Origin of the sequence: Rhodococcus sp. NPDC127593, from assembly GCF_042671975.1 — a bacterium.
Classification (GTDB): Bacteria; Actinomycetota; Actinomycetes; order Mycobacteriales; family Mycobacteriaceae; genus Rhodococcus_F.
This window is the reverse complement of record NZ_JBHXWI010000010.1, coordinates 114,840-170,708: the sequence shown is the minus strand read 5'-3', so window position 1 is coordinate 170,708 and position 55,869 is coordinate 114,840. Positions and strand designations below refer to the sequence as shown.

General features: G+C 67.4%; 53 protein-coding genes and 2 tRNA genes (1 of these 55 cut by a window edge). 29 read left to right on the top strand and 26 right to left on the bottom strand.

All coding sequences use genetic code 11. The annotated features are described in order from the left end of the window. The first annotated feature begins 123 nt into the window (after positions 1-123). Complete coding sequence (fdhD, locus tag ACFVJ3_RS11865; protein WP_378452226.1) at positions 124-951, top strand: formate dehydrogenase accessory sulfurtransferase FdhD; 828 nt, start codon at positions 124-126, stop codon at positions 949-951. Between the two features lie 10 nt (positions 952-961). Here the strand turns inward: fdhD and ACFVJ3_RS11860 are convergent, their stop codons facing one another. Beyond that, the gene (locus ACFVJ3_RS11860; RefSeq protein WP_378452225.1) at positions 962-1,603 is read right to left on the bottom strand and encodes a 3-oxoacid CoA-transferase subunit B; all 642 of its coding nucleotides are present in this window, start codon (positions 1,601-1,603) and stop codon (positions 962-964) included. After that, complete coding sequence (locus ACFVJ3_RS11855; protein ID WP_005248111.1) at positions 1,600-2,349, bottom strand: CoA transferase subunit A; 750 nt, start codon at positions 2,347-2,349, stop codon at positions 1,600-1,602. Before ACFVJ3_RS11855 ends, ACFVJ3_RS11860 begins: the two co-directional genes overlap by 4 nt. Before the next feature lie 152 nt (positions 2,350-2,501). On the opposite strand from ACFVJ3_RS11855, the gene pcaH reads away from it, so the two are divergent. From pcaH to ACFVJ3_RS11825, 6 genes are read left to right on the top strand one after another with little or no spacing between them, the layout of a single operon-like run. Beyond that, positions 2,502-3,215: a protocatechuate 3,4-dioxygenase subunit beta gene (gene pcaH / locus ACFVJ3_RS11850; protein WP_378452224.1), complete on the top strand. Its 714-nt coding sequence runs from the start codon at positions 2,502-2,504 to the stop codon at positions 3,213-3,215. Beyond that, positions 3,215-3,856 (top strand): protocatechuate 3,4-dioxygenase subunit alpha, encoded by a 642-nt coding sequence (gene pcaG, locus ACFVJ3_RS11845; protein ID WP_378452223.1) that lies wholly within the window; start codon positions 3,215-3,217, stop codon positions 3,854-3,856. Before pcaH ends, pcaG begins: the two co-directional genes overlap by 1 nt. 28 nt (positions 3,857-3,884) lie before the next feature. Then, complete coding sequence (gene pcaB / locus ACFVJ3_RS11840; protein WP_378452222.1) at positions 3,885-5,237, top strand: 3-carboxy-cis,cis-muconate cycloisomerase; 1,353 nt, start codon at positions 3,885-3,887, stop codon at positions 5,235-5,237. Continuing rightward, entirely contained in the window at positions 5,234-6,436 is a 1,203-nt protein-coding gene (pcaD, locus tag ACFVJ3_RS11835; RefSeq protein ID WP_378452221.1) for a 3-oxoadipate enol-lactonase, read from the top strand. Before pcaB ends, pcaD begins: the two co-directional genes overlap by 4 nt. Beyond that, positions 6,433-7,230 carry an IclR family transcriptional regulator gene (locus ACFVJ3_RS11830; protein WP_378452220.1) on the top strand — a complete coding sequence of 266 codons (798 nt, stop codon included), beginning with the start codon at positions 6,433-6,435 and terminating at the stop codon, positions 7,228-7,230. The genes pcaD and ACFVJ3_RS11830 overlap by 4 nt, the downstream gene beginning before the upstream one ends. Before the next feature lie 36 nt (positions 7,231-7,266). Beyond that, complete coding sequence (locus ACFVJ3_RS11825; RefSeq protein ID WP_378452262.1) at positions 7,267-8,478, top strand: acetyl-CoA C-acetyltransferase; 1,212 nt, start codon at positions 7,267-7,269, stop codon at positions 8,476-8,478. A gap of 21 nt (positions 8,479-8,499) precedes the next feature. On the opposite strand, the gene hutH is transcribed toward ACFVJ3_RS11825, so the two are convergent. The 3 genes from hutH to ACFVJ3_RS11810 are packed head-to-tail and all read right to left on the bottom strand — an operon-like array spanning position 8,500 to position 12,673. Further along, positions 8,500-10,086 (bottom strand): histidine ammonia-lyase, encoded by a 1,587-nt coding sequence (gene hutH, locus ACFVJ3_RS11820; RefSeq protein ID WP_378452219.1) that lies wholly within the window; start codon positions 10,084-10,086, stop codon positions 8,500-8,502. Next, on the bottom strand, positions 10,083-11,291 hold the full coding sequence (locus tag ACFVJ3_RS11815) for an amidohydrolase (protein WP_378452218.1): 1,209 nt from the start codon (positions 11,289-11,291) through the stop codon (positions 10,083-10,085). The genes hutH and ACFVJ3_RS11815 overlap by 4 nt, the downstream gene beginning before the upstream one ends. Next, positions 11,288-12,673, bottom strand: a complete 1,386-nt coding sequence (locus ACFVJ3_RS11810; protein ID WP_378452217.1) for an MFS transporter — start codon at positions 12,671-12,673, stop codon at positions 11,288-11,290. The genes ACFVJ3_RS11815 and ACFVJ3_RS11810 overlap by 4 nt, the downstream gene beginning before the upstream one ends. Before the next feature lie 142 nt (positions 12,674-12,815). Between ACFVJ3_RS11810 and ACFVJ3_RS11805 the strand changes: the two genes are divergently transcribed. Next, positions 12,816-13,835 carry an Lrp/AsnC family transcriptional regulator gene (locus tag ACFVJ3_RS11805; RefSeq protein ID WP_378452216.1) on the top strand — a complete coding sequence of 340 codons (1,020 nt, stop codon included), beginning with the start codon at positions 12,816-12,818 and terminating at the stop codon, positions 13,833-13,835. 16 nt (positions 13,836-13,851) lie between these two features. Here the strand turns inward: ACFVJ3_RS11805 and ACFVJ3_RS11800 are convergent, their stop codons facing one another. Together ACFVJ3_RS11800 and ACFVJ3_RS11795 are read right to left on the bottom strand one after the other, a co-directional pair. Then, entirely contained in the window at positions 13,852-14,343 is a 492-nt protein-coding gene (locus tag ACFVJ3_RS11800; protein WP_378452215.1) for a metallophosphoesterase family protein, read from the bottom strand. Between the two features lie 34 nt (positions 14,344-14,377). Next, positions 14,378-15,292 carry a shikimate dehydrogenase gene (locus ACFVJ3_RS11795; protein WP_378452214.1) on the bottom strand — a complete coding sequence of 305 codons (915 nt, stop codon included), beginning with the start codon at positions 15,290-15,292 and terminating at the stop codon, positions 14,378-14,380. A gap of 109 nt (positions 15,293-15,401) precedes the next feature. Here ACFVJ3_RS11795 and ACFVJ3_RS11790 point away from each other — a divergent pair, with 109 nt between their 5' ends. Together ACFVJ3_RS11790 and ACFVJ3_RS11785 are read left to right on the top strand one after the other, a co-directional pair. After that, complete coding sequence (locus ACFVJ3_RS11790; RefSeq protein WP_378452213.1) at positions 15,402-16,079, top strand: TetR family transcriptional regulator; 678 nt, start codon at positions 15,402-15,404, stop codon at positions 16,077-16,079. A gap of 121 nt (positions 16,080-16,200) precedes the next feature. Next, on the top strand, positions 16,201-17,601 hold the full coding sequence (locus tag ACFVJ3_RS11785; protein WP_378452212.1) for an MFS transporter: 1,401 nt from the start codon (positions 16,201-16,203) through the stop codon (positions 17,599-17,601). A 60-nt stretch (positions 17,602-17,661) separates the two neighbouring features. Here ACFVJ3_RS11785 and ACFVJ3_RS11780 read toward each other — a convergent pair whose 3' ends face one another. The 5 genes from ACFVJ3_RS11780 to ACFVJ3_RS11760 form a co-directional block, all read right to left on the bottom strand. Further along, positions 17,662-18,477, bottom strand: coding sequence for an ATP-binding cassette domain-containing protein (locus ACFVJ3_RS11780; RefSeq protein WP_378452211.1), 816 nt, complete (start codon positions 18,475-18,477; stop codon positions 17,662-17,664). A gap of 4 nt (positions 18,478-18,481) precedes the next feature. Beyond that, positions 18,482-19,540, bottom strand: a complete 1,059-nt coding sequence (locus ACFVJ3_RS11775; RefSeq protein ID WP_378452210.1) for an ABC transporter permease — start codon at positions 19,538-19,540, stop codon at positions 18,482-18,484. Between the two features lie 146 nt (positions 19,541-19,686). Beyond that, a complete protein-coding gene (locus ACFVJ3_RS11770; protein ID WP_378452209.1) occupies positions 19,687-20,685 on the bottom strand; it encodes a substrate-binding domain-containing protein in 999 nt (332 codons plus the stop codon). A gap of 188 nt (positions 20,686-20,873) precedes the next feature. Further along, positions 20,874-22,235: an MFS transporter gene (locus ACFVJ3_RS11765; RefSeq protein WP_378452261.1), complete on the bottom strand. Its 1,362-nt coding sequence runs from the start codon at positions 22,233-22,235 to the stop codon at positions 20,874-20,876. A 31-nt stretch (positions 22,236-22,266) separates the two neighbouring features. Next, a complete protein-coding gene (locus ACFVJ3_RS11760; RefSeq protein WP_378452208.1) occupies positions 22,267-23,004 on the bottom strand; it encodes a GntR family transcriptional regulator in 738 nt (245 codons plus the stop codon). 201 nt (positions 23,005-23,205) lie between these two features. Here ACFVJ3_RS11760 and iolC point away from each other — a divergent pair, with 201 nt between their 5' ends. From iolC to ACFVJ3_RS11700, 12 genes are all read left to right on the top strand, one after another. Continuing rightward, on the top strand, positions 23,206-24,195 hold the full coding sequence (gene iolC / locus ACFVJ3_RS11755; protein ID WP_378452207.1) for a 5-dehydro-2-deoxygluconokinase: 990 nt from the start codon (positions 23,206-23,208) through the stop codon (positions 24,193-24,195). Beyond that, positions 24,188-25,087: an aldolase gene (locus ACFVJ3_RS11750; RefSeq protein ID WP_378452206.1), complete on the top strand. Its 900-nt coding sequence runs from the start codon at positions 24,188-24,190 to the stop codon at positions 25,085-25,087. The genes iolC and ACFVJ3_RS11750 overlap by 8 nt, the downstream gene beginning before the upstream one ends. Positions 25,088-25,108: 21 nt before the next feature. Next, on the top strand, positions 25,109-26,005 hold the full coding sequence (iolB, locus tag ACFVJ3_RS11745) for a 5-deoxy-glucuronate isomerase (RefSeq protein ID WP_378452205.1): 897 nt from the start codon (positions 25,109-25,111) through the stop codon (positions 26,003-26,005). Next, the gene (gene iolD / locus ACFVJ3_RS11740) at positions 26,002-27,960 is read left to right on the top strand and encodes a 3D-(3,5/4)-trihydroxycyclohexane-1,2-dione acylhydrolase (decyclizing) (RefSeq protein WP_378452204.1); all 1,959 of its coding nucleotides are present in this window, start codon (positions 26,002-26,004) and stop codon (positions 27,958-27,960) included. Before iolB ends, iolD begins: the two co-directional genes overlap by 4 nt. A gap of 36 nt (positions 27,961-27,996) precedes the next feature. After that, a complete protein-coding gene (locus ACFVJ3_RS11735) occupies positions 27,997-28,902 on the top strand; it encodes a sugar phosphate isomerase/epimerase (protein WP_164060493.1) in 906 nt (301 codons plus the stop codon). Between the two features lie 26 nt (positions 28,903-28,928). Next, positions 28,929-30,029 (top strand): Gfo/Idh/MocA family protein, encoded by a 1,101-nt coding sequence (locus ACFVJ3_RS11730; protein WP_378452203.1) that lies wholly within the window; start codon positions 28,929-28,931, stop codon positions 30,027-30,029. A gap of 5 nt (positions 30,030-30,034) precedes the next feature. After that, positions 30,035-30,907, top strand: coding sequence for a sugar phosphate isomerase/epimerase family protein (locus ACFVJ3_RS11725; RefSeq protein WP_378452202.1), 873 nt, complete (start codon positions 30,035-30,037; stop codon positions 30,905-30,907). Between the two features lie 11 nt (positions 30,908-30,918). Next, complete coding sequence (locus ACFVJ3_RS11720) at positions 30,919-32,424, top strand: CoA-acylating methylmalonate-semialdehyde dehydrogenase (protein ID WP_378452201.1); 1,506 nt, start codon at positions 30,919-30,921, stop codon at positions 32,422-32,424. Between the two features lie 66 nt (positions 32,425-32,490). After that, on the top strand, positions 32,491-33,879 hold the full coding sequence (locus ACFVJ3_RS11715; protein ID WP_378452200.1) for an NAD(P)/FAD-dependent oxidoreductase: 1,389 nt from the start codon (positions 32,491-32,493) through the stop codon (positions 33,877-33,879). Next, positions 33,876-34,877: an ROK family protein gene (locus ACFVJ3_RS11710; protein ID WP_378452199.1), complete on the top strand. Its 1,002-nt coding sequence runs from the start codon at positions 33,876-33,878 to the stop codon at positions 34,875-34,877. The genes ACFVJ3_RS11715 and ACFVJ3_RS11710 overlap by 4 nt, the downstream gene beginning before the upstream one ends. A 119-nt stretch (positions 34,878-34,996) precedes the next feature. Further along, positions 34,997-35,626 carry a DUF222 domain-containing protein gene (locus ACFVJ3_RS11705; protein WP_378452198.1) on the top strand — a complete coding sequence of 210 codons (630 nt, stop codon included), beginning with the start codon at positions 34,997-34,999 and terminating at the stop codon, positions 35,624-35,626. A 61-nt stretch (positions 35,627-35,687) separates the two neighbouring features. Beyond that, on the top strand, positions 35,688-35,834 hold the full coding sequence (locus tag ACFVJ3_RS11700; RefSeq protein ID WP_378452197.1) for a hypothetical protein: 147 nt from the start codon (positions 35,688-35,690) through the stop codon (positions 35,832-35,834). Between the two features lie 10 nt (positions 35,835-35,844). Here ACFVJ3_RS11700 and ACFVJ3_RS11695 read toward each other — a convergent pair whose 3' ends face one another. Then, on the bottom strand, positions 35,845-37,314 hold the full coding sequence (locus tag ACFVJ3_RS11695) for a sugar porter family MFS transporter (protein ID WP_378452196.1): 1,470 nt from the start codon (positions 37,312-37,314) through the stop codon (positions 35,845-35,847). A gap of 236 nt (positions 37,315-37,550) precedes the next feature. On the opposite strand from ACFVJ3_RS11695, the gene ACFVJ3_RS11690 reads away from it, so the two are divergent. Further along, positions 37,551-38,603 carry a LacI family DNA-binding transcriptional regulator gene (locus ACFVJ3_RS11690; RefSeq protein WP_378452195.1) on the top strand — a complete coding sequence of 351 codons (1,053 nt, stop codon included), beginning with the start codon at positions 37,551-37,553 and terminating at the stop codon, positions 38,601-38,603. Between the two features lie 43 nt (positions 38,604-38,646). Here ACFVJ3_RS11690 and ACFVJ3_RS11685 read toward each other — a convergent pair whose 3' ends face one another. Both ACFVJ3_RS11685 and ACFVJ3_RS11680 read right to left on the bottom strand, forming a co-directional pair. After that, on the bottom strand, positions 38,647-39,513 hold the full coding sequence (locus tag ACFVJ3_RS11685; RefSeq protein WP_378452194.1) for a sugar phosphate isomerase/epimerase family protein: 867 nt from the start codon (positions 39,511-39,513) through the stop codon (positions 38,647-38,649). 70 nt (positions 39,514-39,583) lie between these two features. Beyond that, complete coding sequence (locus tag ACFVJ3_RS11680) at positions 39,584-40,771, bottom strand: phytanoyl-CoA dioxygenase family protein (protein WP_378452193.1); 1,188 nt, start codon at positions 40,769-40,771, stop codon at positions 39,584-39,586. 72 nt (positions 40,772-40,843) lie between these two features. Here ACFVJ3_RS11680 and ACFVJ3_RS11675 point away from each other — a divergent pair, with 72 nt between their 5' ends. Then, on the top strand, positions 40,844-41,857 hold the full coding sequence (locus ACFVJ3_RS11675) for a LacI family DNA-binding transcriptional regulator (protein WP_378452192.1): 1,014 nt from the start codon (positions 40,844-40,846) through the stop codon (positions 41,855-41,857). 27 nt (positions 41,858-41,884) lie between these two features. Here the strand turns inward: ACFVJ3_RS11675 and ACFVJ3_RS11670 are convergent, their stop codons facing one another. The 8 genes from ACFVJ3_RS11670 to ACFVJ3_RS11635 all read right to left on the bottom strand — a co-directional run bounded on the left by ACFVJ3_RS11670 (position 41,885) and on the right by ACFVJ3_RS11635 (position 49,911). Further along, positions 41,885-42,661 carry a M23 family metallopeptidase gene (locus ACFVJ3_RS11670; RefSeq protein WP_378452191.1) on the bottom strand — a complete coding sequence of 259 codons (777 nt, stop codon included), beginning with the start codon at positions 42,659-42,661 and terminating at the stop codon, positions 41,885-41,887. Between the two features lie 261 nt (positions 42,662-42,922). Further along, the gene (locus tag ACFVJ3_RS11665; protein ID WP_378452190.1) at positions 42,923-44,857 is read right to left on the bottom strand and encodes a bifunctional sugar phosphate isomerase/epimerase/4-hydroxyphenylpyruvate dioxygenase family protein; all 1,935 of its coding nucleotides are present in this window, start codon (positions 44,855-44,857) and stop codon (positions 42,923-42,925) included. A gap of 7 nt (positions 44,858-44,864) precedes the next feature. Continuing rightward, positions 44,865-45,305 carry a type II 3-dehydroquinate dehydratase gene (aroQ, locus tag ACFVJ3_RS11660; protein ID WP_005248177.1) on the bottom strand — a complete coding sequence of 147 codons (441 nt, stop codon included), beginning with the start codon at positions 45,303-45,305 and terminating at the stop codon, positions 44,865-44,867. A 68-nt stretch (positions 45,306-45,373) separates the two neighbouring features. Then, positions 45,374-46,654, bottom strand: coding sequence for an ATP-dependent Clp protease ATP-binding subunit ClpX (clpX, locus tag ACFVJ3_RS11655; RefSeq protein WP_005248181.1), 1,281 nt, complete (start codon positions 46,652-46,654; stop codon positions 45,374-45,376). 240 nt (positions 46,655-46,894) lie between these two features. Continuing rightward, positions 46,895-47,557: an ATP-dependent Clp protease proteolytic subunit gene (locus ACFVJ3_RS11650; RefSeq protein WP_009474075.1), complete on the bottom strand. Its 663-nt coding sequence runs from the start codon at positions 47,555-47,557 to the stop codon at positions 46,895-46,897. Positions 47,558-47,605: 48 nt separating this feature from the next. Further along, entirely contained in the window at positions 47,606-48,193 is a 588-nt protein-coding gene (locus tag ACFVJ3_RS11645; RefSeq protein WP_378452189.1) for an ATP-dependent Clp protease proteolytic subunit, read from the bottom strand. 184 nt (positions 48,194-48,377) lie between these two features. Further along, positions 48,378-49,772: a trigger factor gene (gene tig / locus ACFVJ3_RS11640; protein WP_378452188.1), complete on the bottom strand. Its 1,395-nt coding sequence runs from the start codon at positions 49,770-49,772 to the stop codon at positions 48,378-48,380. Positions 49,773-49,834: 62 nt separating this feature from the next. Continuing rightward, positions 49,835-49,911, bottom strand: a tRNA-Pro gene (locus ACFVJ3_RS11635). A gap of 139 nt (positions 49,912-50,050) precedes the next feature. Here ACFVJ3_RS11635 and ACFVJ3_RS11630 point away from each other — a divergent pair. Continuing rightward, positions 50,051-50,121, top strand: a tRNA-Gly gene (locus ACFVJ3_RS11630). 256 nt (positions 50,122-50,377) lie between these two features. Continuing rightward, positions 50,378-51,205 (top strand): DUF1542 domain-containing protein, encoded by an 828-nt coding sequence (locus ACFVJ3_RS11625; RefSeq protein ID WP_378452187.1) that lies wholly within the window; start codon positions 50,378-50,380, stop codon positions 51,203-51,205. Between the two features lie 7 nt (positions 51,206-51,212). Here ACFVJ3_RS11625 and ACFVJ3_RS11620 read toward each other — a convergent pair whose 3' ends face one another. After that, a complete protein-coding gene (locus ACFVJ3_RS11620) occupies positions 51,213-52,010 on the bottom strand; it encodes an Fpg/Nei family DNA glycosylase (protein ID WP_378452186.1) in 798 nt (265 codons plus the stop codon). A gap of 6 nt (positions 52,011-52,016) precedes the next feature. Then, positions 52,017-52,490 carry a ribose-5-phosphate isomerase gene (locus ACFVJ3_RS11615; RefSeq protein ID WP_378452185.1) on the bottom strand — a complete coding sequence of 158 codons (474 nt, stop codon included), beginning with the start codon at positions 52,488-52,490 and terminating at the stop codon, positions 52,017-52,019. Positions 52,491-52,548: 58 nt separating this feature from the next. Between ACFVJ3_RS11615 and ACFVJ3_RS11610 the strand changes: the two genes are divergently transcribed. Further along, on the top strand, positions 52,549-53,532 hold the full coding sequence (locus ACFVJ3_RS11610; protein WP_378452260.1) for a M48 family metallopeptidase: 984 nt from the start codon (positions 52,549-52,551) through the stop codon (positions 53,530-53,532). A 19-nt stretch (positions 53,533-53,551) separates the two neighbouring features. On the opposite strand, the gene ACFVJ3_RS11605 is transcribed toward ACFVJ3_RS11610, so the two are convergent. Next, the gene (locus ACFVJ3_RS11605; protein WP_378452184.1) at positions 53,552-54,208 is read right to left on the bottom strand and encodes a DsbA family protein; all 657 of its coding nucleotides are present in this window, start codon (positions 54,206-54,208) and stop codon (positions 53,552-53,554) included. Between the two features lie 100 nt (positions 54,209-54,308). Between ACFVJ3_RS11605 and ACFVJ3_RS11600 the strand changes: the two genes are divergently transcribed. Continuing rightward, positions 54,309-55,544: an NAD(P)/FAD-dependent oxidoreductase gene (locus tag ACFVJ3_RS11600; RefSeq protein ID WP_378452183.1), complete on the top strand. Its 1,236-nt coding sequence runs from the start codon at positions 54,309-54,311 to the stop codon at positions 55,542-55,544. A gap of 72 nt (positions 55,545-55,616) precedes the next feature. After that, positions 55,617-55,869 carry the 5' portion of an aminopeptidase N gene (gene pepN / locus ACFVJ3_RS11595; RefSeq protein WP_378452182.1) on the top strand. Its footprint extends 2,327 nt past the window's final position, so 253 of the gene's 2,580 nt are visible here — the first part of the coding sequence; the start codon lies at positions 55,617-55,619; the stop codon falls past the right edge of the window.

Here is a 55,869-nt window from a genome sequence, read left to right as displayed (position 1 = left end):
AGGGTACGGGCCCATCACGGCGGCGCGCGGGAACGACTGGCCGCAGTCCCTGGTTCGGGGCCACTATGGACTCATGACCCGCCCCTCGTTCACACGTAGTCCGCTCGAATCCGGCGGCAGGTGATGGGCCGCGTCACCGCGCGACGCCCGGTCGTCCGCATCACCGAGCACGGAACGACACGCAGACCCGATGCGCTGGCCGTCGAAGAACCCCTCGAGATCCGGGTCGGCGGCCGTTCGCTGTCGGTGACGATGCGGACACCGGGCGACGACATCGATCTGGTGCACGGGTTCCTGCTGACCGAGGGCGTCATCGAGAGCCGCGACGACGTGTCCGTCGTCCGCTACTGCGACGGCGTCGACGAGAGCGGAGCCAACACGTACAACGTGCTCGATGTGGTTCTGGCCGAGGGCGTCCCGGCGCCGGGTGGACCCGAACGCCGATTCGTCACGTCGTCGGCATGCGGGGTGTGCGGCAAGGCGTCGCTGGACCAGGTGCGGACGCGGTCACGATTCCCGTTGTCCGGCAACGACTTGTCGGTGACGGCGGCCACGCTGTCGTCGATGCCGGCCACCCTGCGGTCGGGTCAGCGCATCTTCGATTCGACGGGCGGACTGCACGCCGCGGGCCTGTTCACACCCGACGGCGCACTCGTCGCGTTGCGCGAGGACGTCGGCAGGCACAACGCCGTCGACAAGGTGCTGGGGTGGGCGCTGACGCAGGATCGGGTGCCGCTGTCGGGCAGCGTCCTGCTCGTCAGCGGGCGCGCGTCCTTCGAACTGGTGCAGAAGTCCGTGATGGCGGGGGTACCGATGCTCGGCGCGGTGTCGGCGCCGTCCTCGCTGGCCGTCGACCTGGCACTGGAATCCGGCACGACGCTCGTCGGCTTCCTCCGCGGGGAGTCGATGAACGTCTATGCCGGAGCCCAGCGCGTGAAGATCGGGGCCTGAGCGGGCTCTTCTAGACGGTGGCGTCGACGAGGAGCTTCGCGCCGGTGGCCGCCTGGACGTCCTCGACGCTGTGGCCGGGAGCGGTCTCGACGAGGCGCAGGCCGTCGGGGGTGACGTCGATGACGGCGAGATCGGTGACGATCTTCTGCACGCAGCGCTTGCCGGTGTACGGCAGCGTGCACTCCTCGAGGATCTTGTGCTCACCCTTCTTGGTGACGTGATCCATCATCACGATGACCTTGCCTGCGCCGTGGACGAGGTCCATCGCGCCGCCCATGCCCTTGACCATGGCGCCCGGGACCATCCAGTTGGACAGGTCGCCGTGGCTGCTGACCTGCATGGCGCCGAGAACGGCCACGTCGACGCTGCCGCCGCGGATCATCGAGAAGGAGTCGGAGGAGGAGAAGAACGCGCCGCCGGCGACCACGGTGATGGTCTCCTTGCCTGCGTTGATCAGCTCGGGGTCGACCTCGTCGTCGGTCGGGTACGGCCCGACGCCGAGGATGCCGTTCTCCGAGTGCAGGATGACATCCTTGCCGGCCGGGATGTGGCCGGGGATCAGGGTGGGCATGCCGATGCCGAGGTTCACATACTGCCCATCCTCCAGCTCGGCTGCGACCCGGGCCGCCATCTCGTCACGCGTCCAGCTCATGCCCGCACCGTCCTGTTCTCGATTCCCGTTTCCTGCTTGCCGACCTCGACCACACGCTGGACGAAGATGCCGGGGGTGTGCACCTCGGCGGGGTCGATCTCGCCGGGCTCGACGAGGTACTCGACCTGCGCGATGGTGATGCGACCGGCGCCGGCGGCGTCCGGGTTGAAGTTGCGGGCCGTCTCCCGGTAGACGAGGTTGCCGAGGCGGTCGCCCTTCCATGCGTGGACCAGCGCGAAGTCGGTGCGGATGGCGCGTTCGAGGACGAAGGCCTCTCCGTCGAACTCGCGGGTCTCCTTGGGCTTGCTCGCCACCGCGATGCCGCCCTGGCCGTCGTAGCGGATCGGCAGACCGCCGTCGGCGACCTGCGTCCCGACACCGGCGGGGGTGTAGAAGGCGGGGATGCCCGCTCCCCCGGCGCGCATGCGCTCGGCCAGCGTGCCCTGCGGGGTGAGCTCGACCTCGAGCTCTCCGCTGAGGTACTGCCGCGCGAATTCCTTGTTGGCGCCGACGTACGAGCTGATCGTGCGCCGGATCCGGTGCTGCTCGAGGAGCAGACCCAGCCCGAAGCCGTCGGTGCCGCAGTTGTTGCTGACCGTCTCGAGGTCGGTCGCACCTTGTGCGAGGAGGGCGTCGATGAGGACCGAGGGGATACCGACGAGGCCGAAGCCGCCCACCGCGAGGGACGCTCCGTCGGGGACATCGGCAACGGCCTCGGCCGCCGTTGCGAAGACTTTGTTGACCATGTGACCCAGGCTACCGCAAAATGTTCGAGTAGTGAACACCCATCCACATTGCGAACAAATTTGGCCCCGCCTGTTGGCCCCATCACAGAACGCGACTACTATGTGCGAATAGCGGCCGACTGTTCACATCGAGAACGTGAGGATTCTTTTCCATGCTGCATCTGCCAGCCCACCACCACGCCGGGCACGACGCCAATGCCCCGCTGCTGTTCCCCGAGTACAAGACGACTCGGCTGCGCAGCCCCAAGAACGACCTGATCCTGGTCCCGCAGCGACTCGGCGAGATCACCGGTCCGGTCTTCGGCGACGCCGACATCGCCAAGGGTGAGAACGACATGACCCACGCCAACGGCGGCGAGGCCCAGGGACAGCGCATCATCGTCCACGGCCGCGTCCTCGACAGTGCGGGCAAGCCCATCCCCGACACCCTCCTCGAGGTGTGGCAGGCCAACGCCGGCGGCCGCTACCGCCACAAGATGGACTCCTGGCCGGCCCCTCTCGACCCCTACTTCAACGGTGTCGCCCGCTGCCTGACCGACAAGCAGGGCCACTACGAGTTCACGACCATCAAGCCCGGCGCCTACCCGTGGGGCAACCACCACAACGCGTGGCGGCCCGCTCACATCCACTTCTCCTTGTTCGGTCAGGCGTTCACCCAGCGACTGGTCACGCAGATGTACTTCCCGGACGATCCGTTCTTCTTCCAGGACCCGATCTACAACTCGGTGCCCGAAGCGGCCCGCGAGCGGATGATCAGCACGTTCGACTACGACCACACCCGCGACAACTGGGCCGTCGGATTCAAGTTCGACATCGTCCTGCGCGGTCAGGACGCCACCCCGTTCGAGGACCCGGAGGGCCACTGATGATCGACACCCAGAACCCCGACGCCCCCCGCTACCCGGTCTTCGCCAAGAGCCAGGACCAGGTGTCGTTCGGCGTCACCCCGTCCCAGACCGTCGGCCCGTACGTCCACATCGGTCTCTTCCCCACGTGGGAGAACAGCGGCGACGCCGTCCCCGAGGATGCGCCGGGCCGAATCGACGTGTCCTTCGACGTCATCGACGGCGCCGGTCAGCCCATCGGCGACGCGATGATCGAAACCTGGCAGGCGGATGCCGCGGGCCGATTCGACAGCCCCACCGATCCCCGCGGTGCCGCCGAGGCGACCCCCACCGGCTTCCGCAGCCTGGCCCGCGTGTTCGCCGACGAAAGCGGCACGATCGTGGTGCACACCGTCAAGCCGGGCGCACTCCCCGCCGAGAACGGCGCCGTCGAGGCCCCGCACATCAACGTCGGACTGTTCGCCCGCGGCATGCTCGAGCGGCTGTACACCCGCCTCTACTTTCCCGAGGACACGGCCGCGCACGCGTCGGACCCCGTGCTCTCCGCCGTCCCGGAAGCAGACCGCCCCAAGCTGATCGCGGAGAAGACCGGTCGCGGATACCACCTGACGATCCACGTGCAGAACACGGACGGACGGGAAACCCCGTTCTTCGCCCTGTAGTCGGTCACAACCCAGAAAGGTGTCGCGCGTGAACTCTCCGGAGCCTTCCCGGGGTGCCCTGTTCGATCCGACGTTCGGTGCCGGCGAGTTGTCGGCACTGCTCTCGGACCGGGCGTGGGTCACCGCGATGGTCGAGGTCGAGGGGGCACTGGCCCGGGCGGAGGCGAAGTGCGACGTCATCCCCGCCGCGTCCGCCGACGCCATCTCGTCGGTGTTCGCGCGCGTCGTCGCCGAGGGCTCCGTGGATGTGGGAGCCCTCGGCGAGGCGGCCGCAGCGGGGGGTAATCCCGTGATCCCGCTGGTGAAACTGCTCCGCGACGAGGTCGCGGCCGCCGATTCCGGAGTGCCCGGAAGCCACGTGCACAAGGGCGCCACGAGTCAGGACATTCTCGACACCGCCCTGATGCTGCTGTGCCGCCGGTCGGGTGCGCACATCCTGGCGTCCCTCGACGAGGCGGTGCTCTGCGCCGAGGCGCTCGCGCGGGCCCAGCGCGACACCCCGATCGCCGGCCGCACACTCGGCCAGCAGGCCCTCCCCACCACGTTCGGCGTGCTCGCCGCCGGGTGGATGACGGCGCTGCACAGGGCTTCTCGCGCGCTGTTCGATGCACTCGACGCCCTCCCCGTGCAACTCGGGGGTGCGGCCGGAACGTCCGCGGCGCTCTACCCGCACGGCCTCGACGTCGCCGACGTGCTCGCCGACGAGCTCGGGCTGGCACGTCAGGACGTTCCCTGGCACACCGATCGCACCCGCATCGCACTGCTCGCGTCGGCGCTCGGAGCGGCCGCGGGCGCGGTGTCGAAGATCGCCACCGACATCGTGTTCCTGTCGTCCACCGAGGTCGGCGAGGTCAGCGAAGGGTCACCCGGCGGTTCGTCGGCCATGCCGCACAAGCGCAATCCGGTCGCCGCGATCGCGGCCCGCGCCGCGGCCCGCCGCACCCCGGGACTCGTCGCGACGATCCTCGGCTCGATGGATCACGAGCAGCAGCGCGCCGCGGGTGCCTGGCACGCCGAGTGGGAAACGCTCACGGACCTGCTGCGCCTCACCGGCGGAGCCGTCGCGCGCATCGCCGACTCGCTCGGCGGGCTGAACGTCCACCCCGATGCGATGGCCCGCAACCTCGACATCACCGGTGGCCTGCTCCTCGCGGAACGAGTCACCGGCGCCCTGTCGGCCCGCACCGACAACGCGCGCGACCTCGTGACCGCCGCGTGCGAGACCGGACACCCTCTCGACGAGGATCCGGGGCTCCTCGAATACCTGCAGGCGGACGAGATCCGCGCCCTGCTCGACCCCGCCGGATACCTCGGCCACGCCCACGACATCGTCGACCGCGCACTGGAAACAGTGGCCCGCGGCCGGGAAGGAACGCGATGACAGTCGCACTCGCACACGAAATCTCCGGACCCCGCAGCGGCGCGGCGGACGCCCCCGTCGTCGTCCTGCTCGGATCGCTCGGTTCCAACCGGTCCATGTGGGACCCGCAGATCGCGGCGCTGTCCGACGAATGCCGGGTCGTCGCCGTCGATCAACGCGGCCACGGAGAATCGCCGGCACCGGACGGCCCGTACTCCGTCCGCGAACTGTCCGAGGACGTCCTCGCCCTGCTCGACTCGCTCGGAGTCGACGCCGCCCACATCGTCGGTCTGTCCATGGGCGGGGCGATCGCCCAATGGCTCGGGGCGCACGCTCCGCGCCGGGTGCTGTCGCTGTCGCTGCTGTGCACCGCCGCGAAGTTCGGCGAACCGCAGGGATGGATCGAGCGGGCCGCCGCGTCGCGCACCGACGGTCCGGAGTCGCTCGCGGATGCCGTTGTCGCACGCTGGTTCAGCGAGGGGCTCGCCAAGCGTGATCCGGAATTCGTCCGGCACTACCGCGAGATGATCGCGTCGACGTCCCCCGAGGGATACGCCGCATGCTGCGACGCCCTCGCCGACTGGGATTTCACCGCCGATCTGTCCCGCATCAGCGCACCGACACTGGTGATCGCGGGCGAGGAGGATCCGTCCACCCCGCCGTCGGTCATGCAGATCCTCGCGGACGGCATCACCGGTGCCCGGTTCGAGGTGCTCTCCCCCGCCGCCCACGTCGCGAACCTGGAGCAGGCAGGCGCCGTCACGGCGCTGCTGCGCGAACACATCGCCGGCGGCGGATACGCGCGCGGACGACGCGCCGCGCACGCACAGGGAATGACGGTGCGCCGCTCGATACTCGGCGACGCGCACGTGGACCGCTCCGTGGCGGGAACCACCGACTTCACGGCACCGTTCCAGGACTTCATCACCCGCACCGCGTGGGGCGACATCTGGTCGCGCCCCGGGCTGGACCACGAGATGCGGCGGCTGCTCACGATCGCCGTCCTCACCGCGGTCGGTAACGACCACGAACTCGACATGCACATCCGGGCCGCGCTCCGCGCGGGTGTCGACGCCGACAAGATCGGCGAGGTGCTCCTCCACACCTCCGTCTACGCCGGAGTGCCCAACAGCAATCTCGGGTTCGCACTCGGCAAACAGGCCCTCGCCGACCTGTCCTCCACCGACACCGGGGCCACGGAGGAGAATTCGCAGACATGACCGCTACCGAACCGACGGAGAAGATCCTCCCGTCCCCCGACTACGTGCAGTCCCTGGCCCGGGGCCTCGCCGTGATCCGCTGCTTCGACGACCGGAATCAGCGGCGCACGCTCAGTGACGTCGCCCGCGCCACCGACCTGACCCGCGCCACCGCACGCCGATTTCTGCTCACCCTCGTCGAGCTCGGCTACGTGGCCACGGACGGTTCCGCGTTCTGGCTCACCCCGCGGGTTCTCGAACTCGGATACAGCTACCTGTCGAGTCTGTCGCTGCCGGAGGTCGCGCAGCCACACCTCGAGAGGCTGAGCCACAAGGTCCACGAGTCGTCGTCGGTGTCGATCCTCGACGGTGCCGACATCGTCTACGTCGCCCGTGTGCCCGTCAGCCGGATCATGACGGTGGGCATCACCATCGGCACCCGGCTCCCCGCGTACGCCACCTCGATGGGCCGGGTCCTGCTGGCGGGACTGCCCGACGACGAACTCGACGCGTACCTCGAAAAGCTCGACATCCAGCGGCTCACCGAACGCACGATCACGGCCCGCGACGAGCTGAAAGCTGCGATTCTCGCGGTCCGCGCGGACGGTATCTGCGTACTCGACCAGGAACTCGAGGCAGGCCTGCGGTCGATGGCCGCCCCGATCCGCAATGCCTCCGGGCTGACCGTCGCCGCGGTGAACATCTCCACTCCGGCCGCGCGATACAGCCTCGAGGATCTGCATTCCGCTCTCATCCCGTCGCTGCGGGTCACCGCAACCGACATCGAACAGGACCTCGCCACCGTCAATCGCTGACGCAGTGCCCGAGGAATCTTCATGAAAGGTCATCCCATGCGTGACGTCGTCATCTGCGAGCCCCTGCGAACGCCGGTCGGGCGCTTCGGCGGAGTGTTCAAGGACATCACCCCTCAGAGTCTCGCGGCCACCGTCATCACGGCGCTCGTCGAACGCACCGGCATCGAGGGCAGCCAGATCGACGACGTCATCCTGGGCCAGGCGTCCCCGGGCGGGGAGGCCCCGGCCATCGGCCGGATCGCGGCCCTCGACGCCGGACTCGGCATCGACGTCCCGGGCATGCAGGTGGATCGTCGCTGCGGATCCGGTCTGCAAGCGGTCATCACCGCCGTGCTGCAGGTGGCGTCCGGCGGCAACGACCTCGTCCTCGCCGGTGGCGCCGAATCCATGAGCCAGGCCGAGTTCTACACCAACCCGAACATCCGCTGGGGAGTCAAGGGCGAAGGGGTGCAACTCGCAGACCGGCTCGCCCGCGCCCGCGTCACCGCCGGCGGCGCGAACTTCCCCGTGCCCGGCGGCATGATCGAGACCGCCGAGAACCTCCGCGCCGAATTCGACATCAGCCGTGAGGACCAGGACGCGCTCGCCGTGCAGTCGCACCAGCGTGCCGTCGCCGCGCAGGAATCCGGCCGCTTCGCCGAGGAAATCGTCGGAGTGACGGTGCCGCAACGCAAGTCGGACCCGCTCGTCGTCGACAAGGACGAGCACCCGCGCGCCGACACCACGGTGGAGTCGCTGTCCAAGCTCCGCGCCATCCGCTCCAAGATCGACTCCGCCTCCACCGTCACCGCAGGCAACGCCAGCGGGCAGAACGACGGCGCCGCCGTGTGCATCGTGACGACCGCCGAGAAGGCGAAGGAACTCGGGCTGAAGCCCCTCGCCCGCATGGCGTCCTGGGCCGTGGCCGGCGTCCCCCCGCGCACGATGGGCATCGGCCCGGTGCCCGCCACGGAGAAGGCTCTCGGTCAGCTCGGACTGTCACTGTCCGACATCGGTGTCATCGAACTGAACGAGGCCTTCGCCGCGCAGACCCTCGCCGTCCTCCGGAGCTGGGATCTCGACCCCACCGACGAACGTCTCAACCCCAACGGATCCGGTATCTCCCTCGGACACCCCGTCGGTGCCACCGGCGGCCGCATTCTCGCCACCCTCCTGCGGGAGATGGACCGTCGCGAATCCCGGTACGGGCTCGAGACGATGTGCATCGGCGGCGGCCAGGGACTGGCCGCGGTGTTCGAGCGGGTCTGACGCAGAAACGCGGGTCTGTCGTCAGGCCAGCGCACCCACGACACCCTCGGCGGTCCCGAGCAACCTGCCCGAGGCCGCGAGGGTGACCGCGGCCTCGATCTCCGGCGCGAGGTGACGGTCGGTCCCCGGTCCGGCGACCTGCTCACGGATCGTGTCCCGCACCGCACCCGTCGCCGGCGACGGCGCCAGCGGGGCACGCAGATCGAGCGCACGAGCGGCCGTCAACGCCTCGATCGCGAGCACCCGGGTCAGTCCGTCGACCGCCCGGCGCAGCTTCCGCGCCGCCGACCACCCCATCGACACGTGGTCCTCCTGCATCGCCGACGACGGAATCGAGTCCACACTCGCCGGCGCCGCCAGCCGCTTCAGCTCCGAGACGATCGCCGCCTGGGTGTACTGCGCGATCATGTGACCGCTGTCCACCCCCGGATCGTCGGCCAGAAACGGCGGCAGCCCGTGATTGCGGGCCACATCGAGGAAGCGGTCGGTGCGGCGCTCGCTCATGCTCGCCACGTCCGCGACGACGATCGCCAGGAAGTCCAGCACGTACCCGACCGGCGCCCCGTGGAAATTACCGTTCGACTCCACCCGACCGTCCACGGTGACCACCGGATTGTCGACGGCACTGGCCAGTTCCCACGACGCCACCCGCTCGGCGTGCGCGAGCGTGTCCCGCGCGGCCCCGGCCACCTGCGGGGCGCACCGCAACGAGTAGGCGTCCTGCACCACGGTGCAATCCGGGCCCGCATGGCTGGCGACGATGCCTGAACCCGCGAGCAACCGCGTCATGTTTTCCGCAGCAGCCGCCTGTCCGGGATGCGGCCGGAGCGCCTGCAGGTCCGCGGCGAACACCCGGTCGGTGCCGAGCAGCCCCTCCACGCTCATCGCCGCCGTCACGTCCGCAAGCGACAGCAGCCCACGCAGATCGTGACACGCCAGCACCAGCATGCCGAGCATGCCGTCGGTGCCGTTGATGAGGGCGAGCCCCTCCTTCTCCTCGAGCACGACGGGTTCGATACCGGCAGCGGACATCGCCTCCGCGGCGGGCTGGAGTTCGTCGTCCGCATCTCGCACCGTGCCCTCACCGATCACCGCGAGCGCGACATGGGCCAGCGGCGCCAGATCACCCGAGCATCCGAGGCTGCCGTACTCGTGGACCACGGGTGTGATGCCGGCCGACAGGAGCGACGCATAGACACGCGCAACCTCTGGGCGCACCCCCGTGCGCCCGGTGGCCAGGGTCGACAACCGCAACAACATGAACGCCCGCACCACTTCTCGCTCGACCTCGGGACCCGACCCCGCCGCGTGGGAGCGGATCAGGCTGCGCTGCAATCGGGCGCGCAATCGAAGCGGAATGTGCCGGGTGGCGAGGGCCCCGAAACCGGTGGACACTCCGTAGACGGGCTTCGGATCCTCGGCGAGATCCTTGATGCGCCGCCGTGACTCGCTCATCGCAAGGAGCGCATCTTCGGACAGCGTCACGGCGGCGCCTCGGCGAGCGACACTCAGCACCTGCTCCGGTGTGACCGCTCCGACGCCGACTACGACGATCTCCTCGGTGCTTGCGCAGTCGTCTCCGTGACGCGCAGCGGTATCGACGCTCATACTTTTTCTTCCCTTCGGAGGTGTGAATTCTGGACGCGGTCGAGCAGTCGTGTGCGCTGATCTCGATCGAGGGCGAGTTCCGCCCCGACCACCGCCATCGCGATTGCCCCGTCCAGTACCGCTTCGTCGGCGGACGGGGAGGTGCCGTGCAGTGCGAACTCGGCCGTGTGATGTGCGGCATCACCGACGTCGTACCCGATGGTCGGGTGGATGGCGGGTAGGACGTGGGAGACGTTTCCCATATCCGTCGACGCGATGTGGTCGCCCGCCCGAGACAGGGCGGTCCGGCCGCGGGCGCCGATCGCCCGGGAGTATGCGCGGGTCATGAAATCGTCCTGTCGCAATTCCGCGAAGTCCTCGCCACAGGGTGTGATGGTCACGTCCGTGCCCGTTGCGAGTGCACCGGCTTCGAGACATGCCCGCACTCTCGCCTGCACCTGCCGGAGCTTGGTCGTCGATGGCGCTCGAATCTCCACTGCCACTCGAGCATTCGACGGAATCACGTTGCAGGCCTGCCCGCCGTCGGTGACGATGATCGATACGACGAGGCCGCGCTCGAGTTGCTGACGCAGGAGTCCGACGGCGTTGTACGCGACCGCTACCGCGTCGAGCGCGTTGGCGCCCAGCCACGGAGCGGTCGCGGCGTGCGAGGACCGGCCCATGTACTCGGCCGTCCACTGGCTCATCGCCAGGGAGGATCCGCCCACCTCGTCCCGCCCGCCCGCGTGCACCATCATGGCGGCGGCGACATCGTCGAATACACCGGCTCTCAGGAGGATGGCCTTCCCGCCGCCCGCTTCCTCGGCAGGGGTTCCCACGAGCTTGATCCGGACATCCAGGGAGTCCGCCACCTCCGCCAACGCGATCGCCGCACCCACCGCGGCGGCGCCGTTGACGTTGTGCCCACACGCATGGCCGATCTCGGGAAGCGCGTCGTATTCGGCGCAGAAGCCGATGGTGAGGGCGCCGGTACCCCTGGTCGCGACGAAGGCCGTCGCCAGGCCCCCGACGCCTGTCGCCGTCTCGAACCCGGCACCTTCCGCGAGGTCGATGATCTTGGATACCGATCGATGTTCCTCGAATGCCAGTTCCGGCTCGTGATGGAGGCTGTGACTCAGGGTGATCAGTGCGCCGGACCAGTTCTTCACCGAGGACTCGATCTTCGCCGCAACATCGGCTGGGACGAGCGCCCTTCGGTCCGTCATGAGAGGTTCGCTCCCTTGCGGTAGCACAGTCCGAGGCCGGCCCCCACGAGGGCGACCGCTGCACACACGCACCACAGCCACACGTAGGACTGCATTGTCACCCCCGCGGAAGTGCTGGTCGCGGAGAGGATTGCGCCGACAGTGGCCGCTCCGATCGCCGCACCCATCGAGAGCGCGAGTTCGTTGATCCCCGCCGCCATCGCGGTCTCGCGGTCGGGTACCGATTCGACGCACAGGGCGCGCGTCGAGGCCTGGTAGCCCCCGAAACCGATGCCGAGCAGAGCGATAGCGGCGAGATACTGGAGCGCCGACGAATGCCAGAGGAGCACACTGCCGAAAGAGGTTGCGATCAGGGCGCCCGACAGGGCTAGTGTCTGCCGTTCGCCCAGCTTGCGCAGCATCGTCGCTGTGGAGAGTGAACTCGCGAGCGCGAACACGTTGAGAGCCAGTGCGACGAGCGCAATCGCGCGAGGCCCGTAGGAGAGGCCGAATCCGCTGTCGTCGGGCGAGGACCCGAGAAAGACTGCATTCGCACCGAAGAAACCGATCGTCGAGAAGGCCAGACAGAAGGTGACCCCGGAGACGACGGCCACGGGCGGGTGGACGAGCATGCGGAGATCCACCATCGGGAACTTCGAGCTCGAGTCGACGCGGATCCACGCAGCGAGACCGATGACGCCAACAGACATCGATCCGATCGTTTCGCCCGACGTCCATCCCCAGTCTGCACCGAGCGACAGGGCGGCCACCACACCGGCCAGACCGAGCGACAGCAGAGCGAAGGACACGAGCGGAATACGGCCGCCCGACCGTGGAGCACCATCGGGGATGAGGAAGCCGGCGATCACCGCCAGGACCGCGACCGGTACCGCGACCCACAGCCCGAGTGTCGCCGACCGCTCGCTGAGGGAGCCCGCGATGACACCGCCGATGCCGACCGCCGCGGTGAGGACGCCGACCAGTAGGCCGACTCCGGTACGGCGACTCGCCGGCGCCTGATGTCGCAGGATCCCGATCAGGAGCGGCATGAAGCCCACGACCGCACCCTGGAGTACGACACCGACCGAGATCGTCAGCACGCTCGGCCACATCGCCATGATCAGTGACCCGGCAGCGACGAGGGCAATGGAGAGGCGCAGGAAGCGGCGGTACCCGAACGAATCGCCCAGTTTGGCGAGTAGTGGTGTCCAGATCGCGAACGCCAACTGGGACAGCAGATAGATCCTGGTCTGTCCGGATGCCGTGATCTGGAGGCTGTCGCCGAGCGACGGCAGCAGTGGTGTGAGATAGCCCTGCGTGACGCCGCTGAGCAACTCGACGGTGGCCATCGAGCCCAGTAGTGCCCCGACCGGGAGCCGCCTTCCCCTCAGGTCCTCACCCACAACCGATATTGTCCGCATCATCGACCTCGACTTCGCTGTGCCTGGTTGTTCCAGGTTGCGCACCCGCGCTGCGACAACTCTCGGTGGCCCACCTCACTAATCTGGAAAGATGACCGGTTTCTCACAGAAGAGGACCAGAAAAATGCCGGATGTAACGTCAGCGATCGCAACCGAGCTCGATCTCGCCATCACCGATGCCCTCCAGCTGAACCCGCGAGTCGACTGGGCAGAGCTGGCTCAGACCCTCGGGCATACACCGAAGACACTCGCGAGAAGGTGGAAGCTGCTGACCGAACGCGGTTCCGCGTGGGTTGCGGTGGTACCCGGCCCGGCATTCGTTCGCCAGGGATGTGCCACATTCCTGGCCGTCCACTGCAGACCTCAGGCGAAGCGCGACGTAGCCCGGGCACTGGTCGCCGAATCGGCTGTGGCGACCCTGTCCAGCACGACCGGCGCTGCGGACTTCCTTCTCGACGTGTTCGTTCCCGGCATCGCAGATCTCGCTCGGCTTCTCGACGACCGGATCGAACGAATCGAAGGAATCACCGCGGTGACATCGATGGTCGCGCTGACCACCTACCGGGAGGGTTCGCGGTGGCGGGTACAGGCGCTGGACCTGGAACAGTCCACTCGCCTGGTGCGGCCGACCCCCTCCACCCGTAGGACACCGCTTCCCTCACTCGACGACCTCGACCGGGCACTGCTTCAGGTCCTGGCGACGGACGGCCGGCAATCCTGGACCGATCTCGCCGCTCGGTGCGGGACGACCGGGCCGACCGCGCGCCGCCGAGTCGAGAGGATGACGGACTCGGGCCGTGTCGCTCTGCGATGCGAGGGAGCTCCCGAACTTCTGGGGCCCGTCGTGCCGACGACCTTCATGATGACCGTTCCGCCGGGTGAGCTGAACACAGCGGGAAACCTGTTGGGCCGCATGCCCAGATGCCGTGTGGTCGAGGCTGTCACAGGGACGTCGACGATCGTCGCCACCATGTGGTTTCGGGCGGCAGCCGAGATCGCGCCGTTCGAGGCCGCCGTGACACGCGAACTCCCGTCACTCGTGATCACCGACAGGTTCATCACCCTGCACATGTACAAGAGGGGCGGGCACGTACTCGACCCCCTCGGCCGTACCACTGGCGTGATCACGTTGGCTGCGTACTGAAGGTCGTCCGGACAACTCACAACCGGTGCAAGTCGACGTCGCCGAGTTCCCCGTCGCGGGCGGTGGCGGTCATGTAGGTGCAGTGCGGCTGGCGCCGTCGATCCGTCGGCGATCCCGGGTTCAGCAGTCGCAGACCGGTTTCCGTGGTGGTGTCCCAGGGGATGTGGCTGTGCCCGAAGATCAGGACGTCGGTGTCCGGGTAGGCGGCGGACATGCGTTTCTCCCTGCCAGCGGAGGCTCCGGTCTCGTGCACGACGGTGATGCGCACGCCGGCGAGGGTCACATCCGCCCGCTCGGGCATCAGGGCGCGCAGGTCGTCGCCGTCGTTGTTGCCCCAGCACGCCACGAGCCGCGCCGATCGCGCCCGCAACGCTTCGAACGTGGGGAGATCGACCCAGTCGCCGGCGTGGATCACCACGTCGGCGCGGTCGACCTCGTCCCACACCCGGGCGGGCAGGTCGCGCGCCCGCTTCGGGACGTGGGTGTCGGCCAGCAGCAATAACCTCACCGTGACAGTCTGCGCCACGTGGCGGGCGCGACCCCTACGCGCCTGCGAGGGCGGCGGCGTCCTCTGCCTGCAACAGCAGACCCATGTGCTCACGCATCCGCTGGGCGTCCGGCTCGAGTCCGGTGAAGATCCGGAAGGAGTCGACGGCCTGACCGATGGTCATGCCGATTCCGCTGAGGGTCCGGGCACCGATCTCGCGGGCGCGGCGGAGGAGTTCGGTTTCGGCGGGACGGTAGACGACGTCCGCGACCCACAGGTCGGGGCGCAGCAGTGCGGCGTCGAGTGCCATGCCGGGGTGGGCCGCCATGCCGATCGGCGTCGCGTGGATGAGGCCCTGCGCCGCACCGACCGCAGCAGGAACGGCGGAAAGGTCACCGGCAGCGATTTCCCGGTCCGGGAACAGGTCGGCGAGCGAGTCGCGCAGATCCTTCGAGCGCGCAGCATCGGCGTCGATGATCGTGAAGTGTCCGACACCCCGGGTGAGCGCGCCGTAGGCGACGGCCGCACCGGCTCCGCCGGCCCCGAGTTGCACGACGCGGTTCATGGGCGCGCCTTCGAGGCCCTCGTCCATGTTGCGCGCGAATCCGGACCAGTCGGTGTTGTGGCCGATCAGGCGCCCGCCGTCGATGTGCACCGTGTTGACCGCGCCGAGCTTACGGGCGTCGTCGGACAGGTCGTCGAGGAGCGGAATGATCGCCTGCTTGCAGGGGTGCGTGATGTTGAGCCCGTTGAGCCCGAGGAGCTTGGCGGCCGCGAGGAGCTGCGGCAGTCCCTCGACTCCCATGCCCAGTGTGTCGAGGTCGAAGATCCGGTAGACGTACCCGACGCCCTGCGCGCGACCCTCGGCTTCATGGAGGGACGGGGTCAGCGATTTCGAGATCCCGGTGCCGATCAGACCGCACAGGTAGGACGGGTGAGCGGTGGGGGCATCGAGGTCACGAGAGGTCATGGCGATCACTTCCGGGAGAGGGTGGCAACTAATTAACTATCTAGTGAGTTATGTCACGGTAGCATACCTCCATACCGCGCGGAAGACAGCACAGGCAGGAGTTTCAGGGATGACACGAAGTAAGACGACGGGCGCCACCTCCGAGAAGGAGACGGTCAAACGGACCCGCAACCCCGAGAAGACCCGGGAGAACATCCTGCGGGTGGCCATGACGGAATTCGCCGACAAGGGTCTGGCCGGGGCCCGCATCGACGAGATCGCGGCGAAGACCGCCACCACGAAGCGGATGCTCTACTACTACTTCGGCGACAAGGAGGGCCTGTACCGGGCAGTCCTGCAGCGCGCCTACGAGGAGATCCGCTACGAGGAGTCCCAGGTCGACGTCGACCACCTCGAGCCGACCGAGGCGATCCGGGCGCTCGCCGAGTTGACGTTCGACCATCACGAGGCTCACCCGGACTTCATCCGTCTCGTCGCGATCGAGAACACGAATCGCGGCGTCAACCTCGTCCAGGCCGAGGGACTTCCCGAGACGCAGGCGCCTGCGATTCGCACGCTCGAGCGGATTCTCCAGCGAGGGCAGGAGGCGGGCATCTTCCGCACCGACACGACGGCGCTCGACATCCACATGCTCATCAGCTCGTACTGCGTCTTCCGGGTGGCGAATCGGTACACGTTCAAGGCGCTGTTCGACTGGGATCTCACCGGCGCGGAGAACCGCCCCCACCTGCGCGCGATGATCGGCGACGTCGTCCTGGCCTACCTGCAGCAACCCGGGAGGGTATGAACTAACTATTTCGACCATTATTGACTCGAGGCTGTGACCTGGGTTACCTTGCTTGTACGACCTAGAACACCTGCTCGTTCGAGCCGCCAGTGTTCACATTCCTCGCTCCCCAGGAGTATCGATGACCATCGACTACGGCACCGGCGTCTCCGGTCGAAACGGTGACGGCAAAGGCCGCTCCTCCGTCGACCCCAACGCTGATCCCACCAACGCGAAGAAGGCCGCGAAGGCCGCCTTCTTCGGCAGCCTGCTCGAGTACTACGACTTCTACATCTTCGCCTCGGCTGCTGCGCTGGTGTTCCCGCACGTGTTCTTCGAGGGATCGAAGAATCCGCTGCTGCTGTCGCTGGCCACGTTCGGCATCTCCTATGTCGCGCGTCCGATCGGTGCCGTGTTCGTCGGACACTTCGGCGACCGGGCCGGGCGCAAGAAGGTGATGATGTTCTGCCTGGTACTCATGGGCGTCGTCACCTTCCTGATCGGCTGCCTCCCGTCGTCCGAGCAGGCCGGGATGGTCGGCCCGGCGCTACTGGTACTCCTGCGCATCTGCCAGGGCGTCTCCGCGGCCGGCGAACAGTCGGGTGCGGGCTCACTCACCCTCGAGCACTCCCCCGCTCACCGTCGCGGCTTCTTCTGCAGTTGGACGCTCACCGGCACCCAGGCCGGCTTCATCGTCGCGAGCCTCGCGTTCATCCCCGTCGCGGCGCTGCCCGACGAGAGCCTCTACAGCTGGGGCTGGCGCATCCCGTTCTGGTGCAGCCTCCTCGTCCTCGTCGTCGCCTACATCGTGCGCCGCAAGCTCGAAGAGCCCGAGATCTTCCTCGCCAACAAGGAAGCCCTGGACGAGGCGCCCGCCCCGCTGCCCGTCGTCGACCTCTTCCGCACGCACTGGCGTGACGTTCTCCGCGTGGTCTTCTGCGCCTTCATCGCCGTCGTCAGCACGGTGTTCTCCGTGTTCGGCCTCGCCTACGCCACCACCCCGGAGATCGGGATGAGCCGCACGACCATGCTGTGGGTCGCGATCGCCGCCAACGCGGTGGCCCTGGTCTCGCAGCCGCTGCTCGGCATGCTGTCCGACCGGATCGGCCGCAAGCCGGTGTTCATCGGCGGCGCGATCGGCTCGGCCGCCGGAATCTTCCTGTACTTCGCCGCGATCGGCACCGGCAACGTGGCGCTGATCTTCCTCGCGGGCATCCTCCTGATGGGAGGCGTCTACGCCGGGACCAACGCCATCTGGCCGGCGTTCTACGCCGAGATGTTCTCGTCGCGGGTTCGCTACTCCGGCATGGCGATCGGCACGCAGCTCGGTTTCGCTCTCGCCGGGTTCGCACCGACCATCGCCCAGGCCCTGCGCGGTTCCGACCCGAAGAACTGGGTGCCGGTGGCGATCTTCACCGCCGTCTGCGCGCTCGTCGCCGCGGCTTCTGCCTCCACCGCCAAGGAGAATTCCCGCACTCCGTTGCTCGACCTCGACAAGGAGGACGTCGCGCTCACGAAGGCGAAAGCGAACGCGAAGGTCTGACCCACTCGGAAACGAACGATGCGCCCGGCACGTGTGCCGGGCGCATCGTCGTGTCGGTGCCTAACGCCGCAGTTCGTGGGTGAGTGCTTCGAGTTCGTCGCCGCCGGCCATCTGCTGGGTGAGTTCTTCGAGGCTGATCTCGTCGAAGGTGCAGTCCAGTTTCTGGCGGCCGCGGTTGAGGAGCACGAAGTGGTCACCGACCATGTACGCGTGGTGCGGGTTGTGGGTGATGAACACGACCCCGAAGCCCTGTTCCTTGGCGGCGGAGATGTAGCGCAGCACCATCCCGGACTGCTTGACCCCGAGGGCAGCGGTGGGCTCGTCGAGGATCAGGACGCGGGCGCCGAAGAAGATCGCCCGGGCGATCGCCACACACTGACGCTGACCACCGGACAGCGACCCGATCGGGGCGTCGACGTCGGGCAGTTCGATGCCCATCTTCGACAGCTCGGACATCGTGGTGGCGCGCATACCGTTCGCGTCGAGGGTCTTGAACGGTCCCTTGCGCAGTTCCTGGCCGAGGAAGAAGTTACGCCACACCGGCATCAGCGACACCACCGCCAAATCCTGGTAGACGGTGGCGATGCCCTTGGACAGGGCTTCCTTCGGTGAGCCGAACGTGGTGGCCTCGCCGTCGACGAGCAGCTCGCCCTCACTCTGCTGGTGCAGGCCGGCGATGATCTTGATCAGGGTGGATTTGCCGGCCCCGTTGTCGCCGAGGACACCGGTGACCTCCCCGGCCCGCACCCGCAGGTTGATGTCCTGCAGGGCGATGATGTTGCCGTACTGCTTGCCGACGTGCTTGAGCTCGATCAGCGGGATCTTGTCGCCACCACCGGGTTCGGTATCGACGGGCATCTGTTCGATGGTACTCATGCGGTCACCTCTTGGCGGCGTAGTTGCGGAAGGCATTGTTGGCGATGACCGCGAACAGCAGCATCGCGCCGAGGAAGAACTTGAACCAGTCCGGGTTCCAGCCGGCGTAGACGATGCCCTGGTTCGTCATGCCGAAGATGAACGCGCCGATCGCGGCGCCGATCGCGGTGCCGTACCCACCGGTGAGCAGGCAGCCGCCGATGACCGCGGCGATGATGTAGAGGAACTCGTTACCGATACCCTGCCCGGACTGGACGGTGTTGAACGAGAACAGCAGGTGCATGCCGACGAACCAGGCGGCGAACCCGACGGTCATGAACAACCCGATCTTGACCTTGGTGACCGGGACACCGATGGCGCGGGCGGAGTCCTGGTTGCCGCCGACGGCGAAGATCCAGTTCCCGATCCGGGTCTTGAACAGCACCCAGGTGGCGATCGCGGTGAACAGCAACCACCACACCACGGTGATCCGCACCGACACCCCACCGACCTCGAACGAGGACGCGAACACCTTCTTCGCCGAGTCGAAACCGGCCATGTCCGAGACGCTGGGGGTGGCGACCTGCCCGGTGACGAGTTTGGTGACCGCCAGGTTGATGCCGGTGAGCATCAGAAACGAGCTCAGCGTGATCAGGAAGCTGGGGATCTTCGTCTTCATCACCAGGTACCCGTTGAAGAACCCGACCGCCAGCGACACCACCAGTGCCAGGGCGGCGCCGGCCCACAGGTTCAGGTGCAGGTTGTAGGCGATCATCGACGCGGCGAGGGAGCTGGTGGTGACGGCGACACCGGCGGAGAGGTCGAATTCCCCGCCGATCATCAACAGCGCCACCGCACACGCCATGATCCCGATCGTGGAGGAGGCGTAGAGCACCGTGGCCAGGGCCTCGGGGCTGCGGAACGGGGGTGCGACGACCATGAAGAAGACGAAGATGGCGATCGCACCGAACAGGGAACCGATCTCCGGGCGGACCAGCAGACGCTGCAGGCGTCTCTGCTCCTTCACCCGCTCGTCGTGGACGACCTTGTGACTGGCAAGGTCCAGATCTTGCTGTGTGGACATGACTTTCCTCTCCGCGCCGGTGGATCTCAGCGTTGTGCGGTGCCGGCCGGTCGTGCGACCGGGTCGATGGTGACGGTGATGGTGTGTGCGTGAGATGGACCCACCGGGGTCCGGATCGTGTGCCCTGACATGTGATTTACCGCCGATCAGCGGGTGCCGGCCTTGGCGTACTCGGCGACCTTGTCGATGTTGGACTTGTCGATGAACGACGGCCCGGTCAGTGTCGGCCCGCCGCCGCCGATGACGTTGCCGTTGTTCAGGTAGAGCCACAGCGAATCGATGGCCAGGTAGCCCTGCAGGTACGGCTGCTGGTCGATGGCCCACTGCACGCTGCCGTCGGAGATGGCGTCGACGAGTGCCGCGTTGGTGTCGAACGTGTAGACCTTGGCCGGGCTGCCCGCATTGCCGACCGACTGCACGGCGGTGAGGGCGATCGGGGCGCCGAGCGTCAGCACACCGTCGATGGACGGGTCCTGCTGGAGCTTGGCGGCGATCGTCGAGTTCACCGACGGCATGTCCTCACCGTTCACGTTGAGTGTCTCGAACGTGCCGCGGAAGGCCTGCTTGGCACCGGCGCAACGGGATTCGAGCTGAATCTGGCCCTGCTGCTGGATGACGCAGATGACGTGCTTTGCGCCGTCCTGGTTCAGACGGTTCCCCGCGGCCTGGCCGGCGATGGTCTCGTCCTGCCCGAAGTACTGGTTGACTCCCATGTCCTTCCAGGCGCCGTATCCGGCGTTGAATGCGGAGATCGGGATACCTGCGTCCTGCGCGCTCTTGACCGCGGGTGCCATCGCCTCGGGGGTGGCGAGGGTGAGCGCGAGTCCGTCGACCTTGGAGTCGATGGCCGTCTGCACGAGGTTGGCCTGGTTGGGGGCCTGCGGATCGGAGGAGTACTTCAGTTCCACGTTGTCCTTGTCGGCGGCATCCTGCGCGCCCGTGCGGATCAGGTCCCAGAACGTGTCGCCCGGTGCCGCGTGCGTGACCATCGCGATCGTGACGCGCGGGGTGTCGGCGCTGCCCGCGCCGATCCCGGACCCACTGCTGTCCGGCTTGCCTCCGGTGCTCGAGCACGCCGCGAGGCTCATCACCAGGGCACTCGCGCAGGCCAGTACCGCCACGCGACGCCGGTTGGGGAAGTTCATCTGCTTTTCCTCTCGGGGGGACGAACGGCCCGGTGACGCCTTGGCCGTGTGCCTTAGATGTAATACGCGTCACACCCGAAAGTCAATAGTTTGTCTGGACATTAGGACCACATATCAAATGCGCGGACATGGGTGTCCCCGCAGACGACCCGGAAATCGAGCAGATGCGTGGACAGGTGCGGGCGCGCTCAGCGCGTGACCGCTGCCCCGGCGTCACGCGGCAGACGCAACGTGTCGACCACCGTGCACAGCATCAGCAGGCCCAAAAGGACGAAGGTCCAGGAATATTCGGACCCGAACCCGTGCTCGGACGACGTCGCCAACGGCGTGAACGCCGTGAGGGCGAGCGCCGCGACCGCGATCCCGAGACCGGCCGCCAGCTCCTGCACGGCGGCGTTGAGCGTATTCGCGTGCGTGAGGTCGGCACGATCGACGTCGGAGAACGCGAGACTGTTGTACGCGGTGAATCCGACCGAGCGCAGGGCTCCGCTCACGAACAGGACCCCCGCGATGACCGGCATCGGGGTCGACGAGCTCAGGGCGGCGAGCAACCCGAAGCAGCCGACGGACAGCAGGGCGTTGACCAGCAGGATCGGCCTGATCCCGAAGCGCCGCATCAGCGGCGTCGTACACGGTTTGACGGCGATGTTGCCGGCGAACAGCGCCGCGACGAGCAGACCCGCGAGGAACGGAGTCCAGCCGAAGCCGAGTTGGAACTGCAGCGGCAGCAGGAACGGCACTGCCGTGACGATCAGGCGGTAGAGCGAACCACCGGTGACGGTGGTCCGTAGCGTCCGCACGCGCAGCACGCGGAAGTCGACGAGCGGATGGGGAGTGCGGGCGAGATGGAGCACCGAGGCCGCCAGCAAGACGACAGCGACCACTCCCCCGATCGCGACCCGCCGCCAGTCGGTACCCGTCACGCGGATGCTCTCCAGCGCGATCAGGGCTGCCGCGATTCCTGTTCCGACCCCGAGGAGGCCCCGCCAGTCCAGCCGGCTCGTCGACCGCGAACCCGCCCCGTGAACCAGCTTCAGCGACAGCAGGATTCCGAGGACGCCGATGGGAATGTTGATGACGAAGATCCATCGCCACGAGCCGACGGTGGCGATCGCACCGCCGAGCAGGGGCGCGATGACCGGCGCCGCGAGCGCGGGCCACGTGAGCAGCGCTATCGCGCGGACGAGGTCGCTCTTCGTGCTCGACCGCAGCACCGCGAGCCGCCCGACGGGCACCATCATGGCGCCGCCGACTCCCTGCAGCACCCGCATCGCGACGAGCATCGGCAACGACACACTCGCCGCACACCCGATGGACGCCAGCGTGAACACGGCGATGGCGGCCACGAACACGCGGCGGGTCCCGAACCGGTCGGACACCCACCCGCTCGCCGGGATGAGGACGGCCACCGTCACCAGGTAGGCGGAGATCGCGATGTTGACGTCGACGGCGTCGACACCGAAGGACTCGGCGATCAGCGGGATGGCGGGCGCGATGATGGTGGCGTCGAGAATCTCCATGAAGAGGGCACCTGCCACCAGCAGGGCCATCCCACGGGGGAACGACGTCGCGCGCGCGGTTCTAGCGATCGACAACGGTCGTGTCGAAGTAGTACCGCGACGCGCGGTAGCAGTGGCTGCCGAACTCGACGGCGCTTCCCGAGTCGTCGAACGCGGTCCGGTCCATTGTCAGCAGCGGCGCCCCGGTCTTCTCGTCGAGGAGCGACGCCTCCGCCTTGCTCGCCGCCTTCGCGCCGATGCGTTGCCGTGCAAGACGGATGTGCACGCCGCGGGCCCGGAGTGCGTGGTAGAGGCCGTGCGCCTCCAGCTCCTCGGGGTCCGGCGCGAGGTCCACCGGGATGTGGTTGGTCATCAGCGCCAGCGGTTCCCCGTTGGTGCTGCGGAGGCGCCGGATGGACGCGACCTCGGCGCCGGGCTGCAGGTTGAGTTCGGCGGCGACGTCTTCGGCCGGCACGGCGACCTGGTAGTCGAGGAGCTTGGTGGTCGGGCTCTGCCCCGCCCGCGCGAGGTCGTCGAAGAGGCTGGTGAGTTCGACCGGCCGGTGCACGGCACTCTGCACCACCTGCGTTCCGACTCCGCGTTTGCGGACGAGCAGGCCCTTGTCGACGAGCTCCTGGATGGCGCGGCGCGTGGTGGGACGGGACAGGTTCAGACGCTTGGCGAGTGCCAGTTCGTTCTCGAAGCGGTCACCGGGGGCGAGTTCCCCGCCGATGATCGCGTTCTCGATCGTCTGCGCAAGCTGGAAGTACAACGGAACCGGGCTCGATCTGTCGAGCTCGACTGCGAGTGGTGCACCCACGGACAACTCCGATCCTCGTGCGCGGGCGACGTCCACCGTCGCCGATCTTTCCGGCAGTGTATGCGAACACTAACACCAGATTGACTTCAAGTAATAATGTCAGGACAAAGTCTTGACAGGAGCCGGTGATGTGGAGCACAGTTTCAATCAGACCTCGGCGCCCTGCGCAGACCACCCACAACGACCTTTCGGGAGTCAGCCTTGACCACCATCCAGACGCAACCCAACCGGAACGGATTGGACGTCCTCGCCATCGGGCGCTGCGGTGTGGACATCTACCCATTGCAGACCGGAGTCGGACTCGAACACGTCGAGACGTTCGGTAAGTTCCTCGGCGGGAGCGCGGCCAACGTCACCGTCGCCGCCGCCCGCCTCGGCTGCAGCAGCGCTCTCATCTCGGGCGTCGGAAACGATCCGTTCGGTCGCTTCGTCCGCACGGCTCTCACCGATCTCGGCGTCGACAACCGCTACGTCGGTATCGACACCGAGCACCCGACTCCCGTCACGTTCTGTGAGATCTTCCCGCCGGACGACTTTCCGCTGTACTTCTACCGCAAGCCCGTCGCCCCGGACCTGCAGGTGACTCCGGCGGACATCGATCTCGACGCGGTCCGCGACGCGAAGCTCTACTGGTCGACGGTCACCGGACTGTCCGAAGAGCCCAGCCGCAGCGCGCATTTCGCAGCCTGGGAGGCCCGTGGACGCCGCACCCACACCGTCCTCGATCTCGACTACCGCCCGATGTTCTGGTCCTCCCCCGCCGAGGCCACCGCTCAGGTGCAGCGCGCTCTCCAGCACGTCACCGTCGCGGTCGGTAACCGCGAGGAGTGCGAGATCGCGGTCGGTGAGACCAACGCGCACAAGGCCGCGGACGCACTGCTCGATCTCGGCGTCGAACTGGCCATCGTCAAGCAGGGCCCCAAAGGCGTCCTCGGGAAGACACGCACCCAGAGCATCACGGTGCCCCCGAACGACGTCCAGGTGGTCAACGGGCTCGGTGCCGGCGACAGCTTCGGCGGCACGCTGTGCCACGGACTGCTCGCCGGGTGGCCGCTCGAGAAGATCCTGCGCTACGCCAATGCCGCGGGGGCGATCGTCGCCTCCCGCCTCGAATGCTCCACCGCGATGCCGACGGCCGACGAGGTCCGGGCGCTCGCCGATTCCACCACTTCGGAGGCTGTCAATGTCTGAAACTCTCGCTCACCGCGCAGTCTGCGCGTCCTACGCCGACGTCACCGAGGTACGCGCCAACGACCCGGCGGCCATCGACCGCGCCTGGGCCACCCGGGTCGCCCGGCCCACGGTGCGCGGCAACGGCCGGCTCATGATCGTCGCCGCCGACCACCCCGCCCGCGGTGCACTCTCGGTCGGCGACCGTCCGACCGCGATGAACAGTCGCACCGACCTCCTCGACCGCCTCCGCACCGCCCTGCGCAACCCCGGCGTGGACGGCGTGCTCGCCACCGCCGACATCCTCGACGATCTGGTGCTGCTCGGCGCGCTCGACGACAAGGTGGTCATCTCCTCGATGAACCGCGGTGGGCTGGCCGGCGCCAGTTTCGAACTCGACGACCGGATGACCGGCTACACCGCCGCCGGCACCGCGAAGGCCGGCATGAACGGCGGAAAAATGCTGTGCCGCATCGATCTCGACGATCCCGGCACTCTGTCCACCCTCACCGCGTGCGCCCAGGCGGTCGATTCGCTGGCCGAGGCGGGGCTGATGGCCATGGTGGAACCGTTCCTGTCGCGGCGGGTGGACGGCAAGGTCAAGAACGATCTCAGCGCCGACGCCGTGATCAAGTCGATCCACATCAGCCAGGGCCTGGGGTCCACGTCCGCCTACACCTGGATGAAGCTGCCGGTGGTCGACGAGATGGAACGCGTCATGGATGCGACGACGCTTCCGACGCTGCTGCTCGGCGGAGATCCGCAGACGGCACCCGAGGAGACGTTCGCGAGCTGGGCCAAGGCCCTCGCGCTGCCGTCGGTCCGCGGCCTGATCGTCGGACGCACGCTGCTGTACCCGCGGGACGAGGACGTCGCCGCCGCGGTCGACACCGCCGTATCCCTCGTTCACTGACGCACGCCGGAGAGGCCCACGATGAACAGCAAGTACTACGTGCCGGTCGGTTCCGCGGCCACCGGACCGTTCGACCTCGAGGTCACCCCTGAATCGGCGGGCTGGACCGAATCGAGTCTTCGGGTGCTCACCCTGGCCCCCGGTGGGTCGGCCGAACTCGTGTCGGGTTACGACGAGATCATCGTCGTACCACTGGCCGGGTCCGCGGCGGTGTCGAGCGAGGACACCGAGTTCGCCCTCACCGGACGGCGATCCGTGTTCGACGGACCGAGCGACTTCGCCTACGTGGGCCGCGATTCGGCTTACACGGTCACGAGCGCAACCGGTGGACGATTCGCCCTGTGCGGGGCCCGCGCCCGGCAGAAGTTCCCGTTCCGGTACGTCCCGGCAGCCGACATCTCAGTCGAACTGCGCGGCGCCGGCAACTGCAGCCGTCAGGTGCACAACTTCGGCACCGCCGATCGCTTCGAGGCCGATTCGATCATCGCGTGCGAGGTCATCACTCCCGGTGGCAACTGGTCGTCGTACCCGAGCCACAAGCACGACGAGAACAGCGACGTCGAGTCGCAGCTCGAGGAGATCTACTACTTCGAGATCGCCGAAGCCAATGCCACCGCAGTGGATTTCGGCGGAACCGGATTCGGCTACCATCGCGTGTACGGCACTCCCGAGCGGCCCATCGAGGTGCTCGAGGAAGTGCGCTCCGGCGACGTGGTCCTCGTGCCGCACGGCTATCACGGACCGTCGATCGCCTCCCCCGGACATCACATGTACTACCTGAACGTCATGGCCGGGCCCGGCGAAGACCGCGCCTGGAACATCTGCGACGACCCGGCCCACACCTGGCTGCGCGGCAGCTGGGAACACCAGACCGTCGATCCCCGCCTCCCCCTCCACGCACCATCCGAAGGAGCATGACCGTGGTGTCCACCGCGCCGATGTCGGCGAGCAAGAACCCCAACGCCGAGGGCACCGTCCACCTCACGGTGGCTCAGGCAACCATCCGTTTCCTCGCCAACCAGTACGTCGAGCGGGACGGCGAACGCACCAAGTTCTTCGCCGGCTGCTTCGGCATCTTCGGCCACGGCAACGTCGCCGGACTCGGTCAGGCACTGCTGCAGGCGGAGATCGACGCCGTCGAAGCCGGCACCGAATCCGAACTGCCGTACGTCCTCGGCCGTAACGAGCAGGCGATGGTGCACAGCGCGGTCGCGTACGCACGCCAGAAGGATCGGCTGCAGACGTGGGCGGTGTCGGCCAGCGTCGGCCCCGGCTCGACCAATATGCTGACCGGCGCGGCGCTCGCCACCATCAACCGGCTGCCCGTCCTGCTCCTGCCCGCCGACACGTTCGCCACCCGCGCGAGCGCACCGGTGCTGCAGGAACTCGAACTGCCGTCGAGCGGTGACGTCACAGTCAACGACGCGTTCAAACCGCTGTCGCGCTACTTCGACCGCGTGTGGCGGCCGGAGCAGTTGCCTTCGGCACTGCTCGGCGCGATGCGCGTGCTGACCGACCCCGTCGAGACGGGTGCGGCCACCGTCGCCATTCCGCAGGACGTGCAGGCGGAGGCCTTCGACTGGCCGGAGTCGCTGTTCGCCGAGCGCACGTGGCACGTGGCCCGGCCACTCCCCGAGAAGTCGGTGATCGCGCGGGCCGCGGACGTGATCCGGTCGGCGAAGAAACCGCTGATCGTCGCGGGCGGTGGCCTGATCTACTCGGGCGCCACCGAGACATTGGCCTCGTTCGCCGAGACGACCGGCATCCCGGTCGGTCAGAGTCAGGCAGGCAAGGGCTCACTGCCCTACGACCACCCGCAGTCGGTCGGCGCGATCGGCTCGACCGGCACCACGGCGGCCAATGCTCTCGCCACCGAGGCCGACGTGATCATCGGCATCGGCACCCGCTACAGCGACTTCACCACGGCGTCGCGCACCGCGTTCAACAACCCGGACGTGCGGTTCGTCAACATCAACGTCGCGTCGATCGACTCGGTGAAGCAGGGCGGCGTCAGCGTCGTCGCCGACGCCCGCGAGGCACTCGAGGCGCTCACCGGGGCACTGGGCGATTACCAGATTCCCGATCAGTACCGCTCGCGCACAGCCGAACTCGCCGAACACTGGGAGTCCACGGTCGCCTCGGTCTACAAGATCGACGACGACTCGCTCGGCCTCAACCAGAATCAGGTCATCGGACTCGCCAACACGCTGTCCGACCCTCGCGACGTCGTCGTGTGCGCCGCCGGCTCCATGCCGGGTGACCTGCACAAGCTGTGGCGCACCCGCGACCCCAAGGGCTACCACGTCGAATACGGGTTCTCGTGCATGGGCTACGAGATCGCCGGCGGCATCGGCGCCAAGATGGCCTGCCCCGACCGCGACGTGTTCATCATGGTCGGCGACGGCTCATACCTGATGATGGCCACCGAACTCGTCACCGCCGTGCAGGAGAACGTCAAGGTCATCGTGGTGCTCGTGCAGAACCACGGCTTCGCGTCCATCGGGTCGCTGTCGGAGTCGCTCGGATCCCAGCGGTTCGGCACCGACTACCGGTACCGTGGCGACTCCGGCCGGCTCGACGGCGACATCCTGCCCGTCGATCTGGCGGCCAACGCCGCGAGCCTCGGCGCCGATGTGATCCGCGCGAACACGGCAGCCGAGTTCGCCGACGCCGTCAAGGTGGCGAAGGCGAGCGACAACACCACCGTCATCCACGTCGAGACGGACCCGCGAATCGCCGCACCGGACAGCGAATCCTGGTGGGACGTCCCCGTCAGCTCGACCAGCACCCTCGACTCCACCCGGACCGCCTACGAGACGTACGCGCAGTGGAAGAAAATCCAGCGTCCGTTCCTGCGCCCGTCCGGCAACTGACAACTCTCCCCATACACCTCTCGAAAGGATTTCCCGATGAGCGTCATTCGCGTCGGATCCGCCCCCGACTCCTGGGGCGTCTGGTTCCCCGAAGACCCGCAGCAGACCCCGTACGGACGGTTCCTCGACGAGGTCTCGGCATCCGGTTACGAGTGGATCGAGCTGGGCCCGTACGGCTACCTGCCCACCGACCCGCAGCAGCTCCGCGACGAACTCGCGGCCCACAATCTGAAGCTGTCGGCCGGCACCGTGTTCGAGCACCTGCACCAGGACGACTCCTGGGATGCCGTGTGGACCCAGATCGAGGACGTCGCGAAGCTGACCGCCGCCGTCGGCGGCAAACATGTGGTCGTGATCCCGGAGATGTGGCGCGACCCGAGCAGTGGCGAGGTGCTCGAGGACCGCAATCTCACTGCGGAGCAGTGGAAGAAGAAGACCGGCGGCATGAACGAGCTGGGCAAGAAGATGTTCGAGCAGTACGGCGTGAAGGCGCAGTACCACCCGCACGCGGACAGCCATGTCGACACCGAGGAGAACGTGTACCGCTTCCTCGACGGCACCGACAGCGAATACGTGAACCTGTGCCTCGACACCGGCCACATCAGCTACTGCGGCGGCGACAACCTCGCGATCATCGAGCGCGCTCCCGAGCGGATCGGCTACCTGCACCTCAAGCAGGTCGATCCCGAGGTCCGCGCCAAGGTCGAGGCCGAGGACCTGCCGTTCGGCGAGGCCGTCAAGCTCGGCGCGATGATCGAGCCGCCGCTCGGCATCCCCGACCTGCCGCCGCTGCTCGCCGCAATCGAGAAGCTCGACATCGACGTGTTCGCGATCGTCGAGCAGGATCTCTACCCCTGCGCCGTGGACGTTCCGCTGCCGATCGCCCAGCGCACCCGTAAGTACCTGGGGTCCTGCGGGATCCCGTCCGTCAAGTTCGTCTAACCGATCACGTCAGGAGCTAGTCAGCTATGTCCGGAAGCAACGACCTGCGCATCGCCGTCCTGGGTGTCGGAATGATGGGCGCCGACCACGTCGCACGCATCACCGAACGCATCAAGGGCGCCACCGTCGCCGTCGTCAACGACTACTTCATCGAGAAGGCCGAGCAGATCGCCGCCGGGATCCCCGGCTGCCGGGTCATCGGCGACCCCCTCGACGCGATCGCCGACCCCGATGTCGACGCCGTCGTCCTGGCCACCCCCGGCCCGACGCACGAGAAGCAGCTTCTCGCCTGCCTCGAGCACGGCAAGCCGGTGATGTGCGAGAAGCCGCTGACCACCGACGTCGCCACGTCCCTCGAGATCGTCAAGCGCGAAGCCGAACTCGGCAAGAAGCTGATCCAGGTCGGCTTCATGCGACGTTTCGACCACGAGTACGAGCAGTTGAAGACGCTCATCGACGACGGCGTGTTCGGGCAGGTGCTGCTCGCCCACTGCGTACACCGCAACCCCGCCGTGCCGCCGAGCTTCGACAGCTCGATGATCGTCAAGGACTCGCTGGTCCACGAGGTGGACGTCACCCGATTCCTGTTCGACGAGGAGATCACCTCCGTCCACATCCTCCGGCCGGCCGCGAATCCCGGTGCCCCCCAGGGACTGCAGGACCCGCAGATCGCGTTCTTCAGTACAGAGTCCGGTCGCCACGTCGACGTCGAGGTCTTCGTGACCACCGGTGTCGCGTACGAGGTGCGCACCGAGATCGTCGCCGAGAAGGGTTCGGCGTTCATCGGTCTCGATGTCGGACTCGTCCGAAAGTTCGGCACCGGCGCGGGCAACGGCCGCTCGGGCGCAGGTATGTCGGGCGGGGAGATCACCCCCTCGTTCAAGGAGCGCTTCGGCCAGGCGTACGACGTCGAGATCCAGCGCTGGGTCAACGCCGCCCGCACGGGCGCGGAGACCGGCACCTACATCGACGGACCCGGTGCGTGGGACGGCTACGCCGCCGCTGCCGTGTGCGCCGCCGGCGTGCAGTCGCTCGAGACCGGCGAACGTGTGACCGTCGACATGGTCGACCGTTCCTCCATCCCAGGAGCGGAGCCTGCGGAGCGACCCATCGGACCGGGGGCCTGAACACGATGAAGATTGCACTCGATCCCACCCCCTTCCACCACGACTACTCGCTTCTCGAACTGCCGGCGGTGGTTGCCGAACTCGGCTTCGAACACCTGCAGCTCACCCCGCACCGCGACATGATCCCGTTCTTCAACCACCCGAAGGCCGACGACGAGTTGGTCCGGCAGTTCCGCAAGGCCTGCAGCGACGTCGGCGTCGGAATCGCCTCCGTGTTGCCGGTCCTGCGGTGGTCCGGCCCGGACGAAGACGCCCGCGAGGCGGCGGTGCGGTACTGGAAGCGCGCCATTCAGATCACCGTCGACCTCGGTGTGAACGTGATGAACACCGAGTTCAGCGGCCGCCCGGAGAAGGCCGAGGAATCGGAGCGCGCCTTCTACCGGTCGATGGAGGAACTCGTCCCCATCATCGAGCGTGAAGGCATCGACGTCCGCATCGACCCGCACCCCGACGATTTCGTGGAGAACGGTCTGGACGCCATCCGGATGATCCGCGGCATCAACTCGAAGAACTTCGGACTGGTGTACGTCGCGTGCCACAGCTATCACATGGGCGCCGGCATGCTCGAGATCATGCGCGCGGCGGGCGACATGCTGCGGCTCGTCCACGTCGCGGACACGATGGATCACCACCGCTCCCACGGACTGCGGTACATCACCAATCCGCCCGGCAACGCGGTGCGTGTCCACCAGCACCTCAAGATCGGTGACGGCGACCTCGACTGGGACGAGTTCTTCGGCGGGCTGTCCGAACTCGGCTTCTACGACAAACCCGACACCGTGATGGTGTCGAGCGTCTTCGCCGAGGACGAGAACGCTCACGATGTCTCCCGCTACCAACTGAAGACCATGAAGGATTACATCGCGCGCACGCGGTGAAAGGACAACACATGAGCACCAACATCACTCGCGAGATCGCACACTGGTCGGACGGCAAGGGTTTCGCCGGTACCAGTGGTAACACCGCCCCGGTCACCAACCCGGCGACCGGTGCCGTGACCGGGCAGGTCGCCCTCGCCAGCGTCGAGGACGCCCGCGCCGTCATCGATGCCGCCGCCGCCGCGTTCCCCGCCTGGCGCGACACCTCCCTCGCCAAGCGTTCCTCCATCGTGTTCAAGTTCCGGGAACTGCTCAACGCCCGCAAGGGCGAACTCGCCGAGATCATCACCTCCGAACACGGCAAAGTCGTCTCCGACGCGTTGGGTGAGGTGAGCCGCGGGCAGGAAGTCGTCGAATTCGCCTGCGGCATGCCCCACCTGCTCAAGGGCGGCATGACCGAGAACGCCTCCACCAACGTCGACGTCTCCTCCATCCGCCAGCCCGTCGGCCCGGTCGGGATCATCTCCCCGTTCAACTTCCCCGCCATGGTCCCGATGTGGTTCTTCCCCATCGCCATCGCCGCCGGCAACACCGTCGTCCTCAAGCCCAGCGAGAAGGACCCGACCGCCGCGATCTGGATGGCCGAACTCTGGGCCGAAGCCGGCCTGCCCGCCGGGGTGTTCAACGTCCTCCAGGGCGACAAGACCGCCGTCGACGAACTCCTCACCAACCCCGCCATCAAGGCCATCAGCTTCGTCGGCTCCACCCCCATCGCCCAGTACGTCTACGCCACCGGCACCGCCCACGGCAAACGCGTCCAAGCCCTCGGCGGGGCGAAGAACCACGCCATCGTCCTCCCGGACGCCGACCTCGACCTCGCCGCCGACGCCATGGTCAACGCCGGCTTCGGCTCCGCCGGCGAACGCTGTATGGCGATCTCCGCCCTCGTCGCGGTCGGTGACATCGCCGACGAACTCGTGTCCAAGATCAAGGACCGCACCACCACCTTGAAGATCGGCGACGGCACCAAGGACTCCGACATGGGACCGCTGGTGACGAAGGTGCACCGCGACAAGGTCGCCTCCTACATCGACGCCGGCGAGAACGACGGCGCGACCATCGTCGTGGACGGCCGCACCGTGCAGGCGAATGGCGGCACCGACGGGTTCTGGCTCGGCCCGACCCTGATCGACCACGTCACCACCGACATGTCCGTCTACACCGACGAAATCTTCGGACCGGTCCTGTCCGTGATCCGCGTCGAGTCCTACGACGAGGCCCTGGAATTGGTGAACTCCAGCCAGTTCGGCAACGGCACCGCCATCTTCACCAACGACGGCGGCGCCGCCCGACGGTTCCAGAACGAGGTCGAGGTCGGCATGGTCGGCATCAACGTCCCCATCCCCGTCCCGATGGCGTACTACTCCTTCGGTGGCTGGAAGAACTCCCTCTTCGGCGACAGCCACGCGCACGGCACCGAAGGCGTGCACTTCTTCACCCGCGGCAAGGTCGTCACCACCCGCTGGCTCGACCCCAGCCACGGCGGCATCAACCTCGGATTCCCCCAGAACGCATAGGTACTGGTTCTCCGCGCCGGACCGTCCGCGGTCCGGCGCGGAGTCCGTTCGATCGAAAGGAACTTCATGAGCGACACCTCTCTCGCCCGCCGTCATCGGGTCGTGGTCATCGGATCGGGATTTGGCGGCCTCTTCGCCACCAAGGCTCTGAAACGGACGGACGTCGATGTCACTCTGATCGATCGCACGACACACCACCTGTTCCAGCCGTTGCTGTATCAGGTGGCGACGGGAATCCTGTCCGAGGGTGAGATCGCGCCCGCGACCCGGCTCGTCCTCGAGGACCAGCAGAACGCGTCCGTCCTGATCGGCGGAGTCGAGAAGATCGATGTCGCCGACCGGACCGTCACCTCGATGCATCGCGGCCGCACCACCGTCACCGAATACGACAGCCTCGTCGTCTCGGCGGGTGCCCGCCAATCCTATTTCGGCAACGACCATTTCGCCGAGCACGCACCCGGCATGAAGACGATCGACGACGCCCTCGAACTGCGCGGCCGCATCCTCGGCGCCTTCGAAAGCGCCGAGGTCAGCACCGATCCGGCCGAGCGGACGCGACTCCTGACGTTCGTCGTGGTTGGCGCCGGACCCACCGGAGTCGAGATGGCCGGGGAGATCGCCCAACTCGCGCATCGCACTCTCGCCGGCGCCTACCGCACCATCGATCCCCGTGACGCGCGGATCATCCTGCTCGACGCGGCGCCCACGGTGCTCCCGCCCTTCGACGAGAAACTGCGCCGAGCTGCCGCCGACACGCTGGAGAATCTGGGAGTCGAGATCCAGCTCGGCGCGATGGTGACCGACGTCGACGACGACGGACTCACCGTCCGCGACCAGGACGGTGCCGAGCGGCGGATCGAGGCCGCGTGCAAGATCTGGTCCGCCGGAGTCGCCGCCAGCCCGCTGGGCCGGCAACTGGCCGAACAGACCGGCGCCGCCACCGATCGCGCCGGCCGCGTCCTCGTCGAACCCGACCTCACCCTGCCCGGCCACAGCAACGTCTTCGTCGTCGGGGACATGATGAACCGGGACGGTCTTCCCGGCGTCGCCCAGGTCGCGATCCAGGGCGGCCGCTACGCCGCGCAGCTGATCGCCGAGGAGGTGCGCGCCCACCGGAAGGGTCGCGACATGCCTGAACGCGCCCCGTTCCGATACACGGACAAGGGCAGCATGGCCATGATCTCCCGCTTCCACGCGGTCGCGAAGGTCGGCCGCCTCCAACTGACCGGGCTGCTCGCCTGGCTGCTCTGGCTCCTGATCCACCTGGTCTACATCGTCGGATTCAAGAGCCGACTCGCGACCGCCATGTCCTGGACATGGTCGTTCCTGGGCAGGACGCGGGGACACCTGGCGGTCACGGAGCAACAGGTGGTGGCGAGGACGGCCATCAACCGGCTCGATGCCTGGGAGGATTCCCGGGCGGTACCCGAGGCGGCGACGGCCTCGGCACGGTGAGTACCGTCGCCTCCGTGCCTGCTTCCGCTCTCACCGTCGGCATCGACGTCGGTGGTACCAGTATCCGGGCCTGCGTAGTCGACGAGACCGGCGAGGTACTCGACTCCGTCCAGGCACCCACACCACAGTCGGCGAAAGCCCTCGAGGACGCGCTCGACCGTGCAGTCCGCGAACTCGCGTCCCGTCATCGGATCGCCGCCGTCGGTCTCGCCGTGGCCGGATTCATCACCTCCGACCTCACCACCGTGCGCTTCGCCCCGCACCTGCCGTGGAAGAACGTGCCGGTGGCGAACGACCTGAGCGACCGGCTCGGACTCCCGGTGGTCCTCGAACACGACGCGAACGCGGCGGCGTGGGCGGAGCACCGGTTCGGTGCCGCCGCCGGTGGTCGCAATGTCGTAATGGTCGCGATCGGCACCGGCATCGGTGCGGCGCTGCTCATCGACGGCACGCTCTACCGCGGCAGTTTCGGCGTCGCTCCCGAGCTGGGCCACCTCCAGGTGGTGCCGGGCGGCCGACCGTGCGCGTGCGGCAAGCGGGGGTGCTGGGAACGGTATTGCAGCGGAACCGCGCTTGTGGACACGGCCATCGAGCTCCTCGCCGCCGACCCGACGAGTTCGACGGTGCTCGCGCGAGAAGTGGCGAGCGATCCGGGATCGCTCACCGGCCGCCGTATCGCGAGCGCCGCGCGGGACGGCGACCCGCTCGCCGTGCGCACCATGGAGGAGTTCGCACGGTGGCTCGGCGTCGGACTCGCCATGATCGGTGACGTCTACGACCCCGATCTCGTCGTCGTCTCCGGTGGTGTCAGCGGTTCGGCTCCGCTGTTCCTCGACCACGCGCGGGACGTCTACGCCTCTCTCGCAACCGGTTCCGGGCACCGCCCCCTCGCCCGCATCCGCGAAACACAACTCGGCGAATCGGCCCAGCGGATCGGGGCCGCGACGATGGCCAGGGACGCGCTGCTGAACGGAGCTCCGCTCCCCGTGCGTGGTTGACGAGTCTCTGGACTCGTCGAGCACTCACGAGCGGCGGAGCCGTCCGCAAGATTCTCCGATATTTGTCGGCGGCCCCCGGTAGGATCGAAGATACGTTCGATACCGGGGGGTTGAAGACTATGGGGGACAGCAGTTCCAGCGAGGTCGCACTCGACGCGGCACCGCCTGGGATAGTGGCGATCGAGGCGTTGCGCGTCGGCAAATCGGTGCTGGCGCAGGCTCAGTACCGCCAAGTTGTGGCGGTTACCGAGTTCTACGACCTCTGCTGCGACGAGGACGAGCGCCGCGGCATCAACCCGGCCCACTCCGGTTCCCATACGTCGGTGGAGGTGTCGGTCGCACTGGGAATGAACGAACCGGTGGTGACCGCCTGGATCGACCTCGGACTCGACCTGCGCCACCGATTGCACGGCACCCGAGTCGCATTCGCGGCCGGGCGGATCGACCTGGATCAGGCGCGGGTCATCGCCGCCGTGCTCGCCGGCGTCAGCGACTCGAAGTTGGAGCAACTCGAAACCGCGATCCTCGACGGTCGCTCCCTGCCACCGTCCAAACTGCGAGCCCGCGCTCGTCGGCTCATCGCCCGTCACGACGCCGTTCGACCACGACCACCCCGAGAACGGTGGTCTCACCGTCGAGTCGAATCTCGCGTGCCTGTGCCGACGTCACCACCGGCTGAAAACCGACGGCTCCTGGACCGTCCGCCAGACCGGCGGAGGGAACCTCGAATGGACCACGCCGCGCGGTGACACCATCCGAACCGAACCCGAAGGGGCAGCAATCGAACTCACCCACAACCACATCCGCGGGGTGCAGCGCCCCCGTGCCCTCCGACTGCTCACCGAGCGCTCCCACGACCAGCAGGACGAGGTGTATCTGAACGAACTGCACGGGAGGCTGGCCACACACCACCACGCACCGGCACCACCACCCGAAGGCGGCGGCACCGGTGCGTGAGAGCGTGCGATCAGTGGGCGGCGACGGCGGCGGTGCTGCCCGCAGCGGACGCGTCGGGCCTGTCTGCGCCGAGGCGGTCCTCCAACTCTTCGAGGCTGCGCCCCTTGGTCTCCGGGACGAAGCGGTACACGAAGTACACCGATACCAGGTTGACGAGGACGAACAGGCCGAACGTTCCGGTGGATCCGAGGACGGAGTTCAGGATCGGGAAGACGAATGAGATCAAGGCGTTCGTCGTCCAGAGCACGAAGACCGCTATGCCCATGGCGAACCCGCGGATGGCCATCGGGAAGATCTCCGAGAGCAGCAACCACACGCAGGTTCCGATGAAGCACTGCACGAAGGCGACGAACACCATCATCGCGGCGAGGATGATGTAGCTGCGGCCCGTGGACGAGGGCAGCAGGAACACCAGGGACAACGCGGCCTGCGAGGATGCCACACCGACGAAGCCGGTCAGCAGCATCTTGCGACGATTCACGAAGCCCAGCAGGATGATTCCGAGAATTGTCATGACCACCGAGGTGACACCGACCGCGATGGTGGCCACCAGGGACGCGCTGACACCCAACCCGCTCTGTTCCAGGATCGTGGGGGCGTAGTAGTTGACCGTGTTGATGCCCGTCGCCTGCTGCACGATGGCCAGACCGCAGCCGATCCAGAGGATCCGGCGCATCCAGGGGTAGTCGCGCAGATAGTGGACGGCGCCACTGACCTTCGAGTTCCGGTCGCGGGCGGCGTGGAGGCTGATGCTGGCGTACTCGACTGCAGCCTCCGACTCGCTGCGGCTCAATTCGAGGGTGCTGCGGGTCTCGGCGAGCCGGCCCTTCGACGCGTACCACCGCGGTGAATCTGGGAGCGCGAGCATGCCGAGCAGCAGGAGAACCGCGGGCACCGAGGCGATGGCCAGCATGTACCGCCACACCGTCGGATCCTCGATGAGGTGATCGAGCAGCGCGTTGATCGAGAAGGCGAGCATCTGACCGGTGACGATCATCAGTTCGTTGATGGTCACCATCCGGCCGCGACGCTCGACCGGCGCCATCTCGGCCAGGTAGAGCGGGCAGGTGACGGCGGCGGCGCCCACACCGAGACCGAGGACGATCCGCGCCAGCACCATGACCTCCACGTTGGGGGCCATCGCACACCCGAGGGCGCCGACGAGGAACAGACCCGCGCAGACGAGCAGTGTGCGCTTGCGGCCGAGAGCGTCGGACAACCGGCCTCCCAGCAGCGCACCGACGGCGGCACCCGGGAAGAGCAGCGAGCTCACGACGGTTGCTTCGCCGACGGCGCTGAGGTTCAGCTCGTCCTTCATGTAGAGCAGCGCACCGGAGATCACACCGGTGTCGTAGCCGAACAGCAGGCCCCCTAGCGTGGAGATGACGGTGAGCTTGGTCAGGAAGCGTTTGTGACTGCGCTCGTTGCGCGCAGCGCCGCCGCTTCCGCGGGCACTGGCAGCCGAGTGGGTTGTCGACATCAGGTGTTGGCCTTTCTGGGGAATGCTCACGCATCGCGACACGGAAGATCGGTTCACGTGTCGATACCGCCCGAGTGCGCTCGGCTCGATGCAGCCGAAAGGGCGTTCTCTCCTGGACTGAAGCGCTTAACTAACGCGCTTCAGTTACCTACTATGATGTGAATCACAGAGGGTGTCAAGGGCAGAGATCGCGCTGCATGAGAATGTCCCTGACGACGCAACCGAGGGAGATCGAGATGCTCGACGATCGAGCCACCGCGCACAAAGGTGCGGAGCGGCTACCGGCCGGCCTGCACCGACGCCCCACGATGGCCGATGTCGCGACGCGGGCCGGGGTGTCGCGCACCCTGGTGTCACTGATCTTCAGCAACAAACCCGGAGCGTCCGACGAAACCCGGGACCGCGTCCTCCAGGCTGCAGACGACCTCGGCTACCGACTCGATCGGGCCGCCCGCATGCTCGCGCGTGGGCGCAGCCGCACCCTCGGTGTGCTCATCGACGTCCACCAGACCTTCCAGGCCGACCTGATCGGAACCATCTACGCAGAGGCCGAGGCCGCCGGATACGAAGTCCTGCTCTCCGCGAGCGCACCCACCCGGGACGAACACAAGGCGATCGAAGCCCTCCTCAGCCACCGGTGCGAGGGGCTGATCCTGCTCGGCCCGCTCTCCGAGGTGGACTATCTGCGCACGCTCGCAGACCGTGCCGTCGTCACCGTCGTCGGCCGCGCACTCCCCCACACCGCCGTCGACACCGTGCGGACGGCGGACGCCAAGGGCATCCGGCAGTCCGTCGACCATCTGGTCGAACTGGGACATCGCGAGATCGTGCACGTCGACGGCGGCGCGGACCCGGGGTCACCCGAGCGGCGTCGCGCGTACCTCGCGGCGATGCGCAAGCACGACCTCTCCGACCACGTTCGCGTCATTCCCGGTCAGCACAGCGAAGAGGCAGGTGTCGCCGCCGCGAAAACCCTGCTGGCCGAGGACGGCCTGCCGACCGCCGTGCTCGCCGGCAACGATCGCTGCGCCCTCGGTCTCCTTGACGTGTTCACCCGCGCCCACGTCGACGTGCCGGGCGACATCTCGATCGTCGGGTACGACGACAGCCACCTGGCTCAGCTGTCGCGGATCGACCTCACCACCGTGCGGCAGGACACGGAGGGTCTGGCGCGGCACGCCGTGCAGTTCGCCATCGGCCGGCTCGAGGACGACGACCTCGACCCACAGGATTTCGTGATCGACCCCCACCTGGTGGTGCGCGGCACGACCGGGCCGGCCCGGTCGTAGCCGCGTCCACGGCCCGCCCCGATTCAGCGCAGAGGTAACGTCCTCACTTCGTGATGCTCCTGAGGTAGTCGACGCTGCGGACGACGTCGCGCACGGGGCCTTCGCCCTCCGGTTCCGACGCGAGGATGGTGTCCTGTTCGAGGACGTACCAGCCGTCGTAACCCTGATTCTGCAGCCGCTCGACCACCCCGGCGATATCCACGTCTCCGGTGCCCAATGGCGTGTACATCCCCTGCGCGACGGCCTCGGTGTAGGTGAGCTCGCCCGCCCGGACCCGCCCGAGAAGCGCCGCATCGACGTCCTTCAGGTGCGCGTGGGCGATCCGCTCGGGGGCCGTGGTGACGAGGTCGAGGGGGTCGGTGCCGCCGATCAGCAGGTGTCCGGTATCCAGGCACAATGGGATCGACGAGCCGTCCAGGATGCGGTCCACCTCGGCATGGTTCTCGATCATCGTCCCCACGTGGGGGTGGATCACCGCCCGGAGTCCCCGGTCGGCAGCGGCCGACGACAGGCGGTCGAGGTTGCGCAACAACGTCTTCCATCCCGAGTCGTCGAGTTCCGGTCGCGAATCGTAACCGACGGCTCCCGTCACCGCCGCCAGGACCATCACCTCCGACCCCGACGCGACGAGCGAGTCGATCGCCCCGCCGACGGCAGCGACCGCGTCGTGATCCGGATCGTGGAGCAGCACCGGGACGAATCCCCCGACCGCCGTCAGGTCGTACCGGGCGAGGGTGTCCGTCAGCTCGTGCGGATCCGAGGGGAGGAATCCGTCCGGTCCGAGTTCCGTGGCGGCGAGGCCGGCGTCACGCATCTCGGTGAGCACCCGGTCGGGGTCGAGCTGGTGACCCCAGCCCTCCACCTCACACACTCCCCACGAAATGGGCGCACCTGCAAGTCGAATCGTCATCGTCGTGTTTCATCCAATCGCACCGGTCGGTGCTGTTGTAGTGGCAGTGTGGCCGTCTCGGCAATCCCGCTCACGGCTGCCGCCGGGTGGTCTGCGCGGCCAGACGCTCCGAGAGCACGGCCGGATCGGCGTTTTCCCGCAATGCGTCCCACACCGTGTCCACCTGCGTGGCCGGCGCGAGACTGTGCACCGGCTGATCGTGATCGAGGTTGGTGGGGAACGGGTAGCACTCGGCCGTCGCGACGACGGCATTGCGGAGGGAGCGCTCGCCCGCCCCGGCACTCTGCCGTGCCAGCAGCGCCGGATACACGGCGTTCGCCATGGCTTCCCGGTCCAGCACCTCCATCGCCCGGCCGAACGGCGACGAGATCTGCAGCAGATTGGCCGTCCGCCGGATTGAGTCCGAACGGTTGTGACCTGCGCCGTGGTAGAGCGCCGGATTGAAGAACACCGCGTCGCCCTTCCGCAGCGGCAGCTGAACATGGCTGTCGCGGAAGAACTCGACGAACTCAGGCCGGGAAAACGCCAGGTAGCCCGCCTCGAACAGATGCGAGTACGGCAGATACAGGGTGGGTCCGCTCTCGACGGGCATGTCGCAGTGCGCCACCGCCCCCTGCAGCGTCAAGGCGGCCGACATCCGGTGCAGGTGCGCGGGGTATTCGGTCAGCTCGTGCCGGGGGACGATGCCGAGGTGGTAGTCCCGATGCGGCACCTGCGCGGCCCCACCGGGGTTGACCACGTTGACCTGCGACGTCACCTGATACAGCGGCCCCAGCCAGCTCTGGCAGATCAGCGCGAGAATGTCGTTGGCGTAGTACTCGGCGAAGACGTCCGGGGCGCCGAGCGCCAGCTTCTGCGCGGCGTTCCAGATGCGGTCGTTGGCGCCCGCCTTGCCGAAATGATCACCCACCACACCACCCGACGCGCGCTGCTGCGCGATGAGGAGGTCGAATTGTTCCGTGGCGCGATCCACCACGGCGAGATCGCTGAAGGCGTTCTGGAACACCACGATTCCGGGGCCGTCGGTGAGCGCACGCACGAGTTCGGTCTGCACGGCGCGGCGGGACTGCGCGTCATCGAGGTGGGGAATCAGCGAGTCACTGCGGTACCGCAGGACGTTCTGTTCCACGGAGTGAGCGAACGGGTAGTCGGCGAGGTTCGTCGAGCGGTCCACCGAGGCGCGAAACGCGTCGAGGTCGCAGTCGGAGTCGCGGATCCACTCACGCCGGCCGGTCGGCGAAGGAGTCGTGATGGTCATGGGGATAGTCTTGCTGTTATGTGAGCGGCAAACAACAGCAGAAGTCCATCATTTTCACCTCAGGAGGCGGCGGTGAAGCACCGCTACAGGGTCCGTGAGATCGCCCAGCAGTCGGGATTGAGCGAGGCAACCGTCGACCGCGTACTCCACGAACGCCCCGGAGTACGGGAATCGACGAGAGCGGAAGTGCAGCAGGCGATCCACGATCTCGACAAACAACGCACACAGTTGAAGCTGAGCGGGCGCAAGTTCCTCGTCGACGTCGTCATGCAGTCACCTGAACGTTTCACCACCGCGTTCCGCGCGGCCGTGGAGGCGGAACTGCCCGCTCTCGCCCCCGCCGTCGTGCGCTCACGATTCCATTTCCGGGAAACGGGCTCCACACCCGCGATGGTCGAGACCCTCGATCGGATCGGCGCCCGCGGCACACAGGGCGTGATCGTGAAGGCGCCCGACTCCGTCGAGGTCGTCGAGGCCATCGACCGGCTCACCGCGGCGGGGATTCCGGTGGTCACCTATGCCACCGACGTGCCGGCCAGCTCACGGGCCGGCTACGTCGGGATCGACAACCGGGCCGCGGGGGCGACCGCCGCTTACCTCGTCGACCAGTGGCTCGGCGACATGTCGTCGGCCGTCCTGATCACGCTGAGCAGCAATGCCTTCCGAGGCGAGGAGGAACGGGAGATGGGGTTCCGCGCCGCACTGCGGAGTTTCGGCACCGACCGTACGGTGATCGACATCGCCGAGAGCGACGGGCTCGACGCGACCATCGAGAGCCTCGTGCTCCGGGCGCTCGGACAGAACCCGGACATCGCGGCCGTCTACTCGATCGGCGGCGGCAACGTGGCCACGGCCCGCGCATTCGAACGCACCGGCCGCACCTGCCGCGTGTTCATCGCCCACGACCTCGACGGGGACAACACGCGCTTGCTGCGGTCGGGCACGCTCTCCGCCGTGCTGCACCACGACCTCCGGGCCGACGCCCACCTGGCGTGCCGCATGCTGCTGCAGGCCCGGGGCGCGCTCGGTGGAGTCGTGACTGCCGCGTCACCCATCCGCGTGGTCACCCCGTACAACCAGCCGTGACGGCGTAGATCAGCGACTCACCCGCGCCTAGCTGCCCTGCCCCTGGGGGACGGGGACGCCGCGCGATTGGAACCAGCCCGCCGGATCCATCTTGGTTCCGTCGACCGCCCACACCTCGTAGTGCAGGTGCGGTCCGGTCGACTGTCCCCGGTTGCCCATGGTCGCGATCTGGTCGCCGGCCCGGACCTGCTGCCCGACCGACACCAGTGAGGTGTCGATGTGGCCGTACACGCCGGTGGTGCCGTCGTCCTGCTGGATGCGGACCCACAGCCCGAATCCCGACGCCGGACCGGTCTCGATCACGGTGCCGTTGGTGACAGCCTTGATCGAGGTGCCGATGGAGTTGGCGATGTCGATGCCGTTGTGGTTGGTGCCCCAACGCGGACCGAAACCCGAGGTGAAGGTGCCGTCGGCCGGGACCAGCACGGCGGGTCGACGTGCCGCTTCCTCGGCCGCAGCCTGGCGCGCAACCTGTTCGGCGGCCTCGCGAGCCAGCCGTTCGACCTCAGACTTCTCGAACGCCAGCCGCTCGACCTCACGTTCGGCGGCGCGCTGGAGTTGCTCGGCGTAGTCGACGGGTACCGGGCGCGTGACCTGCAGGAACTGGGGCGGCGTCGAGAGAGACACGCCCGTCTCGGTCGTCGCCTGCGCCACCTCACCGGTGGCCGCGGAGGCGATGCCCCCGGATGTGAGCAGAGCAGCGGCCGCCAGCGAGGTCGCCACCAGCCGTCTGCGGGAGGTCTTCGTCGAACGGTGGCGCTGGGCGCGCCGGGCTTGCGGGACGGTGTTCGGGTGTAGAGCCAAAACCACATTCCTCTGTCGAGCTCGTGATTGATAACGAAACGGTCACGGTTTCGACACAGGTTAGTACGGATCGGCCTGAATCCCGCGCGTCGCAATGACGCGCTTGGGGAAATTTTACTCCCGGAGTTGGATTTCTCGACCTCATCAGTCACATGCACCTCGTGGGCACACTTCGACGACAGTGGTCACGCTCCAGAAGTGTCGGACGTCACGGAGCCCGCGGTCGTGACCGCGGGCTCCGTGACCTTCGTTGTCGACCGCTCAGCCGGCCGCCCGCAGCTGGGCAGCAAGACGCATCGCGGAGTTCGCGTCCCCGTATCCCTCGTAACCGCCGACGCGTTGCACCACCTCGAAGAACAGGTCGGCGCCCACCGTCTGGGTGAACAGGTGGAAGAACTCGCCATGGGCATCGGCGTCGTACATGATGCCCGACCCGCTCATCCGGTCCAGGAGTTCACGGGAGAGTCCGAAGCGGGCGTCGAGGTCGTCGTAGTAGTTCGGCGAGATCACGAGCGGCTCGAACCCGTTGGACTGCATGGTCGCGGCGGCGGTGAAAATGTCCGTGCACGAGAACGCGACGTGGCTGATGCCGCCGCGCCGAGCCGCGGCGATGTGGGAGTTGCCCGAGACCGCACCCGGAACCATGTTCAGGGAGATGCGCAGCGGACGGTCGACGCCGTCGGCACCCGTCTGATCCATCGTCAGCGCTTGACTGCGCATCATTCCGACGGCGTCGGTGACGTCGAGGCCCTCGTGCGGCGCCATCGCGAACACCGAACGGAGCAGCAGCATGATGCCGTCCCAGTTGTCGGACGGCACTGCGAGCGCCACGTGATCGACCCCGGTGAACACGGGCACCTCGTCCTGCCAGCGCGACTCCGTCGGATACAGATCGAACGCCGACTGCCACGAGGCGGCACTGCCCGGACCGCGCAGATCCAGCGACGTCGCATCGGTGATCTTCAGACGCACCACATCCGATTCGGGGGCCGTGTCCACACCGGGCAACAGGACCTCGTGCACCGGGACCTCGAGCGCCGCGGCGCGCTCACCCCACGCGTCGGGATCGCTCGACCGGATACCGATCTGGGTGAGCACCGGCAGGTGCGCCGGCAGACCCGGAGCGGTCCACACGGTGCCCGCGGTCGCGTCGACCACGATGGTCATCCGGCCGTGTCGCCACAGCTGGAGGTCGTGGCTGCGGTGCCGGCCCACCAGACGGAATCCGATGTGCTGCAGCGCCTGCCGAAGGTCGGAATCCTTGCCGGGACCGGCCGCGAGCCGGAGCGACACGATGCCTTCGAGGGGCGCGCGCGGCGGCGGCTCGAACAGGGCAAGACCGCGACCGGTGTCCTCACCGTGCTCGGCCTGCACTCGCGCGACCTCCTCCTGGAGGTACAGCAGCGAGCGGTGAGCGTCGGCGGCCGTGCGGCCCGTGGAAGACTGCCGGAACGTGTCGTTGAAGATCTCGAGCGACCACGGTCCGGTGTATCCGGCTGCCTGGACGTGCGCGCCGAACGTCGCGAGATCGAAGTTGCCCTGCCCCGGGAAGTTCCGGTGGTGCCGGCTCCACTGCAGGATGTCCATCGACATGCGGGGCGCGTCGGCGAGTTGGAGGAAGAAGATCTTCTCCCCCGGGATGTCGCGGATGCCGGACGGGTCGTCGCCGCGGGAGAGGATGTGGAAGCTGTCGAGGCAGGTGCCGAGGGCAGGATGGTCGGCGTCCTGCACGATCTTCCACGCGTGCCGGTACGTGTTGACGTGCGTGCCCCAGGCCAGCGCCTCGTAGGCGATGCGGAGTCCCCGGCTGTGTGCGCGCTCGGCAAGAGTGTGGAGTTGCCCGGTAAGGCGGGCGTCGTCTCGCACCGCCTCGGGCAACGGCGAGGAGCACACCAGCAGGGTGTCGCATCCGAGCTGCTCCATGATGTCGAACTTGCGCTCGGCTCGGATCAGGTTGCGCGCGAACGTCGCGTCGTCCACGGAATCCAGATCGCGGAACGGCTGATACAGATCGAGGGTGAGTCCGAGATCCGCTGCACGGGAAGCCAGCTCACGCGGCGACCACGGCGAGCTCACGAAATCGGGTTCGAACACCTCGAATCCGTCGAACCCGGCCGCCGCGATCGCGGTGACCTTCTCCTCCAGCGATCCGCTCAGGGATACCGTGGCAACGCTCGTACGAACCTGTTGTCCCATGGTGGCGTCAGCCCTTGTTGCAGATGAAGTCGACGGCCAGCGCATAGCCGAGGATGCCGAGTCCGGCGATCACACCGGTCGCGACTCCGGACACGTACGAGTGGTGCCGGAATTCCTCGCGGGCGTGGACGTTGCTGATGTGCACCTCGACGAGAGGCACCTCGAGCGTCACGAGGGCATCGCGCAACGCCACCGACGTGTGCGTGAAACCACCGGGGTTGATCACGACGCCCGACGCCGTGGTTCGGGCCTCGTGCACCCAGTCGATCAGATGACCCTCGTGGTTGGACTGCCGCGCGACGATCTCACGTCCGGCTTTCGCGGCAGCCGTACGGCACAACTCCACGACGTCGTCGAGCGTCTCCCGCCCGTACACCTCGGGCTGCCGTTGCCCCAGCAGGTTCAGGTTGGGGCCGTTGAGAACAAAGATCGGTCCGGGAGCGGTCATCGCGCGCATTACCTCCATTTGTACGAACTAGTGAGTTAGTTCGCACCCAGGATACAGCGCGCTCCCGCCTAGGCGGACTTGTCTCGGCGTTCTCCCCGCTCCGGCTTGCGCGGGACGATGGTCGGAAGCACGTTGTCGTTGACCGTTTCGGCGCTGACCACGACCTTCTCGACGTCGTCACGGCTCGGGATGTCGTACATGACCGGGAGGAGGACTTCCTCCATGATCGCGCGCAGTCCACGAGCACCGGTGCCGCGGAGGATCGCCTGGTCGGCGATTGCCTCGAGTGCGTCCGTGGTGAACTCCAACTCCACGCCGTCCATGTCGAACAGCCGGTTGTACTGCTTGACCAGTGCGTTCTTCGGCTCGGACAGGATCTGGACGAGCGATTCCTTGTCGAGGTTGGTCACCGACGCCACGACGGGAAGACGGCCGATGAACTCGGGGATGAGCCCGAACTTGATCAGGTCTTCCGGCATGACCTCCGCGAAGTGGTCCTGCGTGTCGATCTCCGCCTTGGACCGCACCTCGGCACCGAAACCGATGCCGCGCTTGCCGACGCGATCGGACACGATCCGCTCGAGGCCGGCGAACGCGCCCGCCACGATGAACAGGACGTTCGTCGTGTCGATCTGGATGAACTCCTGATGCGGGTGCTTGCGACCGCCCTGCGGCGGCACGCTGGCCTGCGTGCCCTCGAGGATCTTCAGCAAAGCCTGCTGCACACCCTCGCCGGACACGTCCCGCGTGATCGACGGGTTCTCGCTCTTGCGGGCGATCTTGTCGACCTCGTCGATGTAGATGATGCCGGTCTCGGCGCGCTTGACGTCGTAGTCGGCGGCCTGGATCAGCTTGAGGAGAATGTTCTCGACATCCTCACCCACATAGCCGGCTTCGGTGAGCGCCGTCGCATCGGCGATCGCGAAGGGGACGTTGAGCATCTTCGCCAACGTCTGAGCCAGATACGTCTTGCCGCAGCCCGTGGGACCGAGCATGAGAATGTTCGACTTCGCCAGCTCGACCGTCTCGCCGCGCGCATCACGACCCTTGTCGCCGGCCTGGATGCGCTTGTAGTGGTTGTAGACCGCAACGGCGAGAGTCCGCTTGGCGGCATCCTGGCCGATCACGTAGTTCTCGAGGAAATCCCGGATCTCGGCCGGCTTCGGCAGCTCGTCGAGCTTCACCTCGCTGGACTCGGCCAGCTCCTCTTCGATGATCTCGTTGCACAGGTCGATGCACTCGTCGCAGATGTACACCCCAGGCCCAGCAATGAGCTTCTTGACCTGCTTCTGGCTCTTACCACAGAAAGAGCACTTGAGCAGATCCCCGCCGTCACCGATGCGTGCCATCTCGTCAGGTCCCTACTTCCTTCGTCTACGTGCAACCATCGAACCGATCCCACGCCGTGCGCGCACCGACCGAAAACGAAAGCCCGTTATGTGACCGTACCCGCAGATCGCGAGCGAGGTCGACTGGTTGTCGGTGATTCGCGCACCGATCTTCCGGGAAAGCCGGGCTTGCCGATCCCGCACCCGGCTCGCGGCAACCCCGCCGTAACGGCGTGTCGCCCGAGCCGGGGCGGCAGGAAATCACTTCTGGGCGCTGAGTTTGCGGTACTCGAGCACGTCGTCGATGATTCCGTATTCCTTGGCCTCGGCGGCCGTGAGGATCTTGTCGCGATCGGTGTCCTTGCGGATCACGGCGGCGTCCTTGCCGGTGTGCTTCGCGAGGGTGGTCTCCATCAGGCGACGCATCCGCTCGATCTCGGCAGCCTGGATCTCGAGGTCGGAGACCTGACCCTGGATGCCGCCGGTGGCGGGCTGGTGGATGAGGACACGAGCGTTCGGCAGGGCGAGACGCTTGCCGGGGCTACCGGCCGCCAGCAGCACCGCGGCAGCCGAGGCCGCCTGGCCGAGGCACACCGTCGTGATGTCGGCGCGCACGTACTGCATGGTGTCGTAGATCGCCATCAGCGAGGTGAACGAGCCACCCGGCGAGTTGATGTACATGGTGATGTCGCGATCGGGGTCCAGCGACTCGAGAACGAGAAGCTGAGCCATCACGTCGTTGGCCGACGCGTCGTCCACCTGCACGCCGAGGAAGATGATGCGCTCCTCGAACAGCTTGTTGTACGGGTTGGACTCCTTCACGCCGTAGCTCGAGTGCTCGATGAACGACGGCAGGATGTAGCGCGACTGGGGGCCTGCGGGCGCCTGGCCTCCCAGGCTGCGGGGATCGAACAGGTTGGTCATCAGTTCTCCAAAGGATTTGTGGGAGCGGTCAGTGACGAAGCCGGGCCGCTACAGCCCGGTCCCGCCCGCCTGCGCCGCGCGGGAGACGACGTGGTCGACGAAGCCGTATTCGAGAGCCTGCTTCGCGGTGAACCAGCGGTCGCGATCCGAATCGGCGGTGATCTGCTCGACCGTCTGACCGGTGTGCTCGGCGATCAGCTCGGCCATTTCGCGCTTGGTGTGCGCGAACTGCTCGGCCATGATCGCGATGTCACTGGCGGTACCACCGATTCCGGCGGACGGCTGGTGCATCATGATCCGCGCGTGCGGAAGCGCGTACCGCTTGCCCTTGGCCCCGGCGGAGAGCAGGAACTGGCCCATCGACGCGGCCAGGCCCATCCCGAACGTCGCGACGTCGCACTCGGCGAACTGCATCGTGTCGAAGATCGCCATGCCGGCGCTGACCGAGCCGCCGGGCGAGTTGATGTAGAGGGAGATGTCCCGGCCGGGATCCTCTGCCGACAGCAGCAGGATCTGAGCGCACAGCTTGTTCGCGATGTCGTCGTCGACCTGGGTACCGAGGAAGATGATGCGCTCACGCAGTAGGCGCTCGTACACCGAGTCGCTGAGGTTCAATCCAGCGGTGGCTGAAGTCATGGCGGGACTCTGCAAAGTCTCCAGGTGATTGGAAGTCACGGTACCTGCCTTCTCCGTAAATCGTTGATTGCTGACACAGACACTAACGAAGCAGGGCGGCACCGGAGTCCCGGTGCCGCCCTACTTCGCTCAAAGCGGAAAACAACTCACAGCCGAACGCGAGAAAAACATCCCGCGACCAGCATTACTTCTGGTCTTCGCCCTCGGCGGAATCCGACGCAGGCTCGTCCGCGGACGCAGCCTCCTCGGCCTCGGCCTCACCGTTGCCGAACAGTTCGGCGGTGTCGACAGCGGCACCCGAGGTGTCGGTGACGGTGGCCTGCTCGACGACACCGGCGAGAGCCTTGCCGCGACGCACATCCGCGAAGACGGCGCCGAGCTGACCGGCCTGCTGGATCTGCTGGATGAACTGCTCGGGCGCCATGCCGTAGCGCTGCGCCTGGAACAGGATGCGCTCGGTGAGCTCGTCCTGGCCGACGGTGACGTCGGACGCGTCGGCGATGGCGTCCAGCAGCAGCTGGGTCTTCACCGAGCGCTCGGCGCTCTCCTTGGCGTCGTTGTCGAACTCTTCGCGGCTCGTGCCCTGCTCCTCGAGGAGCTTGTTCAGCGCTTCCTCGTCGTGATCGAGACCGTGCACGGCGTCGTGCAGTGCAGCGTCGACCTCGGCCTTGACGACGGCCTCGGGCAGCGGGACCTCGACGGTCTCGAGCAGGGTCTCGAGGACCTTGTCGCGGATCTGACCGGCCTGCTCGACCTTGCGAACGCGTCCGACGCGCTCACGCAGGTCGGCCTTCAGCTCGTCGAGGGTGTCGAACTCGCTTGCCAGCTGAGCGAACTCGTCGTCCTCGGCAGGCAGCTCGCGCTCCTTGACGGTGCCGACGGTGACGGTGACCACAGCTTCCTTGCCCGCGTGGTCACCGGCGACGAGCGTCGAGGTGAACTCCTTGGACTCGCCGGCCTTGACGCCGACGACGGCCTCGTCGAGGCCCTCGATGAGCTGGCCCGAACCGACCTCGTGCGACAGACCGCTCGCGGTGGCCTCGGGAACGGCCTCACCGTCGACGGTGGCCGCCAGGTCGATGGAGATGAAGTCTCCGTCCTCGACCGCACGCTCGACACCGGTGAGGGTGCCGAAGCGCTGACGCAACGACAGCAGCTGCTCCTCGACGGCCTCGTCGGTGATCTCGATCGGATCGACGGTGACACTCAGCTCGCTGTAGTCGGGCAGCGTGATCTCGGGACGGACGTCGACCTCGGCGGTGAACTCGAGGAGCTCGCCGTCCTCGATCTTCGTGATCTCGATCTCGGGCTGACCGATCGCCTTCACCGAGGCGCTGGTGACGGCCTCGGAGTAGCGGGACGGGAGTGCGTCGTTGACGACCTGCTCCAGGACTGCGCCACGACCGACACGAGCTTCGAGCAGCTTGGCCGGTGCCTTGCCCGGACGGAAGCCGGGGAGACGGATCTGTTGCGCGAGGGCCTTGTAGGCCTTGTCGAAATCAGGCTTGAGCTCCTCGAAGGGCACCTCAACGTTGATACGGACTCGCGTCGGGCTGAGCTGCTCGACGGTGCTCTTCACGGACTGGCTCCTTCGTGTGGTCGTGCTCTTCTACTGTGCGGCAGTTGCCTGCCCTGTGGTTCTGGTCGGGGTGACAGGATTTGAACCTGCGACCCTCCGCTCCCAAAGCGGATGCGCTACCAAGCTGCGCTACACCCCGGTCGAAGCCGGCTCCCGCCAACCTCGCGGGGACCCGAGGAAGAATCCTACGGCCCCCCGATTATGAAATCCAAAGCGAGGTTGGGTACAGTCACTCATCGCAGACGACATGCATGGCGATCCCAGGTTGTCGTATGCACGGGGATGTAGCTCAATGGTAGAGCCTCAGTCTTCCAAACTGATTACGCGGGTTCGATTCCCGTCATCCCCTCCCCACAGGAGCGTTCCCACCCCAGGGAACGCTCCTTTTTCGTCGTGCGCGGGCGGCCGTGCACACGTCGGCCGCTATGACATGCGTCACAGGGACGCGCGACGTACCCGCACCTCTCTCACTCCGGACCACTCCCCGTTCGCCGAGCGCGTAACCACGATTTCGGTCAGTACTCTGGGAGATGTCCGATTTGTCCCCAACTCGTGGATGCTTCAGCCCCGCAGCCGGCGGTCCGCGAGAACTCCGGAGGCCCACCGTGGAACTGCTACTCATTCTCGTGATCGTGGCGGCGGTCGCCTTCCTGGTGGTGAAGAGCCGCAGCAACCGCGCCGGGCAGACCGCGAACCAGCTCGAGGACGCCAAGGCGGACGCTCGACAGGCCATCGAACGGCTCGGCGGACAGGTCTACAGCCTCACAGGATCCGACACCGCCTCCCAGCAGGCCCTCGCCGACGCGTCCGAGCGGTACACCGCGGCCGGCTCCCAGATCGATCAGGCCGGGACGCCCGTCCAGGCGCGTCTCGCCAAGCAGACGGCGCTCGAGGGTCTCTACTACATCCGCGCCGCCCGGACGGCCATGGGCATGGACCCCGGCCCGGAGATTCCGTCGATCGACGGCCAGAAGTCCGCGGGAGCGGTGACCGAGGACCGGGAGGTCGAGTTCGAGGGGCGGCAGGTCGCGGCGTCGCCGAACCCTTCGTCGAAGACACCGAACTACTACCCCGGCGGCCGTGTTGCGGGACGCCCGGTTCCGGCCGGCTGGTATTCGGAGCCGTGGTGGAAGCCCGCGCTCGTCGCGGGCGCCTGGGGCCTGGGCTCGATGTTCCTGTTCTCGGCGATGTTCTCCGGGATGGCCGGAGTGGGGTACGACGCGCAGGGCTTCGAGAGCGGAGCGGGCGACGCGTCCCAGGACACCGGTGACGCAGGCGGAGACGCAGGCGCGGACGGCGGCGACTCCGGGGGAGATGCCGGAGACGGCGGCGGCGACATGGGCGGGGACGCCGGTGGCGACGGCGGCGGATTCGACTTCGGTGGCGGCGGAGACGGCGGCGGATTCGACTTCGGTGGCGGATTCGACTTCTAGCCGGCCGTCAGGAGGGCTGGCAGCTCGGGCACCAGAAGAGGTTGCGGCCCTTCATGACCGAGTGGGCCACCGGGGTGCCGCAGATCCGGCACGGTGACCCCGCCCGCCGGTAGACGTACGTCCGGGGACGGTCCTTCGCATACGCCGGATCGCCGTGATCGTCCTCGGGACGGACGACGTGCATCTTGCCGCGGCGGACCCCGACCTTCATCAGGGCGACGAGGTCGGCCCACAGTGCGTCCCACTCGTCACGGGACAGCGCACGACCGGGCCTGTCAGGGTTGATTCCGTGCCGGAACAGGACCTCCGCCCGGTACACGTTGCCGATGCCGGCGATGACGGCCTGATCCATCAGCAGTGCCCCGATCGGGGTCTTCGAAACCGAGATGCGCTTCCACGCCTTGTCGGGGTCGGCATCATTCCGCAGCGGGTCCGGCCCCAGCCGCGCCTCGATCGCGGCGACCTGCGGCGGATGGAGAACCTCGCAGGCCGTCGGACCACGGAGGTCGGTGCCGAATTCGGCGCCGACCATCCGCATCCTGACCTGCCCTACCGGTGGTTCCATGGGAACGGCCGATTCCGTGAACGCTCCGTACAGACCCAGGTGGACGTGCACGACCAGTCCGGACTCGTAGTGATGCCACAGGTGTTTACCCCAGGCCTCGGACTTGACGAGAACGCGGCCGTCGACGAGCGCAGCGTCCTCGGCGAATCTGCCCTGCGGGCTCAGCACCCGCACCGGCGAACCGGCGAACCGGCGTTGGTGTAGCCGGGCCAGCCGGTGCAGGGTGTGACCTTCGGGCAAGGACGATCAGGCCTCGGGCAGGGCCGGGGCGACGCCGGTCTTCTCGAACTCGGACAGGATGTCGATGCGGCGCTGGTGGCGCTCCTCGTTCGACCACTCCGCAGCGAGGAACGCGTCCACGATCGCGAGGGACTCCTTGAGGGAGTGCATGCGGCCGCCGAGGCCGATCAGCTGAGCGTTGTTGTGCTGGCGGGCCAGCTGCGCGGTCTCGACGCTCCACGCCAGGGCACATCGCGCACCCTTCACCTTGTTCGCGGCGATCTGCTCACCGTTGCCGCTGCCGCCCAGCACGATGCCGAGGCTGCCCTCGTCGGCGACGACACGACGGGCCGTCTCGATGCAGAAGGCGGGGTAGTCGTCGAGGGCGTCGTAGACGTGAGCGCCGCAGTCGACGGTCTCGTGGCCCGCGGCCTTCAGGTGTTCGATGATCTCGTTCTTACGTTCGAATCCGGCATGGTCGGCACCCAGGTATACGCGCATGACTGGTGATTCTGTCAGGCGTCCTCGCGAATCGTGGCAGGGGCCCGGGACGCTTATCGTGATCAGCATGTATCCCGACAACGGACAGAACTGGGGACAGGCGTATCCGGGACGTCGGCCGGCCCCCGCGCAGCACCAGTGGGGCGGCGGGACGGGATGGAATCCTCCGGTCCCGCTGCCCGGCCTCATGCCGAACGACAGGCCCGCCCGGCACTCGTGGGAGATCCCGCTGCTCGTGGTGGCGATCGTTCTCACCGTCGTCGCCTACGTTGCGGCGATCGCGGCGCTCTTCCTCGGCGTGGTGTCCACCTGGGTGCTCATCGTTCTGGTCGCGCCGATCCTCATCGCGGTCGGCCGCGGCCAGCTCTACGGCTCGCAGCAGGTGAACGGGATCAAGATGACACCCACCCAGTTCCCCGACGGGTATCGGATGGTGGCCGACGCGGCCGCACGGTTCGGGATGACCGAACCGCCCGACGCGTACGTCGTGCTCGGGAACGGCCGGATCAACGCCTTCGCGTCCGGACACGGTTTCCGCCGGTTCGTCGTGGTGTACAGCGATCTGTTCGAGATCGGCGGCGAGGCCCGCGAACCCGACGCCCTCGCCTTCGTCATCGGCCACGAGGTCGGTCACATCGCGGCCGGTCACGCCTCCTACTGGCGACAATTGGGACAGTTCGCCGCCAACTACATTCCCGTCGTCGGATCGGCCCTGTTCCGATCGATGGAATACACCGCAGACAACCACGGCTACTGCGTCCGGCCCCAGGGCGCCCGCGGCGCGATGGGCGTTCTCGGCGCCGGCAAATATCTCGTGAGCATCGTCGGATTCGACGAACTCGCCGACCGGGCCACCACCGAACGCGGATTCTTCCCGTGGTTCGTGAATCTGCTGTCGGGACATCCGGTACTGACCTGGCGCGCTGCCGCCCTGCGGAACAGGACCCGGCACGGTCACCTGTTCGTCAAACCCGGCCAGATCTACCGCGATCCGCAGCTACTGCAGTACGCGGCCGACCCGGCCGGGCCCGTCACGCGGTGACCGTGCCCGGGATCAGGGCTCAGTCGAACTGGGGATCTTCGGTCCGGGTGCGCTTGAGCTCGAAGAAGTGCGGGTAGCCGGCCAGCGCGACCGCACCGTCCCACACCTTGCCCGCGTCCTCGCCACGGGGAATCCGCGACAGGACCGGGCCGAAGAACGCGACGCCGTTGACGTGGATGGTCGGGGTTCCGACATCCGGTCCGACGGCGTCCATGCCTGCCGCGTGACTCTCGCGCAGAGCGGCGTCGTAGTCGTCCGCTTCGGCAGCCTCGGCCAGTTCGGCAGGCAGCCCGACCTCGGCGAGCGACTTGACGATCACGTCGCCCAGGTCCTTGTTGCCCTCGTTGTGGATCCGCGTGCCCATCGCGGTGTACAGCGGCAGCAGGATCTCGTCGCCGTGCTTCTGCGCGGCCGCGATCAGCACCCGCACCGGACCCCACGCCTTGGTCATGAGCTCGCGGTATTCCTCCGGCAGATCCCGGCCCTCGTTGAGGACGGCCAGGCTCATCACATGGAAGTTCGCCTCCAGGTCCCGCACCTGCGTGGCCTCGAGGATCCATCGCGAGGTGATCCAGCACCACGGGCACAGCGGGTCGAACCAGAAATCAGCGACGTCCTTGGCGGTCCCGGCGTTCGTACCAGCACTCACGTGATGCTCCTTCTCGGCGATGTACACATTCCCGTTCAGTCAACACCTGCCTGCCGGGAATCCTTCCCGGAGACCCCGCTCGCGGCAGTAGGGTCGGAAGTGGTCGACCGGAAGGGAGCATCCTCACATGTCCTCCACTCGCACATTCGTCGTCGTCGGCGGCGGCCTCGCCGGAGCGAAAACGGCAGAAGCATTGCGTGACAAGGATTTCGACGGATCGATCATCCTCCTGTCGGGGGAGGAACATCTTCCCTACGAGCGACCTCCGCTGTCGAAGGAACACTTCGCGGGCAAGAAGGCGCTCGGCGACTTCACCGTCCACCACGGCGACTGGTACCGCGACCATCACGTGGACCTGCGGCTCGGCACCACCGCCACCGACCTCGACCTCACCGCCCACACCGTGACGCTGCCGGACGGTTCCACGGTGGGATACGACAAGCTCGCGCTGGCCACCGGTTCGCGCTCACGCCGACCACCGATCCCCGGTTCCGACGCCGAGGGCGTCCACTACCTCCGCACCGTCGACGAGTCGGACAGTCTGATCGGGGCGGTCGCCGGTGGCCGACGGCTCGTGGTGATCGGCGCCGGCTGGATCGGTCTCGAAGTGGGAGCCTCCGCGCGGGAGAAGGGCGCCGACGTGACGGTGGTGGAAGCCGCCGAGCTTCCCCTGCTCGGCTCGCTCGGCCCCGAGATGGGCACGGTGTTCGCGGAACTGCACCGCGAACACGGCGTTCAGCTGCATTTCGGCGCCACCGTCGACGAGATCGTGGTCGAGGACGGCAAGGCCACCGGCTTGCGGCTCGGCGACGGAACGGTCCTGCCCGCCGACGCAGTCCTCGTCGCGGTCGGCGCCGCCCCCAACATCGAGATCGCGCAGCGGGCCGGACTCGACGTCGACGGCGGGATTCTCGTCGACGCCGGACTGCAGACCAGCGACCCCGACGTCGTCGCGGTGGGCGACATCGCCGCGCAACTGCATCCGCAGCTCGGCACCCGAATTCGGGTCGAGCACTGGGCGAACGCCCTCAACCAGCCGGCGGTCGCCGCCGCCACCATGCTCGGGCACGAGGCCGAGTACTCGAGGCTGCCGTACTTCTTCACCGACCAGTTCGATCTGGGCATGGAGTACACGGGTTACGCCCCGTCCGACGGATACGACCGGGTCGTGGTGCGCGGCAACCTTCCCGGACGCGAGTTCCTCGCCTTCTGGCTCGACGCCGACAACCACGTCCTCGCCGGCATGAACGTCAACATCTGGGACGCCACCGATCAGATCAAGCAACTGGTGTCCTCGTCCGCCCCGGTCGATCCCGACCGGCTGGCCGACCCCGGGGTGCCGCTGACCGACCTGTCCGGTTAACACCCCGGTCCCACTCGTGATGGGATGGCAGCATCGAGTACGAGCACCGCCGCCGATCACGAGGAGACCTCTGTGGCCCCACCGAACCTGACCCGCGAACAGGCAGCCGAACGAGCCGGACTGCTGACCGTCGACAACTACCTGATCGAACTCGACCTCACCGACGGGACGGGTCAGCCCGGAGTCGAGACGTTCTCCTCCCGCACGACCGTCACGTTCGGGGCCACCTCCGGCGGCTCCACGTTCGTCGACATCGTCGCGGCCCGTGTGCATTCGGCCACGTTGAACGGCTCCCCCGTCGACGTCTCGGATTACGACGAGTCCA

What these genes read in the sequence shown, in the direction of transcription:
- fdhD (WP_378452226.1), top strand. Translation starts at nt 124, where the DNA reads ATGGGCCGCGTCACCGCGCGACGCCCGGTCGTCCGCATCACCGAGCAC.
- ACFVJ3_RS11860 (WP_378452225.1), bottom strand. Translation starts at nt 1,603, where the DNA reads ATGAGCTGGACGCGTGACGAGATGGCGGCCCGGGTCGCAGCCGAGCTG.
- ACFVJ3_RS11855 (WP_005248111.1), bottom strand. Translation starts at nt 2,349, where the DNA reads ATGGTCAACAAAGTCTTCGCAACGGCGGCCGAGGCCGTTGCCGATGTC.
- pcaH (WP_378452224.1), top strand. Translation starts at nt 2,502, where the DNA reads ATGCTGCATCTGCCAGCCCACCACCACGCCGGGCACGACGCCAATGCC.
- pcaG (WP_378452223.1), top strand. Translation starts at nt 3,215, where the DNA reads ATGATCGACACCCAGAACCCCGACGCCCCCCGCTACCCGGTCTTCGCC.
- pcaD (WP_378452221.1), top strand. Translation starts at nt 5,234, where the DNA reads ATGACAGTCGCACTCGCACACGAAATCTCCGGACCCCGCAGCGGCGCG.
- ACFVJ3_RS11830 (WP_378452220.1), top strand. Translation starts at nt 6,433, where the DNA reads ATGACCGCTACCGAACCGACGGAGAAGATCCTCCCGTCCCCCGACTAC.
- ACFVJ3_RS11825 (WP_378452262.1), top strand. Translation starts at nt 7,267, where the DNA reads ATGCGTGACGTCGTCATCTGCGAGCCCCTGCGAACGCCGGTCGGGCGC.
- hutH (WP_378452219.1), bottom strand. Translation starts at nt 10,086, where the DNA reads ATGAGCGTCGATACCGCTGCGCGTCACGGAGACGACTGCGCAAGCACC.
- ACFVJ3_RS11815 (WP_378452218.1), bottom strand. Translation starts at nt 11,291, where the DNA reads ATGACGGACCGAAGGGCGCTCGTCCCAGCCGATGTTGCGGCGAAGATC.
- ACFVJ3_RS11805 (WP_378452216.1), top strand. Translation starts at nt 12,816, where the DNA reads ATGCCGGATGTAACGTCAGCGATCGCAACCGAGCTCGATCTCGCCATC.
- ACFVJ3_RS11795 (WP_378452214.1), bottom strand. Translation starts at nt 15,292, where the DNA reads ATGACCTCTCGTGACCTCGATGCCCCCACCGCTCACCCGTCCTACCTG.
- ACFVJ3_RS11790 (WP_378452213.1), top strand. Translation starts at nt 15,402, where the DNA reads ATGACACGAAGTAAGACGACGGGCGCCACCTCCGAGAAGGAGACGGTC.
- ACFVJ3_RS11785 (WP_378452212.1), top strand. Translation starts at nt 16,201, where the DNA reads ATGACCATCGACTACGGCACCGGCGTCTCCGGTCGAAACGGTGACGGC.
- ACFVJ3_RS11780 (WP_378452211.1), bottom strand. Translation starts at nt 18,477, where the DNA reads ATGAGTACCATCGAACAGATGCCCGTCGATACCGAACCCGGTGGTGGC.
- ACFVJ3_RS11775 (WP_378452210.1), bottom strand. Translation starts at nt 19,540, where the DNA reads ATGTCCACACAGCAAGATCTGGACCTTGCCAGTCACAAGGTCGTCCAC.
- ACFVJ3_RS11770 (WP_378452209.1), bottom strand. Translation starts at nt 20,685, where the DNA reads ATGAACTTCCCCAACCGGCGTCGCGTGGCGGTACTGGCCTGCGCGAGT.
- ACFVJ3_RS11765 (WP_378452261.1), bottom strand. Translation starts at nt 22,235, where the DNA reads ATGGCCCTGCTGGTGGCAGGTGCCCTCTTCATGGAGATTCTCGACGCC.
- ACFVJ3_RS11750 (WP_378452206.1), top strand. Translation starts at nt 24,188, where the DNA reads ATGTCTGAAACTCTCGCTCACCGCGCAGTCTGCGCGTCCTACGCCGAC.
- iolB (WP_378452205.1), top strand. Translation starts at nt 25,109, where the DNA reads ATGAACAGCAAGTACTACGTGCCGGTCGGTTCCGCGGCCACCGGACCG.
- iolD (WP_378452204.1), top strand. Translation starts at nt 26,002, where the DNA reads ATGACCGTGGTGTCCACCGCGCCGATGTCGGCGAGCAAGAACCCCAAC.
- ACFVJ3_RS11735 (WP_164060493.1), top strand. Translation starts at nt 27,997, where the DNA reads ATGAGCGTCATTCGCGTCGGATCCGCCCCCGACTCCTGGGGCGTCTGG.
- ACFVJ3_RS11730 (WP_378452203.1), top strand. Translation starts at nt 28,929, where the DNA reads ATGTCCGGAAGCAACGACCTGCGCATCGCCGTCCTGGGTGTCGGAATG.
- ACFVJ3_RS11725 (WP_378452202.1), top strand. Translation starts at nt 30,035, where the DNA reads ATGAAGATTGCACTCGATCCCACCCCCTTCCACCACGACTACTCGCTT.
- ACFVJ3_RS11720 (WP_378452201.1), top strand. Translation starts at nt 30,919, where the DNA reads ATGAGCACCAACATCACTCGCGAGATCGCACACTGGTCGGACGGCAAG.
- ACFVJ3_RS11715 (WP_378452200.1), top strand. Translation starts at nt 32,491, where the DNA reads ATGAGCGACACCTCTCTCGCCCGCCGTCATCGGGTCGTGGTCATCGGA.
- ACFVJ3_RS11705 (WP_378452198.1), top strand. Translation starts at nt 34,997, where the DNA reads ATGGGGGACAGCAGTTCCAGCGAGGTCGCACTCGACGCGGCACCGCCT.
- ACFVJ3_RS11695 (WP_378452196.1), bottom strand. Translation starts at nt 37,314, where the DNA reads ATGTCGACAACCCACTCGGCTGCCAGTGCCCGCGGAAGCGGCGGCGCT.
- ACFVJ3_RS11690 (WP_378452195.1), top strand. Translation starts at nt 37,551, where the DNA reads ATGCTCGACGATCGAGCCACCGCGCACAAAGGTGCGGAGCGGCTACCG.
- ACFVJ3_RS11685 (WP_378452194.1), bottom strand. Translation starts at nt 39,513, where the DNA reads ATGACGATTCGACTTGCAGGTGCGCCCATTTCGTGGGGAGTGTGTGAG.
- ACFVJ3_RS11680 (WP_378452193.1), bottom strand. Translation starts at nt 40,771, where the DNA reads ATGACCATCACGACTCCTTCGCCGACCGGCCGGCGTGAGTGGATCCGC.
- ACFVJ3_RS11665 (WP_378452190.1), bottom strand. Translation starts at nt 44,857, where the DNA reads ATGGGACAACAGGTTCGTACGAGCGTTGCCACGGTATCCCTGAGCGGA.
- aroQ (WP_005248177.1), bottom strand. Translation starts at nt 45,305, where the DNA reads ATGACCGCTCCCGGACCGATCTTTGTTCTCAACGGCCCCAACCTGAAC.
- clpX (WP_005248181.1), bottom strand. Translation starts at nt 46,654, where the DNA reads ATGGCACGCATCGGTGACGGCGGGGATCTGCTCAAGTGCTCTTTCTGT.
- ACFVJ3_RS11650 (WP_009474075.1), bottom strand. Translation starts at nt 47,557, where the DNA reads ATGACCAACCTGTTCGATCCCCGCAGCCTGGGAGGCCAGGCGCCCGCA.
- ACFVJ3_RS11645 (WP_378452189.1), bottom strand. Translation starts at nt 48,193, where the DNA reads ATGACTTCAGCCACCGCTGGATTGAACCTCAGCGACTCGGTGTACGAG.
- ACFVJ3_RS11615 (WP_378452185.1), bottom strand. Translation starts at nt 52,490, where the DNA reads ATGCGCGTATACCTGGGTGCCGACCATGCCGGATTCGAACGTAAGAAC.
- ACFVJ3_RS11600 (WP_378452183.1), top strand. Translation starts at nt 54,309, where the DNA reads ATGTCCTCCACTCGCACATTCGTCGTCGTCGGCGGCGGCCTCGCCGGA.